Raw genomic sequence first — 50,098 nt, 5'->3', positions numbered from 1 at the left:
AAGGATAAGGGACCATCAAGAACAACAGAGTTGATGACGCACAGCGTTGCCACCTGCACCACGCAGATCAGCTTCCGGCGAAATGATGGCGGCAGGGGCTCGCCCAGCGCCGGCACGAAATACTGCGCGCCGACGAAGAGATAGCGCATCAGCCCGATCAGCAGCACCCACCACCCGGCCTTGCCCAGCATCAAGGCCGCCTCCGACAGGACCAGAATGAGTAGCGCGTCGACCTCCATGTCGAAGCGCGCGCCAAGGGCGGATTCCTGCCCGAACCGCCGGGCGAGATAACCATCGAAGCCATCAAGAACGAAGGCCGTCACCACGAGCGCGATCAGGATCCAGACCGCCGATTGAGCGCCCATGTCGGCGGCGAAAAACACGAAGGCCGTCACCAGGCTGACGATCGCCGTCCGGATGGCGGTGATCGCGTTGGCCGCGCCGAAAGACCTGTGCGGATGATAGGGAAGGGCGCTGAGAACGACCGTGAAAATCGCAAACAGCAGCAGCGCCGCGAACATCACCGCCCACCGTCCGAGCATCAGGTGCGGGCCCAGCATCTGATAGAAAACCAGCGCGGCGACGAACACGACGCCCAGCACCAGAAACGCGCTGGCTTTGAGGTGCGGCGGCGGTGCGGGGCTCGGCTTGTCGGTCATGCGGCTCTCAGCGTTATTTCGTTGTCGCGAGCATTTCGGGGTCGAATATGTGATCGGCCTTCGACGCCTTGGTGCGCAGGTAATTCAGGTTCTCCGCGGTGATCTTGCCATGAGTCGGCATCCGCCCCACCACCTTTATGCCCGAGGCATTGATCGCCGCGATCTTGGTCGGGTTGTTGGTGTGCAGAACGACGCTCGATATGCCGAGCAGGCGCAGGATCGCGATCGCCGCCTCATAGCGGCGATGGTCGGGCTCAAGACCGAGCTCGGCGTCGGCATCGATCGTGTCGAGGCCCTGATGCTGATAGCCATAGGCCCTCATCTTGGAGCCGATGCCGGTGCCGCGGCCTTCCTGATCGAGATAGATCAGCACGCCGCCGCCTGCCGCCCTCAGATTGGCGAGGCCGTTGCGCAACTGGTCGCCGCAATCGCATTTCAGCGAGCCGCACAGGTCGCCGGTGAGGCAGGAGGAGTGAATGCGCACTGATACCGGACGGCTGAAATCCGGATCGCCGACGATGATGGCGATCTGATCCTTCTGCGCAAGCCCGCCGCGAAACACGGCAAACTGCGCATCGCCGAGGTCTTTGAGCGGAACCCGCGTGCGCACGACCTCGGTGAAGTCCTGGCGGGCGTGCCTGGCATCGGAAAGGTGGGCGCAGTCGAGCCCTTGACAGGCGTCGAAACGATCCTCGATGCCCTTGATTTCCGTGCAGACCATGGCCGGCAGCAGCAGCGCCATACGCGCCAGTTCCGCGGCGGCCGATAGGGCCGGATCGGCCTCGCGCCATTCTCCCGGCGCGCTGGCATCCAGCGCATAGGAAAGCCTGGCTGCGGCATCGAACGACATTGTGCTCGCCGGCACCGCGATGCCGAGGCTCGATGAAATGCCCAGGCAATGGGCCCGCTGCGCGGTCACGAACAGCGCGTGACGATCTTCACTTGCGGCCGCAAAGGCATCATAGGTCTCCGGCGCGGCGCAATCGAGCGCCAGCACGGCATGCTTTTTCTTGCCACTCTCCAGAATGACCGGGCGCCCGAAGCGCAGTTCGGCGACGGCCCGTTCGATCTCCATTGCCAGGGTGCAAACTCGAAAACTGAACCTATCCATCTGTTCCTGCGTTGATCTGCTATGTTGCACGCGTATGATTCCGCCGCCTGGCGGCATCATCGTTTTGTCTCAAAATCATCGACTCGTCCCGGTCCACAGACGGGCAGCGCGTCGAAGTCATTGGAACCTAATACGTAATTAGAGCGTAAGTGGATTGGTTCCAGTCGCACGCTGCGACTGGACTTTAACAAAAAAGTGTTCGCCGGAAGGAGCGTCGGGAATTGAAGGGAAGTTTTGGCGATGATGACCGCGCGGGCCACACGGCGCGGGCGCTCTGGTTCCCGGCGGCGCGGACCTGCGCGTTGCAAGCGGAGGAACTCGGCGTGGTCGACGACGGTTCGGTAATGCTCAGGACGCTTTTCAGCGGCATCAGCCGGGGCACGGAATCACTGGTTTTCAACGGTTTGGTTCCCGAAAGCGAGCGCGATCGCATGCGCGGACCGCATATGGCGGGCGATTTTCCGTTTCCGGTGAAATACGGTTATGCCCTGGTGGGTCGCGTGGAGAGTGGCCCCGAACATCTGTCCGGCCGCAACGTCTTTTGCCTGCACCCGCATCAAAGCGCGGCCGTCGTGGCCGAAGCCATGGTCACGCCGCTGCCGGGATCGCTGCCGCCGGAACGCGCCATCCTGGCCGCCAACATGGAGACGGCGCTCAACATTGTCTGGGATGCCGGAATCATGCCCGGCGACCGGGTGGCGGTGTTCGGTGCTGGCGTTGTCGGGGCGCTGACGGCCTTCCTCGCCACCGCGATCATCGGCACGGATGTCGTGCTGGTCGACCGCAATCCGGCGAGGCGGGCACTTGCCGACAGGCTCGGCCTGACCTTTGCCGAGAGCGGCGCGCTCGATGGTGAGTTCGATGTCCTGATCAACGCCTCTGCCTCCGGCGACGCGCTTGCGGAAGCGCTGGATCACGCGGGCTTCGAGGCCCGCCTCGTCGAGGCGAGCTGGTATGGCGACAGGCAACTGTCCGTGCCGCTGGGCGGGGCGTTCCACTCGCAGCGGCTTTCTATCGTCGCTTCACAGGTCGGCGCGCTGCCGCCCGCGCGACGCGCCCGCTGGACCTTCGTGCGGCGTATGGCCAAGGCCATCGCGCTCCTTGAAGACGACCGCCTCGATGCGCTGATCTCCGGCGAGACCGCGTTCGAGGACATCGCCGCCACCTATCCCGACATCATCGATGATCCGGAAACGCTCTGCCATCGTATCCGATACTAAAAAGAGAGAAGCCATGTTTGCAGTCGAAGTCCGCGATCACATCATGATCGCCCACAGCCTCCCCCGACCCGTGTTCGGTCCCGCCCAGGGCATGCACGGCGCGACATTCGTGGTCGATGCCGCCTTCTTCACCGAGGATGTCGATGATGACGGCCTTGCCGTCGATATCGGTGCGGCGACCGAAACGCTTGCCGAAGTGCTGAAGCCGCTTAACTATCAAAATCTCGATGAGGTCGAGGCCTTCAACGGCAAGATTTCGACCACCGAGGTGATCGCGAAACACATCTTCGACCAGCTCGCTGCCGCCGTTGGCGAGAACAAGCTCGGGCCGGGCAGCCACCGGATCGCGAAAATCCGCGTGACCCTCCACGAGTCGCACGCCGCCCGCGGCTGGTATGAGGGTGCGCTTTGACGGCCCAGCTTGTCTTTGCCTATCCCGGCGATCTTTCAACCAGAACCGGCGGCTATGGTTACGACCGGCGGATGATTGCCGGGCTGGAAGCGCTTGGCTGGGACCTGGAATTGCTGGCGCTCGGCGATGGCTTTCCCGCGCCGGAACTGGCGGTGAAGCAGAACGCCGAACGTCTGCTCTCGGCCCTGCCGGACGGGGCGCTGGTGATGATAGACGGGCTCGCCTTCGGCATTCTGGACGACTGGGCGACCCGCGAGGCCGGGCGTCTGCGGATCGTGGCCCTGGTGCACCATCCGCTGGCGCTGGAAACCGGGCTCGATGCCGATCGGCAGGCCGTCTTGCGAGAAAGCGAACGCGGGGCGCTCGCTCATGTCCGTCATATCGTGGTGACCTCGCAAGCGACGGCGCAAACGCTTGTCAGCGGGTTCGCGATACCGTCGGACGACATCACCGTCGCGCTTCCCGGCACGGATCCGGCGCCGGTATCAGCCTGCGATGGCGATCCGCCGCATATCGTCTCCGTCGGCTCTCTGATCCCGCGCAAGGCGCATCATGTGCTGGTCGATGCCCTGAAGCGGATCGAAGGCCTTCCCTGGAGAGCGACCATTGCCGGCAGCCGGGATATGGACGCGCCGACCGCGCGGGCGCTCGAACGGCAGATCGCCGCGCTCGGGCTCGACGACAGAATTCTGCTGGCCGGCGACTGCGACGACACCCGCGCGCTGCTTGCCGCGGCCGATATCTTCGCGCTCGCCAGCCGTTACGAGGGATATGGCATGGTGTTCGCCGAGGCGCTGTCGCAGGGCGTGCCCGTAATCGCCTGCCGCGCCGGCGCCATTCCCGACGTGGTGCCATCGGACGCCGGCATTCTGGTGCCCGTCGATGACAGCGCAGGTTTTGCCGAAGCCCTCGAAAGGATGATCACCGACAAGGCGCTACACGCCGAAATGGCGGCGGCGGCGCGGCGCGCGGGCGAGAGATTGCCGGGATGGGATGATACGGCGCGCACCATTTCCGCGGCACTGGAGGCGATCGCATGAGCGGCTTTGAAACCGAATGGCTGGCGCTGCGCGAACCGGCGGACAAAGCCGCCCGCGCGCCGGCTCTGATCGACACGCTGTCGCGCTATCTGCAGGCCATGCCGGCGCCGGCGATTGCCGATATCGGCTGCGGCACGGGCTCGACATGGCGCAGTCTGAAAAGCCATGTGCCGGAAGGCACAAGCTGGCTGCTGCTTGACCATGACCCGGCACTTCTCGAAGAAGCGGAACGCAGCATCGGAAACAATCAAGGCGTTGCCTTTCGACGCTTTGATCTCAACGATCTACAGGACCTGCCGCTAGAAGGCGTCTCAATGGTAACGGCCTCGGCGCTGTTCGATCTGGTTTCGGAAGACTTCTGCGTCGCTTTCTGTGATCGAATCGTCGCTCAAGGCTGCGGCCTCTACGCGGCGCTGAACTATGACGGCATCATACGCTGGTCGCACCGTCATCCGCTCGATGACGATATGGTCGAGGCCTTCAACCGTCACCAGCAGACCGACAAGGGCTTCGGTAGGGCGCTCGGCCCGGCGGCGGGCGCCTGTCTTGAGCGGCTGCTGGAAGCGAGAGGCTATCAGGTCGAGGAACTGCCAAGCCCATGGCGGCTGGATGGAACGGCGGCGGTCCTGCAGAAGGCCTTCCTGTCGGGACTCCGTCAGCCTCTCAGGGAGATGTCGTACCATTCAGACGCCGAGATCGAGGACTGGCTTGCCTTCCGCCTCGCCGCCATCGCCGCGCCGGAAAGCCGCTGCGAGGTCGGCCACACCGATCTCATTGCCCTTCCGGCTTGATAACTGGCTTGAGCGGGCAATCGAACAGGATGTCGCTGCCCAGACTGTAAACCTGTGCCTCTGGCCGAAGCGCGCTTGAAAGGCGTTCGATCGGGGACAGGGCAATTCCGCTCGGGCCCGAGCCGATGATCAGCGGCGAAACCGCGACATGAAGCCGGTCGACCAGTCCGGCCTCGATGAAGCGGGCAATCGTGCGCGCGCCGCCCTCGACCAGCACGCGCCGCAGCCCAAATTCCGACAGCGCCGCCAGCATCTCCTGCGGTGCGAGGCCGTTTCCCGTGGGGCGAAGACGAATGATCTCGGCATTCGGAAGATCGTTGCGGCTTGTCTCGGCGCTCTGAAAGACGATCACCTGCGCGCCGCCGTCATGGAGCAGGCCTTCCGACCCGGTAAGCCGCCCGTGGCAGTCAATGACCACACGCACGGGATCGGGGCCGTCGACAAGGCGCACGGAAAGGCGCGGATCATCGCAACTGACGGTGTTCTCACCGACTATGACGGCATCGACCAGTGCGCGACATCGATGCAGATGCGCCAGGCCCTCCGGCCCCGAAATGTCCCGCGCATCCCCCGAAGGCGTCGCCACCCGTCCGTCCAGAGACTGGCCGACCTGCGCCAGAACGAATTGCCCCGAGGCGGTAGCGATGGGCCCGTAGAGCGCGCCTGCGGGACCGGATAAGGGCGGTGCGCTTACAGCGCCGCGCCGTAACGCGAGAAGCAGCGCCCACAGATCGTCGGTCATTCTGATTGTTTGTATTGTCACCGCATCCTGTCCGGGCCTGTTCGGGGGTGTCGTCTCACACCGGGGAATCTCCCAAACAGCGATATCGCGTTTGGTAGCATAATGCACCAAGAACGCGGTGAGGCGTAAGACCGAAAGTGAAGTTCCTTCGGTAAAGCTATGATCCGTTTTCGGAGCATCAATCGTGATCCGAGCCGGTGTTTCGCAGCGTTCGGACTAAGGGGAGCCGAAAGCCGGCTCTCGATAGATCCCGGTTATAGCAGAACGTGCAAATGGTATTGGTAGCCGCAAGTCTGCATTGCTAATCGTCAATCCGATCACGGGATATCCATTCAACGACTATCATTGAGGGCATGGTCGCGCATTTTCGAAGACGATAGACAAATCCTCAAGCCTGGTTGCCTCCGTGTCCTTCCTACCTGATCTGAATACCAGCGTAGTGCGCCCTACATTGAAGGTGACCAATAGCTGGATGCACCTCCTTTCCCCTCTTCTCCGGCTTCGGCTCCTGGTGCGCCGCGGTGACATCTGGCTGGTGCTGATCGCGACGGCAGTAAGGGCGCTGGCTGGGCCTGCACAGGCGGCAATAGCAGCTTCGGCACGAAGCCACCGATTTCTGCGGTGAATGCTGCGTGCCTTCGCCTGCCGGTCAGGCAATCACGACGGCGCTCCGTGCAAGGGGAGATGCAGGCGCTCGGCGATGACGTCGCCGAACATATAGGGTCCGATGGTCCAGACCGCGGCCCACAAAAGCCCGCCGGCGATATTGGCGGCGAGAAAGGGCGGCCAGCGCATCCCCATGGAGCCCGCCGCGATTCCATTCAGTTGCCTCAGGATGACGACGAAGCGGGCGCCGGCAACGACCCAGGCACCGCGTTTCTCATAAAGGCCTTCGATCCATTTCTGGCGGTCCTCCGTCATGCCCACGAAGCGTCCATAGCGCAGGATCAGCGCCCGTCCGCCAAACCGGCCGATCAGATAACCGGTGCTGTCCCCCATCACGGCGGCGCAGACAACGACGAAGAAGATGCCCACGATCGATAGCTGTCCGTCTGCCGCCAGCAACGAAGCGCCGATCAATGCGCTTTCGCCCGGCATCGGCGCGCCGAGCGATTCCAGATAGATGATGATGAAGAGCGCGAGCAGTCCGTAGTGGTGGAGGTAAGGTTCGATGAAGGTGATCGAGTCTTTGATGAAATGCGCCATGGGACCTGCTTGCTTGAGACGCCGGCACGTACTTGAAAGCCGGTTTGGTTGGCCTTTGGTTGCTCGTGGCTCACCTTGCCCGATTTTCGTCCACGACGCCACAACCCTGTTTCGCCTGCGAGACCCACGGTCTGGCGCGAGCTTTTGCCGGCTTCCGATCTGGTGGCGATTTCCGACGCCCAATGTGGAAGGTTAACAAAAAGTAACCCGCACAAAAGACACGTTTCCCCAATAGCAGGGTCTCCCAATCCGGGCTCACCGGAATCATCTGTTTTGAATCGGAGTAAGAGCTTGACCAGGATTCTCTGTGTTTTCGGCACCCGCCCGGAGGCCATAAAGATGGCTCCGGTGGTCAATGTGCTGAAGTGTGATAGCGCTATCACAACTGAGGTTTGTGTTACCGGCCAGCATCGCAGCATGCTTGATCAGGTGCTGTCGCTTTTCGCAATCGAGCCGGATTTCGATCTTGCGGTCATGGCGCCCAACCAGGGGCTGAATGCGCTCAGCGCGAAGATGATCGCCGGTCTCGACCAGGTGCTTGAGCAGGCGCGGCCTGATGTCGTCCTTGTCCATGGCGATACGACCACGGCAATGGCGGCGGGCATTGCCGCCTTCCACCGCGGCATTGCCGTCGGGCATGTCGAGGCGGGGCTGAGAACCTATGATCTTTCGAAGCCCTGGCCCGAAGAAATGAACCGCCGCGTCATAGATGTCGTCTCGGCCTATCATTTCGCGCCGACGCTTTCGAGTGCGCGCAATCTCGCGGGCGAGCATCTTCAGGGCAGGGTCGTCGTCACCGGCAATACGGTGATCGATGCGCTGACGGAGGTTGCGGCCCGCATTCGCGGCGACGCGGCCCTCGGGGCCCGGCTGGACGCCGATTTTCCGTTTCTGGATTCTAAGCTGAAGACCCTGCTGGTCACCGGGCATCGTCGCGAGAGTTTCGGCGGCGGTTTCATCAATATCTGCAAGGCGTTGCGGGAACTTGCCCGGCGCGAGGACTTGCAGATCGTCTATCCCGTGCATCTGAACCCCAATGTCGCGGGGCCGGTCCAGGATATGCTGGGCGGCCTGAGCAACGTGCACCTGATCGCGCCGCAGGCCTATCTCGAATTCGTTTATCTGATGGAGCGGTCCCATATCATCCTGACCGATTCGGGCGGCGTGCAGGAGGAGGCGCCTTCGCTTGGAAAACCCGTCCTGGTGATGCGCGACGTCACCGAGCGACCGGAGGCGGTTGCGGCCGGTACGGTGAAACTGGTCGGAACCGATACCGCGAGGATCATGCGCGAGGTCGTGCACCTTCTGGACGATCCCCGAGCCCATGCGCTCCAATCCGCCGCGATCAATCCCTATGGCGACGGCAAGGCCGCGCAGCGCATCGTCGATACGCTTGCCGGACGCGCCGTCATTCCCTTCGCAGCGGAGGCTGCCCCGCATGCCCGCCCGCGCCACCTGCGCGCTGTTTCCTTGAGGACTGCCACGAAATGAAGAACACCAAAACCGCCCTGTCCAGGAACGCCATGATCGCCACCCTTCTTGCGGGCACGGTGGCGCCGGTCCTGCTGGTTCCGCAGGAGAGCCATGCCGGCGCCATCGCCGATACGCTTGCGGCCGGGACCAAGGATCGGGTGATCACGCGCAAGGTCACGCTGGAGGAACTCGGCATCGGCACGCCGGTGGCGCTTGGATCGACCGGGGCCGAACGCGATATCTATATTCCCGTTCCGGCGGGCGTCGAACTGATCGACCCCACGCTTAATTTCGAAGGCCGTTACCTGCGGGCGGATGGCGGACAGACCACCTATACGCTGTCGGCTGACGATCGCGTGCTGCTTGCGCGCTCGCCGACGGATGATGGCGGCGCGGCAGATACCAGCATCGGCATCGACGGCGCGGCCCGCGACAACGGTTTCGTTCATCTGAAGGTGAACTGGTCTTCCGCCACCGGGCAATATTATTGCGACGATGCGCGGCCGATCGGCAACATGCTCGAGATCGAGCCCGACACCTATCTGGAATATGGCTATGCCGCCTCCGCGGTGAAGGATATCAGCACGGCATGGTCGGCGCTTCCCACGGAGGTGACACTGCTGGTTTCGGGAAGCCGCCTCGACAAGAACAGCTATGACGCCGCATGGCGCCTCGGAACCGCGCTGCAGCGCGACGGCAAGACCGTCAGGACCATCGCCCTGCCGAAGGTTGGCGACCGGATCGACACCGCCGCGCTGACGGTGCCGCCATCGCTTGCCGGCGTTCCGGCGTTCAAGAGCCTTGCGGGCGGCGGCGAGGTGCAGATTGCCAGCGAAGCCGAGATCGGCGCGCTGATGCTGCTCGACGCCCCGCAATTCAGCGCCGATATTGCCGTTGCCGACGGCGCGATGGCTGAGCAGTTGAAAGCCGCGCTCGATGCCGTTTCGGCGGAAATCGTCGCCGCCGATGGCGCCGCTTCCGCTGCTGTCGCGACCATCCGGCAGGATTTCAACGCGCTTGGCCAACCCGTCGGCTCGCAAACCGTCGGGCTGCGCACGCTTTCGGGCCGGCCGGTCATCGCGGTTGCGCCGGATGCGGCCAATGCCGCGGTCGGCCTGTTCGATACGTTATGGCGTCAGTCGGCGGTGTCGGGAGACCTTACGCTTGCCGCTGCGGCGATGCCGCCGGGGGCGGGCGACGCCATTGCGCTCGGTGCGCTCGGCAAGGCGCCAAGTCAGCTTGATGTCGTTGCACGGGGCGATTGGTCGACGCAATTCGACCTCGGCACGGCTGCGCCCGGAAAAGTGCCGAGCCACCTCGAGCTCAATGTCTCGGCGGCTCCCGGCGCGACGGCGACACGGCCCGTCGCCTCGGTTTCGATCAACGGCTATCTGCTGGGCGCGAAGCAATTGAAGGCCGACGGTACGCCCGAACAGATTTCAGTCGCCATACCCGCCTATACGCTGCTGCCGCGCAATGTCATCAATGTCGAATTCCAGCGCCAGCCCGCGAGCGACCACTGTCGTGAAGTTCCGCAGGCCTATCCCGTCGCGGTGCTGCCGGATAGCCGCGTCGTGTTCAAGGACGCGCCCGCCGCCGATGGTTTCACCACGCTTGTGGCGAAGCTGGCGGGCGACAGCGAGGTCGCCGTGCCGGCGGCATGGCTCGACGATGCGCTGGAGACGCTGCCGACGGTGATGGGCGTGGCCGATGCCGCGGGCATCGCGCCGGCGCGCGCCGAATTCGCGGTCGTCGATACGGTTACGGCGCCGGTGCCTGACAAGCCCTTCCTGTTCTTCGATATAGCGCCCGAAAAGGGTGCGGATCGCGTCAGCGTCACGGGCGACAAGATCACGATCGACTCCGCGCGCGGCGAGCGGCTTTTCGATGCCGCCGGGCTTTCGGACGTTTCGGTCGCCGAGGCCGTGCTCGACCAGAGCCAGCCGGGCCTTTACTATCGCACGGTCGGCGCCGGGGCCGATCTTGGCAAGCCGTTCAGCTTCGGCCGGGGCGATGTCGCCATCATCGGCGAAAGCGGTGTTCTGACGGCGCTGAATGCCAGTGGCAGCACGGTCTATGCCGCCTCCGGTGCGCCGCTCGACGAAAGCAACGGGTCGACGCTGCGTCTGATCACGAGCCCGAAATTCTGGCTGGAGCAGGCGCCATGGGCGCTCACCACGCTGATCATCGGCGGCTTCATCGTTCTTGTCCTGCTGGCCGGTATCGCGCGCCGCAGGAACCGGGACAAGCGGGACTAGGCCGACAATCATGCAGCTTTACTGGCCATTCCTGTTCGCCGACTATTATCGGCTGCTGGAGGATTTCACCGCGATCGTCGCGGTGATCATCCTGCTGTCGTGTCTCGACGATCTTTTCATCGACGCGATTTTCTATGCGCGGGCGATCAAGCGGCGGTTCGCGGCCAGGAAGCACCACTACCAGCCGCTTCAGCCGGAACAGCTTTATAACCGCCCCGAACAGCATATGGCGATCATGGTGCCTGCCTGGCTGGAGCACGACGTGATCGCGGCCATGATCGAAGGCATGGTGCGCACGCTCGACTATCGGAACTACACGATTTTCGTCGGTACTTATCGCAACGACCGCGCCACGATCGACGAGGTCGAGCGGATGCGCAAGCGCTACCGCCAGCTTGTGCGCGTCGAGGTTCCCCATGACGGGCCGACCTGCAAGGCGGATTGCCTCAACTGGGTGGTACAGGCGATTTTCGCCCATGAGAAGACGCACGGCATCACATTCGCGGGCACCATTCTGCACGACAGCGAGGACGTTCTTCATCCGCTGGAGCTGCGTTTCTTCAACTACCTGCTGCCGCGGATCGACCTGATCCAGATTCCTGTGAACTCGCTGGAGCGCAACTGGTACGAGCTCGTGGCGGGCGTATACATGGATGAGTTCGCCGAATGGCACGGGAAGGATATCGTCGTGCGCGAGGCCTTGTCAGGGATGGTGCCGTCCGCCGGCGTGGGGACATGTTTCTCGCGCAAGGCGCTGCTGATCCTTTCGGCCGAGACCGACAATCAGCCCTTCAACACCCAGACGCTCACCGAGGATTACGATATCGGGGTGCGCCTTGCCGAACACGGCATGCGCTCGATCCTGGCGCGGTTTACCGTCGATTATAAAATGCGGCGCAAGAGCTGGTTCGGCTTCGGGCCGGAGCGCGAGAAGACTGTCCGGATGCCGCTTTGCGTGCAGGAATATTTTCCCAACAGGTTCCGCACCTCCTATCGCCAGAAGGCGCGGTGGTCGCTTGGCATCTGCTTCCAGGGCTGGGCCTATTTCGGCTGGTATGGTTCGCTGGTCGACCGCTATTTCCTGCTCAGGGACAGGAAGGCGATCGTCACCAGCTTCGTCACCGTTTTCGCCTATCTGCTGGCGCTCCAGTATATCGTTTTCCATTTCGCCATCAGCTTCGGCCTGTTTACCACGACATATCCGCCGCTGCTTTCGGTTCACGGCTGGGTCGGTGTCGTGCTGATCCTGAACGCCATTGCGCTGGTGGCGCGGGTCGTGCAGCGCTTCTATTTCACGTCGCGGACTTTCGGCTGGGAGCATGGATTGCTGTCGATCCCGCGCATGGTCGTCGGCAATTTCGTGAACTTCATGGCGATGGCGCGCGCGCTCAAGCAGTATGTCACCCACCTCGTGACCGGCAAGCGGCTGGTCTGGGACAAGACCATGCATGACTTTCCCTCCGGCGACGGGCTGGTGGAGCGCAGCGCCAGGCTCGGCGATCTGCTCGTCACCTGGCAGGCGATCGACGACGCCCAGCTTGATGAGGCGCTCGCCAAGCAACGGCAGCAGCGCCGCCCGCTCGGTCGTATCCTGATCGATGAAGGCTGGCTTCAGGAGGAGGTGATCGCCGAAGCCGTGGCTTTTCAGACGGGTTACGAGATGCGGGCGATCTCGGAGGACGATGTGCTGAACGCCCGCGGTCGGCTTTCCACCGATCTCTGTGTTCGCTTGCGCGTCCTTCCGGTGCAGGACGCCAGGGACGGGTGCTTGATGCTGGCAACGGCGGTGCCGCCGGAGCCGCAGGCGCTCGCCGAGATCGTCGCGGCGTGCGGCGAAAGGCCGAAAGTCTGCGTTGTCCGCGACAGCCAGATCAAGGCGGGTCTGGACCTTCTTTGCAAACGCGATGTCGCGGATGGCAGGCGTGTTTCGCTCCTTCCCAATGACGCGTTGCCGCGCCTTGGCGATATTCTCGTTGAACGAGGCGATATCTCCCCGGAAGCGCTGCGGGCGGCGCTTGCGGACTATTCTCCCCAGCGCGACGGGCTGATCGGCGCCTATCTCGCCGCCCGGGATGTGGTCTTTAGCCCGGCGATCGAGGATGCGCTGGTCGAGCAGCGCCGCAGGATCGAGCGATTGCGCGAGAACCGGAAGCTCTCGCCACTCCAAACTGTTGCCGGAAAGGCGATTTGAACATGGCAGCGACAAACACGAAACGCCCATTCCGCAACGCCGTGTCCCGGCTCGCCCTGTCGGCGGCGGTTGCGGCGATCGCGCTCTCATTGGCTGCGCCCTCCGTTCTGGCCGACGACCAGTCTCCGCCGCCGCTCTCGCAGAGCAGTCCAGCCTATCAGGCAGCCGATGCTGCCTATCGGGCCTATGGCGCGGGCGATTATGACACGGCGGTGGAGGAGGCCAGGAAGGCCGTTGAACTTGCGCCCGATCATGAGGCCTACAAGACCCTGCTGAAGAATGCCGAGGCCGCGCGCGACCTGGAAAATAATAAGAACGCGGCAAGCGGCGGCGTTTCGGAAACGAGCCCCGTCTATGAGGCCGCGGATGCGGCCTACAAGGCCTATGCCGCGGGCCAGTACCGGAAGGCCGTGGATCAGGCCAGGAAGGCTGTGGAGCTGGCGCCGGACAATGCCGACTATCGCACGCTTCTGAAGAATGCCGAGGCGGCGGCGAGCCGGCCGCCAGCCCAGAAGGCAAGCCCTGCCGACCGGCAGGCCGACGCGGCCTACGCCGCCCAGCGCAAGGGCGATCTGGCAAGCGCTGTCGACCATGCCCGCGAGGCCGTCCGGCTTGCGCCCGGCAATCTGTCATTCCGCCTGCTGCTGATCGACCTGCTGAACGGCCAGAGCGACACCGCCGCCGCGCTGGCGGCGACGGATCAGGCGATCGCAGCGCTTGGAGACAACCGCGAGCTTCTGCGCCGGCGCGGCGTGCTGGAACAGAAGAGCGGCGACCAGACCGCGGCGCTCGCCGATTTTTCGCGCGCGCTGGAGCTTCCCGGTCCAGCGGGCGCCGAGCGCCAGTTCAGGCTGGACCTCGCCGCCGCCGCGATGGCGACCTCCGACCCTTTGCTGGCCTACCGGACGCTGCAGCCGCTCGGAGATGATGCCGGTTACGGCGTCTGGCTGCAGCGCGGCACTGCCTTGACCGCGATGGCGGATTACGCCGCCGCCGGCCGCGCGCTCGACCGGGCCGGCGCTCTGGCAGCAAGCGAGGCCGAACGGGCGGACGTTGCCGCGGCGGAAATAAGGCTTGCCGCCGCGCAGGACGGTAAGCGGCAGGCGAGGGCGATGTTTGCCGAGGCCTCGGAGGAGGGCGCGCTCGCGCCGCTTGGTTCCGCCGATATTGCCTATCTTGCCGCAAGCGTCGGCAATAAGGACATCGCCTATCAGTCCTTCAAGGATGCCTATGATCAGGGACAGTTGCGGGGCGCGCAACTGATTGACGCAGGCTACGCCGCCGTCAGGGACTATCGCAATGAAGAAGCGGTCGGCCTTTTCAAGCAGGCGATCGACCAGGCCGATGCCGGCGTCTTTCCGCTTTCCGAAACCGAACGCTTCAACCTCCGCCGCCAGATCGGCGACGTCTCGCGCCAGTGGGGCGCCTATGCCAGCGTGATCTATGGCACCAGCGGCATCTCGGATGGCTATCTGTCTCCGGCGGCCTCCGCCGGTGAGGTGATGCAGGTGGGAACGGAAATATACTGGCGACCGCCGATGTTCGGCTATCGCGACGGGCGCACGGTCGACCTGTTTCTGCGCCAGTTCACCACCCTTTATGATTCGCTCGACGGTCCGATCGGCGCGTCGACCATGCAGGGTGCGGTGGGAATCCGGATCAAGCCTTTCTCCGATTACAATTTCATTGTCGAGGGCGCGCGCTACTTCAAGATCGGGCGCGACAGCCGTGACGATTACCTGCTGCGGGCGGCGATCTCCGGCGGCTTCAATACAGACCTGATGCCGGCAATGTCCTCATGGTGGACCGGTCAGTATTTCGGCGAGGTCGGGCGCTATCTCGAAAGCAACCAGAACTTCGCCGACGGTTACGCCCAGCTGGGGCGCAGCTTCAAGCTTGGCGGCGACGACGGAAAATTCGTGCTTACGCCTTATCTCGGGATCGCCGCAGACTATAACAGCACCGACGCCAATGAATTCGCGCTTGGTGCCGGCCCCGGCCTCAAGCTCAGCTACTGGTTCCGCGAAAACAAGTACGAGGCGCCGATGTCGCATATCGACCTCAATGTGCAGTACCGCGCGCGCCTGGGCGGCGATGACAGGGCGCAAGGTTGGTTCGCGAGCCTCGGCCTGTCATTCTGACGGCAGTAAGGCAGTTCTGCCCGACGCCGTATTCACGCCCGCTTCTTCACCGGCCAGCGCTCTGCCGTGCTTCTGGTGACGGTGACCGGGTCGCCGATGCGCAGCATGCCTTCGCCGCGCGGCACGGCGTTCCAGCCGAACAGCGGGCCCGGGACGCGACGGTCGGCGGACATGCGCAGGCGGCCGAGCGCCGGCAACGGATTTGCGCCTTCGCGCGAGCCGGTGGTCTGGTCCTGCGTGGTCATGATGCAGCGGGTGCAGGGCTTGACGAAATCGAAGGCGACGCCGCCGATGTCGATGCCGGCCCAGCCATCCTCTGCCCAGGCCTCGTCGCAATCGACCACGATATTGGGCCGGAACCGCTCCATGCCGACTTCTTCCGCACCGTGGGCCTTCAGATCGGCGTTGAGCGCGGTGAGCGATCCGGTGGTGGTCACCAGCACCTGAAAACCGTCAGCGAAGGAAACCGGCGTTTCATCGCTTACCCAGTCTCGGCTTGCGATCCGCTCCGCGGCGCTGTCGAAGAAGGCGAGGCGGACCGGACGGTCGAACCAGTCCGAAAGCATGGCATCGGCCGCGCCGGTGCTCGCCGCCGCGTTGACGGTGTCTTTCCACACGGTGACATCGATCCGCTGCTCGCGGGAAGGCCCGGTTTCGATCGCGTCCTTGCCGTCCATAGACAGCACAAGGCCATCCGGCGTCGGCCGCGCCGTCACCCGGGCGAGCGCCGGCAGGTCGCGCTGGGTGATGAAACGGCCATCCGCCTCCGTCAGAACCGCGATGCGATCGCCCTCGAGGCCGGTCGCACGGCAAAGCGCGGCATCAAGGGTGATGCCGCGCGCGCTTTTCATGGGATAGATGTTGAGTTCTGCGATTTTCACCGGCGGGTTCCGATCATTCGGGTTGTTTCTTCGCGCCGGCCCTGGCCGCCGCCTTGCTTGCCGGCTTGTTGCCCGACTTGGCTGCCGGTTTGTCTTCTGCCTGGTCAGCCTGTTCGTTGTCAGCCTGTTCGTTTTTTTCCGGCTTCACCGGAAGACCGTCATCATCGAGCGTGGACAGTGTAACCTGCGGGAACGGTATCGAGATGCCGGCATCGTCAAAGGCGAGCTTGGCGTCGCGGGTCATCACATGGGTGGTTTTCCACCACAGCGGACCGGGCACCCAGTAGCGCATGGCCACCACCACGGCGCTGTCGCCGAGTTCTTTGACGAAGGCGTAAGGCTCGGGGTCGGAGAGCACGTTCTCGTTGTTCTTGGCCAGATCGAGCATGATATCGATCGCCTTGCGCAGATCGTCTTCATAACCGATGCCGATGGCGAGTTCGTGCATGCGCTGGGCGACGCGGGAGTAATTGGTGATCGAGACATTCCAGAGCGTCGAGTTCGGCGCGAGCCGGTAGAGGCCGTCGAAGGTCTTGAGCTCGGTCGCAAACAGGCCGACCTCCTGCACCGTGCCGTCGATGGAGCCGGTCGAGATATACTCGCCGACCTTGAAGGGCCGCAGCACCAGCAGCATGATGCCGGCCGCGATGTTCTGCAGCGTGCCCTGCAATGCCAGACCGATGGCGAGGCCGGCGGCGCCGAGAGCGGCGAGGATCGACGCGGTCTGCACCCCGAACTGGCCGAGCACCATGACGATGACGATGGTGAGAATGCCGTAACGCGCGATCGCGCCGAAGAAGCCGGCCAGTGTCTTGTCGACATTGTCGAACTTCATGAATGCCGTCTTCACGGAGCGCTGGGCAATCGCGGCGAAGATCCAGCCGACGATCAGCAGGATAATCGCGCCAAGCACCGAGAATGCGTAGGTGACGACCAGGGCCATCATCGCTTCGGCAAAATCGCTGGATGCATTTAGAAGGTCGGCGGCTTGCTTCTCGATCGAATCCATCAATCAGTCCTTATTAATTCATCTCAAATATCGTGGGCCAAGGGTACGGAGACTCTACCTATGGCGCAACCGCGCGATGGCAAGATCGTCGAGATCCAGTCTGAAAGGCGCGTTCAGCCGACATTCGCGGCCGCGGCCGATGGCCTTGACGGCGGCAGCGAGCCGGCCGCCGCGCTGAAGCGCTTCATCGCCTAGCGCCACAAGCCGCCTGTTCGGCGTGGCGGAGGGGGAGGCAGCGCGCAACGCCTGTGCAAGCCGGTCGTCATCGATGCCGGGCGCGACCGCGAGGGCGGCGATCATGGCCGCTGCTGGCGAACGCGAGACACCCAGCCAGCAATGCACCAGCAGCGGGCCATTGCCGCCCCACTGCCGGGCGAAATCGATGATCTGATCCACATGGGCGCGTTCCGGTGCCACGAGGTCGCCGGCGCCGGTAAAGGCGATATCGTTCATGCGCAGCACGAGGTGGCAGTCGATCATGCCGGGGCGGGCGAAATCATGGCCGGCCGCCATCAGCGAGACCATCTGCCGGCAGCCGTGACGGGCCGCCATCTCGCCGATCCGTTCGAGCGGCGATACGATGATCGCGCCATTCATTTGGCGGACTTCTTTGCTGTTTTCTGAAGTTCCGCGCGGGCCGTCTCGATTTCACCGAAGCGGTCGAGAAAACGCTGCTGGGCAAGCGCCGTCGGCATCGGATCGATCGGCAACAGCTCGATCGAGACGCCATTCGGCTCCCCGAAGAACCGTTTTGCCTCGGTGGTCGAGAAGCCGGCAAGGCTCACCGATTCGAAATAGGCGGCGATCCTGTCGGCCGCCTTGATCTTGGCCTTCAGCGCCGGGCGGGGATGCGGCGGCAGGCCGAAGCGGAGATGCACCGCCGCCTCCAGCCGCTTTTCCACCGCCTTGTAACCGCCGCCGACGACCGCCTTGAACGGCGAGATCATGTCGCCGATCACATATTCCGGGGCGTCGTGGAGCAGCGCCGCCTGGCAATCGTGGGCATTGGCCTGGGTGATGTGGCAGAACACCGCCTCGACCACGAGCGAGTGCTGCGCCACCGAATAGGCATGTTCGCCAAGCGTCTGGCCGTTCCAGCGCGCCACCCGCGCAAGCCCGTGCGCGATATCGGAAATCTCGACGTCGAGCGGCGAGGGGTCCAGAAGGTCGAGCCTGCGGCCAGAAAGCATGCGCTGCCAGGCGCGGCTGTCGTTCTTCGGCGGCATCGGCCTATTCCGCTTCGGATGCTTCGAGCGTGATGCCGCTCCAGCCATAGGGCGTGACGGTGACCGCCACATCGCCGGCCGTCAGGTTTTCGGCGGATGCCGCCCGGTCGATCCGGAGAATGGCCATCGCCGCATCGCCCGCGACCGAGCCAAGTTCGCCGGCGGGCTTGCCATCCGCAAGAACCGTCGTGCCGGCGGCGGGCAGGGCTTCCGCGCCGCGCACCATCACCAGCCTGCGCCGCGCCGTGCCGCGATGCTGCATCCGTGAGACCACTTCCTGGCCGACAAAGCAGCCCTTCCTGAACGAAACCGCGCCGTTCCTGTCGAACAGAAGATCATGCGGGAAGGCGTCCTGCGGGGCGTAGTCGGCATGCATTTCCGGCACGCCGGCCTCGATCCTGAGCGCCTTATAGGCCTCTGGGTCCGGATTGCCATGGCGACCCGGCAGGCGCTTCACGGTCATGCCGGCGGGCGAAAAGCGCATGTCGGTCACGGCGGCTCCGGGCGCGTCGCCGGTGAAGACCGTCACGCCGTCGGTCTCCTCAGCCGCGATCGTCACCTTGGCGCGCAATTTGTAAAGCATCAGCCGCTGCAGCAGGCTCGCGGCATCCTCGGCATGGGTTTCGATCGCAAACCCCGTATCGGTGCGGCTGATGAGGAAGTCGAACATCACCTTGCCCTGCGGCGTCAGAAGCGCGCCGGGCCAGGCCTCGGTGGGGCCGACGCGATCGAGATCGGTGGTGATCAGGTTCTGCAGGAAATGTTCGGCGTCATCGCCGGCAAGCGTGATGACGGCCCGTTCCGGAAGGTGGATCTTAGCCATGATCATATCCTCTGGCATGCCGGCGGCAGCTCGGCCGGCCGCAATTGAAAAATGTAGCAGCCCAGGCGCGGCCCGCAAGGCGCTCGTGCGGCAAACGTCCCAATCAACGGGGCAATTTGCCCGTGTTGTCACGCGGCGCGACGGATTCGTCAATGGTGGAAGGCTCGGGTTGCTTATGCCCGAAGGACGGTGGCGCTATTGCAGGATGCGTTCGGGCGAAAACTCGCCGGCGAGCATGCGTTCGCGCAGCGATTCGAGCATGGCTTCCGCGCCTTCCTCACCGATCATCCGCACGGTTTCGCGCATGGCAAGCGCGAGCGCCGCATCGGCGATGATCTCAGGCTCGATGCCGTCGGCCACGCCATCGGCCCAGGCTTCGTTCTGATATTCGAGAGCCACCTGCATCTTTTCGCGCACGATCATGTCGTCGATCTCGTTGGCGTTCGGCTTCATCGCATATCCTTGTAGGCTTTGTCTTCCGCAATCATGCTATCAATTTTTTCCGCCTTGTGGCAGCGCGGCCGTCCGAAAAAGTGAATTTCCGGTTAATCGCAGCGCTTTAGCGCTTATTTCACGGCGCTAATGTGCTTCTTTCGCCACAGTGTCGCGGCGCTCGCGGTCGAGCGCCTCGGCGCATTCGCGCACGCTCGAGGGTACGTTGAGCCGGGCGATATCGGCGAGCGTGAACCAGCCGAGATCGTCGGCGTCATCGGCCGCCGCCGCGATCGCGCGGTCATCGACCTCCGCCAGGAAGACGCTCAGTCGGTAAAAGCTGGTGACCGCGCCCGCTTCATTCCTGTCGATCAGGTCATACACGGAAAACAGTGTTATATTTTCGGCGGTTAGGCCGGTTTCTTCCTTCAACTCGCGAATCGCCGCCTGTTCGGCTGTTTCGCCCGCTTCGGCCTTGCCGCCCGGAAAGGCGTACATGGCCCTTGCCGGTGGATTGGCGCGGCGCACCAGCAGGAAAGTGTCTTTCCTGCGGATGATCACCGAGGAGGCGGGTTTTGGCGTCTCTGTCATGCTATATACGGGTGGCGATGCCCAATGGATGTTTCAAGGAAGGCGCGCCTTCCATTTTCAGGATGAGTTTCAAAGCGCAATGTGTGGACGTTTCGGCCTTATAGCAACCCCCGAGGCGGTGGGCGAGGCTTTCGACATTACCGGTATCGAGCCGTTCCCGCCGCGCTATAACATCGCGCCGTCGCAGCCGATCCTGATGATCGTCAGCGCTTCGGAACTGACCGGTGGCGGGGAGGGACGCAACGCGCTGCTGGTGCGCTGGGGGTTGATTCCCGCCTGGGTGAAGGACGCGCGGGAATTCTCCCTGCTGTTCAACGCGCGAAGCGAAACCGCGGCCGAAAAACCGGCCTTTCGTGGCTCGATGCGCCATTTCCGCACGCTGGTTCCGGCCTCCGGCTTTTTCGAATGGCGGAGGACCGGTGAGAAGGGCGGCGCGCAGCCTTACTGGATCCGCCCGCGCCACGGCGGGCTGATAGCCTTTGCCGGCCTGATGTCGCCGTGGATGGGGGCGGATGGCACGGAGATCGATACCGGCACGATCCTGACCACATCCTCGAGCGGCGTGATCGCGCATATTCATGAGCGTTCGCCGGTGGTGATCGCGCCTGCGGATTATGAACGCTGGCTCGATTGCCGCAATTACGAACCGCGCGAGGTCACCGACCTGCTGGCCCCGCCGCCTGCCGATTTCTTCGAGGCGCTCCCGGTCGCAAAAACCGTCAGCAATGCCCGCAATATGGGCGCAGACCTGATCGAGCCGATCGGTCCGCCGTTGGAGGGCGAGCCGGAGGATGAGGGACCGGGGCAGATGGATTTGTTTTGAGAGCGGAGCTGCTGTCGGTTGTGCCCGACCCTGCCAACCGGGTCATGCTCGTGCTTGACACGAGCATCCAGGCCATACGGCAGAAGCTGTTTGGATCCTCGGGTCAAGCCCGAGGATGACGCCGGATAGGGGGAGCGTGCGACCGCCGATGCATCAAATATCGAGATCCAGCCGGTTCTTGCGCGGCTGGTCGTCATCCTCGTCTTCGTCGGTGTCGTCCTCCATCACCAGCGTGCCGTATTTGCGGTGCCAGGCGCGGGCGCCGAGCGGCAGGCTGAGGAGGTAGAGAACCGAGCCGGCGATCATCACGTGCCAGGTATAGGCGAACAGCAGCGCCACCGAGAGCACGGCGACAAGCATCATCGGCAGTGCGAAATCGCGCCGGACGGTGAAGCCGAGACTCTTGCCGGACCAGACCGGCAGGCGGCTGATCAGCAGGAAGCCGATGAGCACGGTGTAGGCGGCTGACGCCAGCGCCACGCCGCGACCAAGTTCCATGCCGAGAAAGCCGAGATAGACCGGCAGCAGCATGATGATCGCGCCAAGCGGCGCGGGGACGCCGACGAAATACTCGCCCTGCCAGCTCGCCTTGCGCTTGCGGTCGGCCATGACGTTGAAGCGGGCGAGGCGGAGAGCCGCGGCAATCGCATAGGTCAGCGCTGCGATCCAGCCGAGCGTGCCGCCATCATTCAGCAGATAGGTATAGGCGACGAGCGCCGGCGCGATGCCGAAATTGACGACATCGGCGAGCGAATCCATCTGCTCGCCGAACTTGGAGGAGGCCTTCAGAAGCCGCGCCAGCCTGCCGTCGACGCCGTCCAGAAAGGCTGCGATCAGCAGCATCGCCACGGCCTTGGGAAACTGGCCGTCGATCGCCATCCGGATGCCGGAAAGCCCGGCGCAGATGGCAAGCACGGTCACCAGGTTGGGGATGATGAGCCGGAGCGGTATTTCGCGGAGCCGAGGTCCACGACCGGATTTGTCGCCAGTGGGCTTCACCCGTGGCTCCAGCGCACGCTCCTTACTGCCTTCATCCATCAGATTTTCCGTCCGACGGTCGGAAGATCAAAACCGCCGAAGCCGGCCAGCACGGTCTCGCCGGCCGTCGCCATCTGGCCGACGGCAACGCGCGGGGTGGCGGTCGTCGGCAGGTAGACGTCGAGACGCGAGCCGAAGCGGATCAGGCCGAAGCGCTCGCCGGCATCAAGCACATCGCCGTTCTGCGAGAAGCAGACGATCCGGCGGGCAACGAGGCCCGCGATCTGCACAACGCCGATCGACCCATGGGCGGTTTCGATCACCAGGCCGTTGCGCTCGTTGTCCTCGCTGGCCTTGTCGAGTTCGGCATTGAGAAACTTGCCGGGGCGATAGTGGATGCCGGTGATCCGGCCCGCCATCGGCGCGCGGTTCACATGGCAGTCGAACACGTTCATGAACACGCAGATGCGCAGCATCGGCTCGGCGCCGAGGCCCATTTCCGCCGGCGGAATTTCCTCGCTGATCGCGGAGACGCGGCCATCGGCCGGGCTGATCACGAGATTGTCGTCCTGGGGCACGACCCGGTCGGGATCACGGAAGAAATAGGCGCACCAGAGTGTGGCGATCAGGCCGATCCAGAACAGCGGCTGGGCAATCCATCCAAGGATCAGGGTCGCCACCAGAAAGATCGCCACAAAGCGGTGGCCTTCCTTGTGGATCGGCGCCATCGAATGCCGGATGGAATCGATAATGGTCATTGGTCCTCGCTTGGTTGCCCGGGTTCTGAAGGGCCACATTACAGGCAGCGCGCGGCCTTGGGAACATGGCCGTGCGTCGGTTTTACGGCAGTCTGTTCAGTTGGCGGGGTCGAGCCGCATGATGACGCCCATATCGTCGCTCTCGCGCACCTTGCGCAATTGCTCCTCGGCAAGGGTCGCCTCGCGCTGGCGTTCCCACATCTGCGCGTAGAGCCCGTTCTGGGCGATCAGGTCGTCATGGGTGCCGCGCTCGGCGATCTCGCCGCGTTTCAGCACGATGATCTCGTCTGCGCCGATCACGGTGGATAGACGGTGGGCGATCACCAGCGTGGTGCGGTTTTTCGAGACAACATCCAGCGCCGCCTGGATTTCGCGCTCAGTATGGGTGTCGAGCGCGGAGGTCGCCTCGTCAAGCACGAGGATCGGCGGGGCCTTGAGGATGGTGCGGGCGATGGCCACGCGCTGCTTCTCGCCGCCGGACAGTTTCAGCCCGCGCTCGCCGACCTGGGTGTCGAAGCCTTCCGGCAATTGCCGGATGAAATCGCCGACCTGGGCGAGTTCGGCTGCGGCGTTGACCTCCTCGTCGGTCGCCGAGGTGCGGCCATAGCGGATATTGTAGGCGATCGTGTCGTTGAACAGCACCGTATCCTGCGGCACCATGCCGATCGCCTCGCGCAGGCTCGACTGGCGCACCTCGCGCAGATCCTGCCCATCAATGGTGATCGCGCCCTCGTTGACATCGTAGAACCGGAACAACAGGCGCGAGATCGTCGACTTGCCGGCGCCCGTCGGTCCGACGATCGCGACTGTCTTGCCGGCCGGCACCTCGAACGACACGCCCTTCAGGATCGGGCGGGACGGGTCGTAGGAAAAGTGCACGTCCTTGAAGGCGATCGCGCCCTGGCGGATTTGCAGGTCCGGGGCGTCGGGCTTGTCGGTGATTTCGAGATCTTCCTCGAGAATGTCGAACATCTGCTCGATATCGGTCAGGCCCTGGCGGATTTCGCGATAGACCGAGCCGATGAAATTGAGCGGGATCGCAAGCTGGATCAGCATCGCATTCACGAACACGAAGTCGCCGATGGTCTGGGTGCCGTTTTTGACCGCGATCGCCGACAGCACCATCATGATCGTCATGCCGATGCCGAAGATCACGCCCTGACCGAAATTGAGCCAGCCGAGCGAGGTCCAGATGCGGGTCGCCGCGTTCTCGTAGACGGCCATGGAAGAATCGAAGCGATGCGCCTCCATCTTCTCATTGCCGAAATACTTGACGGTCTCGTAGTTCAAAAGCGAGTCGACGGCCTTGGTGTTGGCGTCGTTGTCGCTGTCGTTCATTTCGCGGCGGATGGCGATGCGCCAGTCGCTGGCCTTGATGGTGAACCAGACATAGAGCACGACCGTGACGGCGGTGATGGCGAGATAATCGAAGCCGTAGCCCCACCAGAAGATGATCGCGACCAGGAAGAATTCGAGCACGGTCGGCAACGTCGCGAGGATCGTGAACCGCACGATCGTCTCGATGCCCTTGGTGCCGCGCTCGATGATTCGCGACAGACCGCCGGTCTTGCGCGAGAGGTGGAAGCGCAGAGCGAGCTGATGCATGTGCACGAAAACGCGGTGGGCAAGGCGGCGCACGGCATATTGGCCGACGCTGGCGAACAGCGCGTCGCGCAACTGGTTGAAGCCGAGCTGGCCGATGCGCGCGAGATTGTAGAACAGCACCAGCGTCACCGCGCCGAACAAAACTGCGGGCAAGATGGTGTTGATCTGCAACTCGCCGGTCAGCGCATTGGTCGCCCATTTGAAGGAATAGGGGACCAGCAGAAGGATAAGCTTGGCGACCACCAGCGCGATCGTGGCGAGGACCACGCGACGCTTCAGGTCCGGGCGACTTTCCGGCCAGATATACGGCCACAGATTGATAATCGTCTGAAGCGGATTGGATGAATCCGCTGACACGGTTTTACCGCGATCTGCCATGCTTGTCCCCGCGCTCAAGGCCTTAAGGCCGAGCCGAAATAAGAGAAGTATCAAAATGAAAGGCGCCCCGCGAGGCGCCGCTTTCACCGCGACATAAGGTCGCCGCGGAGATATTGCAATGGCCGCGGGCCGAAACCGATTGCGCCGGCGGCGGGACGTTTTTCGCATATCGCCGATTGCGCGGTCTGTCTCGGGCTGGCGCTGGAGCGGCGAAAAAAAGCGCGGTCAGCGATTTGCTGGCCGCATTTCAGCTTCTATTGGTCGCCCGCCGGAAGATGGTATTCCGGGCCGATCGGCATACCGTCCAGCAGCCGGCGGTGGATCGTTTCCGCTTCCCCGATCGGCAGCGGTTCCTTGGGCACGGAGAAGACCTGGCCGGGCAGGATCAGGTCGGGATTGACGATCTGGGGCTCGTTGGCGAGGTAGATCGTCGTGTAGCGCACGCCGCGTCCATACATGCGCCGCGAAATGCGCCACAGATTGTCGCCGCGGCGGATGATCACGGCATTGTCGCTGCTTTCAAGCTGCGGCTGGGTAAAGGTCTGGCTGCCGTCCTGCTGCTGTTTGCCGCTGGTCGCCGGCGCGCTTGAGACTGCCGCCACCTGATCGCCGGGCGGGCGGTCGAAAGGCACGACGGCGCGGGCGACGACCTGACCATCCTCATCGAGCATATCGACGCGGATCGTATGCAGGCCTACCGAAACATCGATTTCCGCATCGAGAACGTAGTTGCCATCGACATTCACCTCCGCATCGCCGATCAGCGCGTCATCGATATAGCCGCGAATGGTGGCCCCCTGCGTGCCGCTGCCCGCCACAAACAGCCGATTGCCTTCGATTTCGACGGCCTTGATGCTGACCAGAGGCGCGGCCTGTTCGCCGCCATTCCGGTTCGTCTTTTCCGCGTCGGTCTCGACCGTAACCGTCTGAAGCTGGGTCTCTTCCTGATCGCTGGCGTTATCCGTTTGCGAAACATCCTGTCCGGTAGCCTGATCGCTAGAGCCGGTCTGTTCGGCGCTCCCGCCCGTCGAGCCTGTGTCGACGGAGGCCGTGTCGCCGCCGGCATTTTGCCGCGCGGACGGCTGGCCGCCATTGTCTTGCTCTTTGGGCCCCGTATCCTCGGCCCGCGCAACCACGGAGCCTTCGGGAGCGTCTTCGTCGCCATCCGGCGTGGAGATGATTTCGGAGGCCTTGCCGGGTTCGGTGATCAGCGCCAGCAGGTCGCCGTCCGGGGTCTCGGGGATCGAGATCGTCGCGGTCTGAAGCGAACGGGCGGTGCGCCCATCGGGCATGGTGACGTCGAGATAGATGAGGTGATCGCCGGGCGTCAGCGGCGTTTCGATGATCGCGACGAAATCGCCGGAATCGCCGACACTGGAGGAGGCGACAACGGTATCGCCCTCCTTGACGTCGAGCACGCCAAGCGGCTCGGCGGCGCCTGCGATCACAGCCGTGCCGTCGGGTTCCACGCGCAGCACATCGAAGGTGGGGATGCGCAGGCCCGTCTGCTGCTGCTCTTCGTTGGCGTCGCTGTCGCTGTCCGGGCTGCTTGCGCTCTCGCCGGATGCGTCCGCGGGCTCGCTCTGCTCGGTCTGCGGCGCGCTGCCTTCCGTGGTGTTGCCGGTCTCGCCACCATCCTCGCGGGTATAATAATAGAGGCCCGCTGCAAGGAGAACGAGCAGGATGACGGCGATGACAATACCGGACCGGTTATTTTTCATTCAGAGCTCCGAAGAGGCGACGACGCCAATTGGCTGAAAACGCTAGCCATAGTGCCGGATATATACAAGAGTTCATTGGCTGTCTCGGCAAAGCGTGAACAGGGTAAATCTGCGATTGTGTTCGAAATGCAATGAACTTGACCTGTCGCGGGCTAATGGGATTGATTGACGTCATGAAAAAACAAGACAAACCGATTCGCAGCATCTGCGTCTATTGCGGCTCCAGGCCGGGCGCGGCGCCGGAATATATGCGCGCCGGCAAGGCGCTCGGCGAGGCGATCGCCGCCGCCGGCTACGGCCTCGTTTATGGCGGCGGAACCAAGGGCATCATGGGTGCCGTCGCCGAGGGCGTGCTGAAAAATGGCGGCCACGTGCTCGGCATCATCCCGGAATTCCTCGTCGACATGGAAGCGACCCGAGACCAGCTCGAGGCGCTCGACGAGCTTATGATCACGCCGAACATGCATGTGCGCAAGCACACCATGTTCGAACGGGCGGACGCCTTCGTGGCGCTTCCCGGCGGGATCGGCACGCTTGAGGAGATCGTCGAGATCATGACCTGGGCACAGCTCGGCCGCCACACCAAGCCGATGATTCTCGGCGATATCGGCGGGTTCTGGCAGCCGATGATCGAGCTGCTCGATCATATGCTGAAGGAAGGATTCCTCCACACCAGCCATCAGGTGCGTCCGCAGCTCATCGCCAATGTCGAGGACATGATCCCCGCCATCGAGGCCGGCTGGGCGGAGACGGCCGACGACGACGGCGACGCCCGGATCATCGGTAAGATGTAGGCATCGCTATTCAGCCGATGCCTTGCGTCTGCGCCTGACCATGGGCGCGGTGTAGATCACCAGCGCCACCCAGATCAGTACGAAGGCGGCGAGTTTCGCCGGCTCCAGCGGCTCGCGGAAGATCAGCACGGCGATCAGGAAGATCACGCTCGGCGCGATATACTGCATGATGCCGATGGTCGACAGACGCAGCAGCTTGGTCGCGTTCGCATAGATCAGCAGCGGAATGGCAGTGACCGCGCCGCAACCGATCAGCAGCAGCGCCGTGACCGGCGAGCGCAGGAAATGACCGGCGCCCGTCGCTTCCAGATAGATGATGTAGCCGAGCGCGGGGCCGCTCAGCACCATCGCTTCCAGCGTGAAGGCGGTGGTGCCTTCCACCGGCATGACCTTGTGCAGAAACGCATAAAGCCCGAAACTGAGCGGCAGCGCCAGGGCGACCAGCGGCAGGCGGCCGAGTTCCACGGTCAGGATGACCACCGCGGCGAAGGCGAGGGCGACCGCGATCATCTGTCCGCGCCCGAGCTTTTCGCGCAGGATCAACGCCGCGAGCGCGATCGAAAACAGCGGGTTGATGAAATAACCAAGGGCCGCGTCCACCGTCTGGGCGGTGCTGACCGCATAGATATAGGTGCCCCAGTTGAGCGTGATGAACAGGCTGCACAGCAGCACAAGCCCCATCATCTTCGGCTTGCGCAGGACGCCGGTGACGGTGCGCGACTGGCCGGAATAGGCGACCATCGCGCCTGCGAACGGCAGCGACCAGACGATCCGGTGCGCCAGAATTTCGTCTGTCGGAAGGTCGATGACGAGCTTCATGTAAAGCGGCAGCACGCCCCACATCATGAAGACGATGAAGGCGAGGACGAAACCCTTGGTGGTATCGCCCTGCGGCGCCGGCGCTTCGTGGGCGGCTGTGATTTCGGCGGACATGGTGTTTCCTTGAAGTCTTTTGACCAAAGGCAATAGACCTTCGGCATCGCCGCCGCCACACGAAACTTGCGATCAAACCATCAATTGAATTGAACCGACCGTCTATTCGGCGGCCGCGCGGCCGGCGAGCTTGCGGTTTTTCATCAGCTTGAAGGTGATCGAATCCATCAGCGCCTGGAACGAGGCGTCGATAATGTTTTCGGAAACGCCGACCGTCCACCACCGCACACCGTCATCGTCGACGCTCTCGATCAGCACGCGGGTGATCGCCTCCGTGCCGCCATTGAGGATGCGCACCTTGTAGTCGGCAAGCTTGAGGTCGGCGATCTCGCCCTGGAACTTGCCGAGGTCCTTGCGGAATGCCTTGTCGAGCGCGTTGACCGGGCCGTCGCCCTCCGACACCGACATCACCTTGCGGCCGTCGATCTCGAGCTTGACCACGGCTTCGGATACCGTCTTCACCCGCCCGTGGCTGTCGAAGCGCCGTTCGACCATCACCCGGAAACTGTCGACGCGGAAGAACTCCGGCACGCTACCGAGTTCGCGCAGCGCCAGAAGCTCGAAACTGGCATCGGCGGCCTCATAGGCATAGCCCATGGCCTCGCGCTCCTTGACGATCGCAATCAGCTTGTCGAGGCGCGGATCGTTTTTGGCAACGGAAATGCCGAGGCGATTGAGTTCGTTGATGAAATTCGATTTTCCGCCCTGGTCGGACACCATCACCCGGCGGCTGTTGCCGACGGCTGCGGGATCGACATGCTCATAGGTCTTCGGATCCTTGAGAAGCGCCGAGGCGTGAATGCCGGCCTTGGTGGCGAAGGCCGAGGCGCCGACATAGGGAAGCTGCGGATCGGGCGCGCGGTTCAGCAGCTCGTCGAAGCCGTGGGAGAGGGCGGAGATTTCCGTCAGCCCTTCGGCGTCGATGCCGAGTTCGAAACGGCTGCTGTAGCGCTCCTTCAGCGCCAGCGTGGCGGCGAGGGTGATGATGTTGGCATTGCCGCAGCGCTCGCCGATGCCGTTCAGCGTGCCCTGCACCTGGCGCACGCCGGCGTTGACGGCGACAAGCGAGTTGGCGACCGCCTGGCCGGTATCGTTATGCGCATGGATGCCGAGGTTTTCGCCCGGAATGCCGCTTGCGATCACGGCGGCGATGATCTCCGCGATCTCGTCCGGTTGCGTGCCGCCATTGGTGTCGCACAGCACCACCCAGCGCGCGCCGGAATCATAGGCGGCCTTGGCGCAGGCGAGCGCATAGGCGGGGTTGGCCTTGTAGCCATCGAAGAAGTGTTCGCAGTCAAGCAGCGCTTCCTTGCCGGAGGCCGCGATGGCGGCAATGCTGTCTGCGATGCAATCCAGATTGTCCTCGTTGGAGATGCCGAGCGCGACCTTGACGTGATAGTCCCAGCTTTTCGCGACCAGACAGACCGCGTCGCCCGCCGCGCCGATCAGCGCTGCGAGGCCTGGATCGTTCGATGCCGAGACGCCGGCGCGCTTGGTCATGCCGAAGGCCGTCATCTTGGCCCGGCCGGTGCGTCTCTTGGAGAAGAAGGCGGTGTCGGTGGGGTTTGCGCCGGGATAGCCGCCCTCGATATAATCAATGCCGAAATGGTCGAGCATGTTGGCAATGGCGATCTTGTCCTCGACCGAGAAATCGACGCCCGGCGTCTGCTGGCCATCGCGCAAGGTTGTGTCGAACAGGTAGATGCGTTCGCGGTCTGACATTGTCGGGTCTCCATCCCTTGGGGCCTTCGCGGCCATTCTTATGGGTCTGTTATGCGTCCGGGCCGTCTTCGGGCGGCCATTGGTCGGTGTCGTGGTCGGGGTGCTGGCGCGAGACGATCTCGCTTTCCTCCAGGGTCTGGGGGCGTCCGGGCTTTTCGAACAGCGTGTCGATCCACGGCAGGCGATGATCGTGGTTGACTTGGATCTGCGGCTCGAAATACTCGGGCTCGTCGAATGCGCCGATGGCGAGCTCGATGCCTTCCTTGTACTGATAGGTCAGCGGCGTGCCGCATTTTTCGCAGAACCCGCGCAGGAAACCTTTCGAGGAGCGGAACAGGCTCGGCTTGCCGCGCGTCCATACCAGATGGGCGAAATCGGCGGTCACCAGCGCGCTGAAGAAATTGCCAAACGCCTTTTGGCACATCCGGCAGTGACAGATTGACGGTCTCCCGAGATGGCTCGCGCGAAACCGCACCGCGCCGCACTGGCATCCGCCGGAAAAACTGCGTTCATCGCTCATGGTCACGCTCCTTCGGCCAATGGTCGGTGTCATGGTCGGGATGCTGACGGCTGCTGCCGGCCACGCCTGCGGTTCCACCGGGAAGGTCGGAGCGGTCGGTGTGCCGCTCGGGAAGGCCGGGCAGGGCATGGAAGAACGACACACGCCCCTCGACGCCATCCTGCGTTGCCGGAATAATTGCGGAGGGATCATCAAGACTGCCAAGCGTCACCGAGATGCGGTCGCCGCCGTCGGTCATGAAAAACAGCGGCGTGCCGCATTGCTCGCAGAAGCCGCGCTTGATGAATTCGGACGAAAAGAACCATCGCGGCGCGCCGCACGTCAGCGAAAACGCCGAGTTATCCGCACTCGCCAGCGGCATGAAGTAATTGCCGGCTGCCTTCTGACACATGCGACAATGGCACAGATGCGGCGTCGCAAGCGCGCCCTCGACGCGATAGCGAACGGCGCCGCACTGGCACCCGCCGGAGAAGGTCGTCATGGTCGACCTCCCAGGATGAGTGTCGGGGCAGGCAGCGCCTTGCTGGGGATAGTGCCCTCCCTCACGGAGTCATGCTCGGGCTTGACCCGAGCATCCAGGCCACTCGGAAAATGCTGCCTGGATGCTCGGGTCAAGCCCGAGGATGACACGCCGAAAGGGTGCACCGTGATTGATGAGAGGAAGAGACCAGTGAGAGTGTTCACCGCTTCACCTCCCATGTGGTCATGCGCTCGCCGGTTTCCTTATCTTTTGAGTCCTTTAGCTGGATTCCCTGAGAGGCGAGTTCATCGCGGATACGGTCGGCTTCGGCCCAGTTTTTGTCGCGAATGAAGGTGAGGCGCTCGGCGATTTTGCGGTCGATATCTCCTTTTTGAGAGTCAAACGCGCTCAATTCATCAAAAGAATGTCTCAACACGTCGAGACCCAAGAAGTTCAGATCATTTAATAATGCTAGGGCAGGCTCTTGCCCCCTGCCAACACCGCGTGTGGCTTCTCGAACGAGATCAGAAAGATGTGTGATAGCGCTCGGAGTATTGAGATCATCCTCGAGGCACTCCAGAAGCCTCGCAGAAGGACGACCGTTACCGAGCCCCGCCACGATTTCTAGGCCTTCCGGAGGAAGTCCCAATCCTTCTCGGATTATTCTCTCGAACGTATGGAGGTTTGCTGACGATGCTGCCAAACGATCGACAGTCCAATCGATCGGTTGAGTATAGTGTGTTGTCAGCATTGCCAGACGCACGGCCTGACCATTCCACGGAACATCACCAAATTTGCGCGTCTCCAGCAAATCATGGATCGTCACGAAATTGCCCTCGGACTTCGCCATCTTCCGCCCCTCGACCTGCACGAATCCGTTATGCATCCAGACATTGGCCATCACGTGGTTGCCGTGGGCGGAGCAGGACTGGGCGATTTCGTTTTCGTGGTGGGGGAAGATCAGGTCGAGGCCGCCGCCGTGGATGTCGAAGGTCTCGCCGAGATGCTTTTCCGACATCACCGAGCATTCGATATGCCAGCCGGGACGACCGTGGATCGCGATGGACTGGCCGTCGAGCGTAAACCGGCCCTCCCAGCCGGGCTCGTCGGCGGCGCTCTCCTTCCACAGCACGAAATCGGCCGGGCTTTTCTTGTGGCTTTCGACGGCGATGCGGGCGCCGGCCTGCTGGTCTTCGAGGTTGCGGCGCGACAGCCTGCCGTAATCGGGCATGGACGGCACGTCGAACAGCACCTCCTTGCCTTCCGGCCCTTCGGCGACATAGGCATTGCCCTTGTCCAATAGCGTCTGGATCATCGCCACCATGCCCTCGATATGGTCGGTCGCGCGCGGCTCGACCGTGGGCGGCAGCACGCCAAGTGCGGCGATATCCTTGTGGAACTGGTCGGCGGTCTTTTCGGTGACGGCGCGGATCGCCTCGTTCAGCGGCAAATCGGGATAGTCGCGTTTGGCACGCGCGTTGATCTTGTCATCGACGTCGGTGATGTTGCGCACATAGGTGACGTGACCCTCGCCATAGAGATGGCGCAGCAGCCGGTAGAGCACGTCGAACACGATCACCGGGCGGGCATTGCCGATATGGGCGAAGTCATAGACTGTCGGTCCGCAGACATACATGCGCACATTGTCCGGATCGATCGGCTCGAAAGCCTGCTTCTCGCGGGTCAGCGTGTTGTAGAGTCTGAGGGCATTGCCCATGTCGTCTCTCCCGAAATCCGTATTGACGATCGCAACACATGCTTACGCCCCTGAGCCGGGTCGTTTGTCTGGGATGGATTTTCAGGACAAGAACGGCCGGCCAGCGAAGCGCTAGCGAATAATGATGCAGATCGTGCAGATGACCGTGTTCATGCGCGGAGTTATGCCGGGAAGGACGCAGGGCGTCAAGCCTGTCGGCATGATTCGTAAGTTCGAAGATATGAAAGAATCCCGTAATTTTAATCTTCATAATATATAATACAATGATAAATATTATTTTACAGAGACGTATATAATATCCAATTTCACAAAGTTCAAAAACTAATATAAATAAATAATTAACCATAAACTACGAACATTGCTTTTGTTGTTTCTTGGATGAGGAAGAAGGGGAATTGCAATGTTCAAGAAAGTGATGATCTGCACGGGGGTCTTGTTTTCGGCCGTGGCAGTTCAGGCTGCGGATGTCGTGATTGCGCCTGCGCCAGTCCTCGACGAAATCACTGTGAGCGAGCAAAACGGTTTCAAATGGACCGGTTTCTATCTCGGCGCGGTGGCCGGCTATCACTGGACCGACACCGATGTCGATACCTGGCGTCTGGTGGATAGGGATCTCCAGCTCGACAACTGGTTGGCCGGCGGTTTCTTCGGGGGCAATTACCAGTTTGAAAACAATATCGTACTCGGCATGGAGGGTGAGTTCGACTATGCGGACGGCGTCAGCGGCGAGAACCTCCAGGTCATCATTGCCGGCGTGCCTGAAAATGCGACTGGCGATTTCGACTTTGGCTGGGGCGGTTCGGTCAGGGGCAGGCTCGGCTACGCCATGGACCGGACCCTGATCTACGCCACGGCCGGCGGCGAGGTGGCCACGGGCAGCGTGACCGGCAGTGCGCTGACCTATTCACTGGACACCGGTGAGAAGGTCATGTTCGGCTGGACGGCCGGGGCGGGCATCGAACAGGCCTTCACAGATCACCTGTTCGCTCGTCTGGAGTATCGGTACTCCTATTATCCGAAGGTCGACCACAGTTTCAGTTGGGATCCGAATTTCAGTATAAGCGCAAGCCAGAGCCTGCTGAAAGCCGGTCTTGGCTACAAGTTCTAGGCCTGACCGCTCCTCGCATTGGCTGGAAGTGCAGGGCGGTCGCGTCCTGCCGGTTGTTGCTGCCGGGCGTCATCTCTGGCCCGACAGATTTGCGCCGCGATCGCGTTCGTATAGACAAAGATCGATTTAAAGTAGTACATCAGAACGGTTTTACTTAAGGTAGAATTTCTAGTTTCTTTTTGTTAATCAATAAGATAGATATTTATGTGTGCTTTTTATGTACCAGTATCTGCTTTTCCGAAAATAATAATCTAATTTAAACTATACTAATGCACTCTGAGCTCTACCTTTAAATCTGGAAGAGCAACAGGGGTGCATAAAATGATCAAGCGAATTTCAATTCTCGCGGCGGCGTTCGTGCCCGCCATCGGTGCTCAGGCGGCCGACGTGGTTTATACGCCGCCGGTCGTCGAGGATGTCGTTATCGTCGAGCAGCCGGGCTTTACGTGGACTGGCTTCTATCTCGGTGCGAACTTCGGCTATCACTGGACGCAAGCCAATGCCGATACCTACCGCCTCGTCGATAACAGTTTCGATTTCGACAACTGGGTTGGCGGCGCCTTCTTCGGCTACAACTACCAGCTCTCGAACGATGTCGTCGTCGGTGTGGAAGGCGAAGTCGATTACTTCGGCAATTCGGACGACCAGACGGTTCAGGTGATTATCAGCGGCGCGCCGGAACCGGCGGTCGGCAAGTTCGAGCGCGGCTGGGCCGGTTCGCTGCGCGGCCGCCTCGGCTACGCCATGGACCGGACCCTGATCTATGCCACGGCGGGCGGCGAAGTTGCCAGCGGCAAGGTGGTCGGCTCGACTGCGCTTTATTCGCTCGACACCGGCGAACAGGCCATTCTCGGCTGGACCATAGGCGCGGGCATCGAACATGCCTTCAACGACAACCTGTTTGGTCGCATCGAGTATCGGTACAGCGATTTTCCGAAATACGACAAGAGCTTCAGCTGGGACCCCAATTTCAGCATGGATGCATCGCAGAGCGTCGTGAAGGTCGGTCTCGGCTACAAGTTCTAAGATAGGGGCGTCGGGCGGAGAACGGAATTCGGTTCTCGAAAATCCCGGTGCGCCGAAGGATCTGGATAATCAGGCGGATCACAATGATTGCCTGATCATCCCGGCCTTCCGATGAAATACGGTTGGCAGCCGCGCCGGAGGGCGGGTTGCGTGGCAGAGTGATCGGGCGATAATGTTTGCTCGTGAATCACTTGTCACAGGTCCTCCCTTGCCAAATCCGCTCACATTCCGGCTGCGGCTTGCCGCGTTGGTTATCGGCGTCTTTCTGATCGGCGCCAATTCGTTCATCCTCAGCCCGATTCTGAGCGATGTCGCCGCATCACTGAACACCAGCGCCGTTCCGATCACATGGTCGATCTCGGCTTTCGGCGGGGCGACCGGCCTTTCGGCATTCTTTCTTTCGGGCGTGATCGACCGATCGGATGCGCGGCTGGTGTTTTCGGCGGCTTTTGTCGTGATGGCGCTCGGCTTTATCGGCTCGGCGGCGACCCCGGTCTGGCAGGGGCTCGCCGCCGGTCAGGCGCTGGTCGGCGTGGCGACGGGCATCCTGCTGCCGGCGATCTATTCGGAGGCGGTGCGGATCGCGCCGGAAGGTCAGGGCGCGCGGTCTCTTGGCATCGTGCTGTCGGGCTGGTCTCTTTCCCTCATGCTCGGTGTGCCGCTCTCCGCGGCGCTCAGCGACATGCTGGACTGGCGCACCGCCTATTTCGCGCTCGGCGGTATTGCCGCGCTGCAGGCCGGGGTCTTCGCGATGTTCCGCCCCTCCCGACCCCTTGAACCAGGCCGCGCAAAGGGGCCGGCCAGACTTCAGGTGTTGCGCATTGCTGGGGTCCGCAGCCTGCTGGTCACCTGCCTGTGCTTCATGAGTGCGTTTTACGGCGCCTATGCGCTGCTCGGCCACCATATGCGCGAGACGTTGGGCATCAGCGCCTCGGCGGCCAGTATGGCGGCCCTTACCTATGGCATCGGTTTCGGGCTTGGCGGCATTGCTGCGCGGCATGTGGATCGCCTTGGTCCGGCGCGAGTGTTTCCATATATCCTGGCATGTTCCAGCGTGCTCTATCTGGTACTGGCCCTTGCCACGCAGTCTTTCTGGGGGGCGCTGCTGGCGACGCTCGCTCTGGGCTTCTTCAACCATTTCGGGTTGAACCTCACCGTGCTGCGCCTGGCCGGGCGCAATCCCGCCGCGCGCGGCATTCTGATCGGTTTCAATATCACCGCGACCTATATCGCCGTCTTCTGCGGCCCTTTGCTGATGAGCGCGCTCTATGCGGCGGATGGTTTCGGCGCGGTTTCGCTGATGGCCGCCATCCTGGTCGTGGTGGCGGTCATTCTGAACTGGCGCATCCGGCGGATCTGATCAGTCGTGAAGCTGCCGCGCGATCGGCGGCCCGACCTCAAAGGCGCTGAAGCGGACCTTCAGCCCGGCGCGTTCCGGTGTGCAGGCGGTCATGCCGACAAGGGCATCGGCGGCCGGGAAGGGGCAGAGCCGCGCCATCTGCCATTTTCCATCGCCGAGATGAAACTGCACGCGAACGGCATCGCCGTGCCGGGTGATGCGGATCGAAACCGGGGTTTCCGGCGTTGCTGAATGAAGCGGGATCACGGACCAGTCGGAGACATCACGGGTCACGACCGTCGAAAAATGCATCAGGCCGTCCGTGAACTCGATCCCGGCCTTGATCCAACAGGTCTCGTCGATCCTGAGCATGATCCCGGCCTGATCGTAGAGCGCCTGATAATCGGCGCTGACGGTAAGGCTCGCGGAGAAATCGCCGGTCACCGGTTCCAGCCAGGCGTGGCCGCTGTCACGGGTGAAGCCGTAAAACGTCTCGCGCCAGAAATCGGTCGCCTTTTCGGTGACGAGCGTCAGCGATGCGTCATCTGCGGACCACTCGGCCGGCTCGTTCAGCCATTTGCGCATCGCCCGGGCCCTTATTGCGGTAGCTGATAGTCCTTGAGGCGATCCTCGCGGACGGAGTAGAGCTTGCCGCTTTCGGTGAAATCCGCACGCGTCAGTCCCACGATCTTTGCCGCAACCTCGCTTGGATGCGGCAGCGTCATCGGATCCTCGCCGGGTGCTGCCTGGGCGCGCATCGCGGTGCGGGTGCGGCCGGGATCGACGCTGTTGACCTTGAGTCCGGTGTGAGCGGTTTCGCCGGCCCAGGTGCGGGCCAGCGCCTCGACGGCGGCCTTCGACGCCGCATAGGGGCCCCAGAACGGGCGGCAGGTATGGGCGACGCCCGAGGAGAGCAGCACCGCGCGCCCGGCATCCGACTGCGTCAGCAATGGTTCCAGCGAGCGGATCAGCCGCCAGGTGGCGGTCACGTTGACGGTCATGACCTGTTCGAACACCTTGGCTTCGACATGGGCGAGCGGCGAGACGACGCCGAGCACGCCGGCATTGGCGACCATGATGTCGAGCTTGCCCCAGCGCTTGAAGATCGAGCCGCCGAGCCGGTCGATCGCGCCCATATCGGCAAGATCCATCGGCACCAGCGTTGCCGAACCATTGCCATCGGCCTTGATCGCGTCATCGAGTTCTTCCAGCCCGCCGACGGTGCGCGCGCAGGCAATCACATGCGCGCCTTCGCTTGCGAGCGTCAACGCGGTAAAATAGCCAATGCCGCGGGAGGCGCCGGTAACGACGGCCAGCCGCCCTTCGAGTGGTTTGGACATGGTATGCTCCGGAAGTGTTTTCAGCCGTTGCCGGCCAGAAGCTCTACTCTCGAGAACTCGCCCTCATGCTCCTTGTCGAGCAGACGGGTCGGGTAATCTCCGGTGAACTGGTGATCTGTGAACTGCGGCAGCGCGTTGTTGCGCTTCTGGCCGCCGACTGCCTCGTAAAGCCCGTCGAGCGACAGGAATTGCAGCGAATCCGCGCCGATGAAACGGCACATATCGGCCAGCGTCTCGTGATTGTTGGCGAGCAGCTTGTCGCGGTCGGGCGTGTCGATGCCGTAATAATCCGAAAAGTAGATCATCGGGCTTGCGACCCGGATATGCACTTCCTTGGCGCCGGCCTCGCGCAGCATCTGCACGATCTTCACCGATGTGGTGCCGCGCACGATCGAATCGTCGATCAGCACCACGCGGGCCCCGGCAATCACGGCCTTGTTGGCCGAATGTTTCAGCTTGACGCCGAAGGCGCGGATCTGCTGGGTCGGCTCGATGAAGGTGCGGCCGACATAGTGGTTGCGAATGATGCCGAGCTCGAAGGGAATGCCGCTTTCCTGGGCGTAGCCGATCGCGGCCGGCGTGCCGCCATCGGGCACCGGCACCACGACATCGGCTTCCACCGGCGCTTCCTTGGCGAGGTTGAAGCCCATATTCTTGCGGGTCTGGTAGACATTGCGGCCGCCGACGATCGAATCCGGGCGGGCGAAATAGACATATTCGAACAGGCAGAGCCGTTCGGGCTGTTTCAGCGCCGGCTTGCGGCTGTCGATCGAGATCGAGCCGTCGGGCTGGACTTCGCAGATCACCACTTCGCCGTTTTCGACATCGCGGATGAATTTCGCGCCGATAATGTCGAGCGCGCAGGTTTCCGAACAGAAGATCGGCTTGCCGTCGAGCTCGCCCATCACCAGCGGGCGGATGCCTGTCGGGTCGCGCGCGGCGATCAGCTTGGTGCGGGTCATCGCGATCATCGAATAGCCGCCTTCCATCTGGCCGATGGCATCGATGAACCGGTCGGACGAGGTCTTGGCGCGCGAACGGGCGATGAGGTGCAGCACCACCTCGGTATCGGAGGTCGACTGACAGATCGCGCCGTCGGAGATCAGCTTGCGCCGCATCGACAGACCATTGGTGAAATTGCCGTTATGGGCGATCGCGATGCCGCCGACGCCGAGTTCGGCAAACAGCGGCTGGACGTTGCGCAGCACGGTTCCGCCGGTGGTCGAATAGCGCACATGGCCCATCGCCATCGAACCGCTCAGGCTCTCCAGCATGGCGGGATCGGTGAAGTGGTCGCCGACGAGGCCGAGATGGCGTTCGGAGCGGAACTGCTGGCCGTCATAGGAGACGATGCCCGCCGCCTCCTGGCCGCGATGCTGAAGCGCATGCAGGCCGAGCGCGGTGAGCGCGGCCGCATCGGGATGGCCCAGAATGCCGAATACGCCGCATTCCTCATGCAGCGTATCGTCATCAATGCTGAAATCGTCGCTCACGTCAAAACTGGTGCTCATCATCTGGTCCGGATAAGGCGGGGCAGGGCGGTCCGCTGTAAATTCATATCGACTTATATAGTCTCGGTCGAAGCCTGTACATCGGGCGGAAGGATCACAATCGTCTTACCATCGATTTCGGCCACCACGCGGCCTTGCGCGGGCACAAGATAGGTTTCGATCTCTTCGCCGCCCGGCAGAAGAGCCTCGAGCTTGTCGGCCAGTATATCGAGTAGCGGCTTGGACTTCGCGTTCCTGATCCAGTCCGGGCTCTGCGCGTCGCCGACCAGCCAGTTCCAGAAGGCGACGGCGACGGCCAGAATGAGAACGCCGCGCAAGAGGCCGAAAACGAAACCCAGCGAACGGTCGAGCACGCCGGCGCGACTGTCGATAATATAGTCGGCAAATCGCGTTGTAACCAGCGAAAGAAGCAGCAGCGCCACCAGAAAAATAATGGCGAAGGCGCCGGCCATCGCCAGACGCGGGTCGCTCAGCAGGTTTTGAAGCATTGGCGCAAGATAGGGGTAGCCGAGATAGGCGATCACGGCGGACAGGCCCCAGGCCAGAAGCGCCAGGATCTCGCGGGAAAAACCCCGGACCATGGCCAGAAGCGCTGAAAACAGAACGACCAAAACGACGATCAGGTCAAACAGGGTCACTGGCATTCATTGCTCCGCTCGTCTTTCGGCCTTGCCTGCGGCCAGATTCTGGTTGGATCGACGCCGGAAACCTCAAAAATCGCCGTCGTCATTCGTGCGCTCCAACCGTTTGCCGCCTGCAATTTCCGCCACAAGCTCCGGTAGAGTCTCGAATCCTTTTAACCCGTTTCCCGTGACTGTTGCAATTTCAACCGTGCCGGCCGGAAGAACGGCACTGGAAAAGCCGAGTTTTGCGGCTTCTTTCAGTCGCTGAACGGCGTGGGCGACGGGTCTGATCGCGCCGGACAGGCTGATTTCGCCGAAATAAACAGAATCAGCGGGCAGGGCAAGGCCGGCCAGCGATGAAATCAGCGCCGCCGCCACAGCGAGATCGGCGGCCGGCTCGGTGACGCGATAGCCGCCGGCGACATTGAGATAGACATCGTGATTGCCGAGCCGGACGCCGCAATGGGCTTCCAGCACGGCGAGAATCATCGAAAGCCGCGCCGAATCCCAGCCGACGACCGCGCGTCGCGGCGTGCCGAGCGAGGTGGGCGCGACCAACGCCTGAATTTCCACCAACACCGGGCGGGTGCCTTCCATGCCGGCGAACACAGCCGCGCCCGGGGCCTTCTCGTTGCGTTCGCCGAGAAACAGTTCGGAGGGATTGGCGACCTCGCGCAGGCCCTTGTCGCCCATTTCGAACACGCCGATCTCATCGGTCGCGCCGAAGCGGTTCTTGACGGTGCGCAGGATGCGGTAGTGATGGCCGCGCTCGCCCTCGAAATACAGCACGGCGTCGACCATGTGCTCGACCACGCGGGGGCCGGCGATCTGGCCTTCCTTGGTGACGTGGCCGACCAGCACCATGGCGGCGCCCGTCTGCTTGGCGAAGCGGATCATCGCCTGCACGCCGGTGCGCACCTGCGTCACCGTGCCGGGGGCGGCTTCCGCCATGTCGGACCAGAGCGTCTGGATCGAATCGATGATCACGAGGTCGGGGCGATCACCGTGGGCAAGCGTTGCCAGAATGTCCTCGACATTGGTTTCGGCGGCCAGCATCACCTTTGTGTCGGCCGCGCCGAGCCGTTTTGCCCGAAGCCTGACCTGCGCGATCGCTTCTTCACCGGAGACATAGATGATACGCTGGTTCTGACGCGAGAGAGCCGCGGCCGCCTGCATCAGCAGCGTCGACTTGCCGATACCGGGATCGCCGCCGACCAGCACCGCAGAGCCGCGCACGAAACCGCCGCCGGTCACCCGGTCGAGTTCGGCAATCCGGCTCTGGACGCGCGGCGCTTCCTCGCTTTCGCCATCCAGCGGCACGAGGGCGACCGGGCGGCCCTTCTTCGGGGAGCGGGCAGGCCCGCCGCCGATGCCGGCCGTCGGATTTTCCTCAACGATGGTGTTCCACGCGCCACAGGCATCGCAGCGCCCGGACCAGCGCGGCGTGACCGATCCGCAATTCTGGCAGATGAACTGGGTTTTCGGTTTGGCCAAGGTCTCGTCTTTTCGGGAGCGGTTTCAGTCCGGCTGGATATAACGGCGGTTATAGCGCAAGCCAAGGGAGGTCAGCAATTCATACCCGATCGTGCCCGCCGCCGCCGCCGCGTCGTCCAGCGCGATATTGGGGCCGAACAGCTCGACATAATCGCCGGCCCTGACCGCGCCTTCGGGCAGATCGGTAATGTCGAAAATTGTCATATCCATGGTGATGCGGCCGAGGATGGGTACGCGATGACCGGCTATAAAGCCCATGCCGCCTGCGGGAACGGCGTCGCGCAGCGGCACGCCGGTGCCCGATTTGGCGCGCAGATAACCATCGGCATAGCCCGCCGAAACGATGGCGAGGCGGCTGTCGCGGTCAAGCTGCTGGGTCGCGCCATAGCTGACATTTTCGCCCTTCTTCGCAAACCGTGTCTGGATGATTCGGGCCTCGGCGGTGGCGGCCGGTTGCAACTTTTTCGATGCGCCCGGCGCCGAATCGCCGCCGTACAGCGCGATGCCCGGCCGGGTCAGGTCGAAATGATAGTCGTCGCCGAGCAGGATGCCGGCGGAGGCGGAAAGGCTGGCCTCAACCCCCTCGAAGGCGTTTGCGACATCGCGGAAGCGCGCCAGTTGCTCGCGGTTCATCGGGGATGCTGCATCATCGCCGCAGGCGAGGTGGGAGAGCACCAGAACCGGCGAAAAACTTGCCGGCCGCGCGTCATCGGCGACCAGCCGCAGCGCCTCGTCATGGGAAAGACCGAGCCGGTTGAAGCCGGTGTCGACCTGCAGCGCGCAAGGGTAGTCGCCATAATCGGCGATCGCGGCGAAGAAGAAGGCAAGCTGCTCGTCGCTCGCCACCACCGGCACGAGACCGTTTTCGAAGAATACGGCCTCCGTTCCCGGCCACATGCCGGAGAGCACGAAGATGCGGGCGTCTGGCGCGAACCGGCGCAGGGTCGCGCCCTCTTCGGGAACCGCGACGAAGAAATCCGCCGCGCCCGCTTCATAAAGCGCCTCGCCGACATCCTCGATGCCGAGCCCGTATCCATCCGCCTTGACCACCGCGCCGGTGCGGGCCGCCCCGGAGAGCGCACGCATGGTCTGCCAATTGCTGACGATCGCCGACAGGTCGACCGTCAGCCGGGCAGGGGCGGCATCGAAACCGATTTCGGTCTCCATGAATTCATTCGAATATTCAGTCATGAAACTGCCGTTCGTTGCGTTGTTACGGCATGTATAGCGCGTTTATCGCGTCTGACACAGAATTATTCGTCAAAACTTGAATAGGATGGATCCGCCAGATCGGCAAAGCGGGTATAGGCCGCCTGGAAGGCGAGGTTGGCCGTGCCGGTCGGTCCGTGACGCTGCTTGGCGATGATCACGTCCGCGGTGCCCTTGACCTTGTCGTATTTCATCTTCCACTCGTCATAGGCGGGATCGTCCGGGTCGCGCGGCTCGAGGTTCTGGACGTAGTACTCCTCGCGGTAGACGAACAGCACCACGTCGGCGTCCTGCTCGATCGAGCCCGATTCGCGAAGGTCGGAAAGCTGCGGGCGCTTGTCCTCGCGGTTTTCCACCTGTCGGGAAAGCTGGGAGAGCGCGATGATCGGCACGTTCAGTTCCTTGGCGAGCGCCTTCAGGCCGGTGGTGATCTCGGTCACCTCCTGCACGCGGTTCTCGCCGGATTTCTTCGAGCCGGTCATCAGCTGCACATAGTCGACCACCAGCACATCGAGCCCGCGCTGGCGCTTCAGCCGCCTTGCGCGCGCGGAAAGCTGGGCGATCGAGATGCCGCCGGTCTGGTCGATATAGAGCGGCACCTTCTGCATGGTCTGCGAGCAGGCCACCAGCTTGTCGAAATCGGCCTCGGTGATATCGCCGCGGCGGATCTTCGAGGATGAGACCTCGGTCTGCTCGGAAATGATACGGGTGGCGAGCTGCTCGCCGGACATTTCCAGCGAGTAGAAGGCGACGACGCCGCCCTGCTTGGCCTCGATCGTGCCGTCGGGCAGCACTTCGGGCTCATAGGACGAGGCGACGTTCCAGGCGATATTGGTGGCGAGCGAGGTCTTGCCCATGCCGGGACGGCCGGCGAGGATGATCAGGTCGGAGCGCTGCAGCCCGCCCATCTTGGCGTCCAGCGTGGCGAGCCCGGTGGAGATGCCGGAGAGATGGCCGTCGCTCTCGAACGCCTTGCCGGCCATGTCGATCGCGATCGATACCGCATTCTCGAAGGTCTGGAATCCGCCCTCGTAACGGCCGGTCTCGGCGAGCGCGAACAGCTTGCGCTCGGTCTCCTCGATCTGTTCGGACGGCGGCATGTCGATCGGCGCGTCATAGGCGGTGTTGACCACGTCCTCGCCGATCTCGATCAACTGGCGGCGGATCGCGAGATCGTAGATCGTGCGGCCGTAATCCTCGGCATTGATGATGGTCACGGCTTCCGCCGCAAGGCGGGCCAGATACTGCGCCACCGTCAAGTCGCCGACCTTGACGTTGGCGGGCAGGTGGGTCTTGAGCGTGATCGTATTGGCGATCTTGTCCATGCGGATCGTATCGCCGGCAAGCTCGTAGATCTTTCGATGGAGCGGCTCGTAGAAATGCTCGGGCTTCAGAAAGTCCGAAACCCGGTAGAAGGCCGAGTTGTTGACCAGGATCGCGCCCAGCAGCGCCTGCTCGACTTCCAGATTGTTCGGCGCTTCGCGTTGCGGTGCGGCGGCTTGGAAGGATGGCGCAAGATCGTTCATGGTGGCTTTCCGGAGGTTCCCGACTGGTTTGGCGAAGCATAGATGATCGTCAGTGAGTCGCGTAGACATTCCCGCGATCGCATCGAACGCTCCCCAGTCTACCCGCTTTCCACAGGTCGAAAAAATAACGTGCCCGGCAGCAGGTACTGAGTCGCGTTAACGCCTTGACATGATGACGCCGATTATACATCGCGCGCGGCTAAAGCCAAATGCAGTGCATGGGTGCAGTCCACAGCGCTCACGTGGTCGCGAGGAAGTGCCGCGCGGTCTATCTCCCCCTCAAGGGGGGAGATTGGAGCCATGGGGCTATTCCAAAAGAAAAATGCCCGGCCTTGCGAGAGGCCAGGCATCTGCATCTGAATCCGCCAAGGCCAAAAGCCTTACTTGTCTTCGTCTTCGCCGGCTTCCTCGGAGGCTTCCGGGGCTTCTTCGGCTTCCTCGTCCAGATCGTAATCGGCATCGGGGTTGAAGAAGTCTTCCGGGCGCAGCGCGTCCTCGTCGACGCCGTAGATCGCATCGGCGGAGGTGAGGTCTTCACCCTTGGCCTGGCGCTCGGCTTCTTCCTTGGTGCGGGCGACGTTCAGCTCGATGGTGATCTCGACTTCGGCGTGCAGGTGCAGCTCGACATTGTGCAGGCCGACGGTCTTGATCGGGGCATGCAGTTCGACCTGGTTGCGGCCGACATTGAAGCCCTCTTCGGCGAGGATTTCAACGACGTCGCGGGCGGCGACCGAGCCGTAGAGCTGGCCGGTTTCGCCGGCGGCGCGCACGGCGATGAAGGACTTGCCTTCCAGCACGTCGGCAACCTTCTGGGCTTCGTTCTTGCGCTCGAGGTTGCGGGCTTCGAGCACCGCGCGCTCGGCCTCGAAACGGGCCTTGTTGGCGGCGTTGGCGCGCAGCGCACGGCCGGTCGGCAGCAGATAGTTACGCGCATAGCCGTCGCGAACCTTTACGGTTTCGCCCATCTGGCCAAGCTTGGCGATGCGTTCAAGCAGGATTACGTCCATGGTTCATTCCTTTCATCATCATCATTGTTGGTGGGCGCGCCCGGTGAAAGAGCGATCGCCCGGCGCGTGTCGAGAAGGCCCATGACGACGAACACCAGGGCCGGGAAGGTAAAGATCAGCGAGAGGTAGGAGAGAATAATCACCGGCACGGCCCAGCTTTTGCCGCGGGCGGCAAAATGCATGCGGGCAAGGCCGGAAAGCAGGAACCCGCCGCCGAAGGCGCCGAGGCAGGCAGCACCAATCAGGCCGATCGGGCCGCCGAAGAAGAACGTCACAACCAGCGCGGCCAGGAACACGAAGATCGCGTTGGTGTTCATCCGCAGCGCCACGGCCACATCCTCGCGCGGGCGGTTGGAGAGGCCCGAGGCGATGGCGATGCGGCTGGCGAAATGGAAGGCGACGAACAGCAGGATCACCGAGGTCGCGCCCTGCACCATCGGCAACAGCACGGCAAACATCGCCTTGTACTGCGCGATCAGCACCGGCTCCAGGGCAAGCTCGGGGTTCTCGGAGTTCAGCGCGTCGATGACGGCGTCGATCACCTGGCCGGTGGTGTCGGGACCGTAGCCCGCGACCGCGCCGACGACGATCAGCGCCAGCGTCACGGCGGCGCAGAGATGCATCATGATGTCGGCGAGCGGATACCACGCCATCTGGCCGTCCGGCCCGCCGATCTCGGAGGCCGGGCGGGCGAGGTTGCCGAGATGGCTGAGCCAGCCGGCCGGGATCAGCGTGACGGCGAGCGTATAGAGCGCGAAGAAGGGCGAGGCGAGCGCAAGGCCAAGCGCGCCGGCAACCACGATGCCGACGATCGCGGGCACGAGCCCATAGCCGAGGCCGGCAATCAGGATGGGAAGGGCGGAGGCGGCGGCAAGCAGCGTCGAAAACAGCACGGTCACGCCGGCGGCATAGGCGAGCGCAAAGGCCGCGACGCCGGAAAGCGCACCGATCAGCAATGTTCTTGCGTTAAGCGTCTTCATCTCGCTGTCCTGCCGTTCAAGCAGTTAGGGAAAGCCACGTTTCCCAACCTGGGTTCAGTTTTTCGGCTGCTGCGCGCCCACCGCGCCGGAGCCTGACGGAGGTTGCCCTCCAGTTTCGCCGCTTTCCGATCAATCTCTCCCCTTGAGGGAGAGATGTTGCGAAAGCGACAGAGAGGGGTGAACCCTTGCCGGATTTCCGGCAAAGCCCGCCTTCCTCTCATGCGTCATGCTCGGGCTTGACCCGAGCATCCATGCCACTCGGGAAAACCCGCCTGGATCCTCGGGTCAAGCCCGAGGATGACACGGAGCGTGTGGCGGGCGGGGAGTATTGAAGCGGACCCCGCCCGCCAAAACCTTAAAGCCGAACCTTACGAAACGACGTAGGGCAGAAGGCCGAGGAAGCGGGCGCGCTTGATGGCGCGGGCCAGTTCACGCTGCTTCTTCTGGCTGACGGCGGTGATGCGCGAAGGCACGATCTTGCCGCGTTCGGAAATGTAACGCTGCAGCAGACGCACGTCCTTGTAATCGATCTTCGGAGCGTTGGCGCCGGAGAACGGGCAGGTCTTGCGACGGCGGTTGAACGGGCGACGCGTCGGGATAGAAGCGATGGCTACCATTGTGATTATCCTTTATCTTACGATCAGAAGCGCGGGCGGCGTTCGCCGCGATCGCCGCCGCGGTTGTCGCGGCCGCCGTCGCGTCCGCCATCACGGCGGGGACGGTCGTCGCGGTCGCGCTTCTGCATCATGGCCGACGGACCTTCCTCATGCGCTTCGACCTTGATGGTCATGTAGCGCAGGATGTCTTCATTGATGCGCATCTGGCGTTCCATCTCGTGGATCGCGGCAGCCGGTGCATCGATGTCCATCAGCGCGTAATGCGCCTTGCGGTTCTTCTTGATGCGGTAGGTGAGGGACTTCAGGCCCCAGTTTTCGATACGGCCGACCTTGCCGCCGTTTTCCTCGATCAGTCCCTTGTACTGCTCGACGATGGCGTCAACCTGCTGGGCCGTGATGTCCTGGCGGGCCAGGAACACGTGTTCGTAAAGTGCCATTGATATTTGCCTTTCTTGCGTTTCCAGGACCCGGAATTCGGCGGCTAAGCCTCAACGACTGCTCCTGAGGGGAAACCCCGGCAAGAAAAGCGTTAGACGAGACGGTCGAGAGCGGCGACACGGGAGGCAGGCGCTTTTACCGCGCCAGGCATTTCCGCCACAGCGAAAACAGCCCTCCGTTCAGCCACCAGCCTGAAGACCGGACCTTTGGATGAGCGGCTTATACGGATTTTCGGGCGGAATGCAAGGGGTGGGGGCTGATGGTGGAGGGGAGGCAGCTTTGCGCGCCCCATTTTGGTTGTTAAAGGGGCCCCGAACAGGTCTTGAAAGCAGACGAATACAAAAACTGATCGCCAAATTTTTATGTTGTCGCGCGTCGTGTTCGAACGGCGCAAAACTCGGGCACCGGCGGTCTCCAGAAAATCTGGGCGGTTCACTACATGCGTTCTGCTTTTTATTTCGATACCCCGTCATCCAGACCAACAAGTCGAGCGATTTCATCTCGAACACAGTGTCTTGAGCGTTTGCGAATGTGATGTAGGCCAAACAAATTCTGCCAATCTTCGTTGGCCATATTAGCCGAAGCCCAGAAAACTGAAAAAAAGGGAAACGATAGAAAAAATCCAATTACGATACCAAAATATATATAATTTTCGTTGTCAAAAAAACTATCAAAAAACCATAACGGTATTATATAGCAAAATGAAAAAACAAAAATGCTAATAACAGCCAAAGGTATACTTGACCATATTCCAAATTTAGCATTATACTGAATATTTTTCATAATTAAAATTCTGCTTATTCTCATAAATGCCATCTTTTTTAAAATATATCCGCCCATATATATTAAACCGGCGCTTCATTGTTGAGAGTAAAGTTCATAATAAGAACACGATTCTAAGAAGAATATACCACCTTCAAGCGAATTTCACGATCCTGATTGTCAGTTCCTCAACAGGTTTTGACGAGACCAGCGAGCCGTGCTGAGTCGCAAGGGATATCTTTGTATAATACCTGCAAGCAACAGACGATGCTTTGATAGGTCACGGCCATTTGGGAAGCCCCCAAAACTGGCTTTCAATACCGATAGCACACCTGAAGGGACGAAGCCTGTGCCGCTAGTGAGAGCCTGAACGCCGTATCCGTGAGTTTAGAGTGCGACATTGAGAGGCAGACCTGGGCCGGATGTTTCAACAGAAGAATTTGTCGATGATGGCGGCTAATTCATTGTCCCACTCTACGAGCAGCCATTCCGCTGACGGCCCCGGTTGTGCCATCTCTGGCAACGGAACAGACATTGATTTTATGCGAGCATCACGACCAAGCCTCTCCCAAAGAGGACATATCATTGCCTTGCGATACTGACGATCCCTGCAAAGCTCGCGTCAGAGCGGCTTCTCTCAACCCGCCACCGTCTCCGCATCCGCCCGCTTCACCACCCGGTGCTGATCCTCCCCGAGCCCCTGTTTCCAGTAGCTGGAAATATAGAGCTGATCCGGCCCAAGCCCACGTTCCTGCCTCAGATACGCCCGCACACGGCGCATGGTTTCGAATTCGGCGGCGCACCAGGCGTAGACGCGGCCGGTTCGCCAAGGGAGCGCGCGGACGAAGGTTTCGAATTTTTGCGGGTGATGGCCGGGGTCGGGGTTGATGCGCCAGTGCAGGGTGACGCCATCGGGGTGGGGGAGGTCCTGGCGGTCCGCTTCGCTCTGGATCTCGATCACCGCGTCGCCGACGGCATCCTCGGGCAGCGCCTCCAGATTGACGGCGACGGCGGGGAGCGCGGTCATGTCGCCGAGGACGAGATACCAGTCGGCGCCGGGCGCAAGCGGCTTGGCCGGTCCCGGTCCGCCGACGGTGATCGTCTCGCCGGGCTTTACGGTCTGCGCCCAAGACACGGCCGGTCCGCCGCTGCCGTGGTCGCCGTGGAGCGCGAAATCGATGTCGAGGGCGTCCGCCGTCTGGCGGCGGATCGTGTAGGTGCGCACAAGCGGCTTTTCATCCGGGCCGGGCAGCATCAGCTTCACATAGCCGCCGTCCTGCTGAAGGGGAAACTGCGCCATGGCCGGCCCGCCAAGGGAAACGCGGCGCATGTTCGGGGTGATTTGCGCCGTTGAGATGACCTCAAAGCGCTTCGGTTCCGGTCGTTTGTTCATGGATTTAATATGACTATTTTAGTCCAGTTTGGCAATGTCCCGCGCGAGGCCTATACCAGCGCCCAGATATACGCCGCATAGGCCGCCAGCATCGCCGCCCCCGTCGCCCGGTGGAATTTCGGGGCGAAGAACAGCATCAGGGCGAAGAACACGGTCGCGGCCAGCATCACCGGCACGTCGAAGGTCGCGAAGCCCTCCGGCACGGGCAGCGGCGCGATCACGGCGGTGGCGCCGATGATGCACAGCACGTTGAAGATGCAAGAGCCGGTGACATTGCCGATCGCGACGTCCGAGTGGCGCTTGAGGGCGGCGACGACGGCGGTGGCGAGTTCCGGCAGGCTGGTGCCGAGCGCGACGACCGTCAGCCCCACCACCGCGTCCGATATGCCGAAATGGGCGGCAAGCTCGGTCGCGCCGCGGATCAGCAGTTCCGCGCCGATGATCAGCAGGATGAGCCCCGCGACGATCAGCACCGTCATCTTCCACACCGGCATCGCGCCATCGGCCGGCAGTTCCGGCGCGGTGTCCGCGGCGGCGGCGAAGCGATAGGTTCTGAAAAGGTAGAGCGCGAGCAGCGCCAGTAGCACGACGCCTGCGAGCCTGCCGATCACGTCAAACTGCACCAGCAGCAGCAGCAGCACGGCGGAGGCCGTCATGGCGATGGCATCGCGGCGCACATTCCTGTCCCAGGCGGAAATCGGGAAGATCACTGCCGCGGCGCCGACGATCAGCAGGATATTGGCGATGTTGGAGCCGACCACATTGCCAAGCGCGATGCCCGGCGAGCCGGTGAGCGCGGCGCGGACGGAAACCAGAAGCTCCGGCAGCGAGGTGCCGAAACCGACGATCACCAGCGAGGCCACCAGCGGCGATATCCCCATCCGCCGCGCGGTCGCAACCGCGCCTGAAACCAGCCATTCCGCCCCGAAGTAAAGCCCGATTAGACCGAGCGCGATATAAAGAAAATCCAATGCAAGTCCCCATTCTGGCCGGGCGTCGCCGGCATTCGGATGGGATATGGGGGCTTACGCGCAAGAGACAATGCTGTTGGCGCGGAAATTGGGCGGGAGAAGTGCCGCGATCTGGGCGAAATTGCTGCGCACCGCGTCG

46 protein-coding genes are annotated in these 50,098 nt (G+C 62.6%); 13 read left to right on the top strand and 33 right to left on the bottom strand.

Features of this window, described 5'->3' with window-relative positions; translation table 11 throughout:
- Both K7H91_RS16270 and ribA read right to left on the bottom strand, forming a co-directional pair.
- Positions 1 to 659, bottom strand: a 659-nt coding sequence (locus K7H91_RS16270) for a CDP-alcohol phosphatidyltransferase family protein (protein WP_230721313.1), incomplete at its 3' end; no start/stop codon positions are given.
- Positions 660 to 672: 13 nt separating this feature from the next.
- Positions 673 to 1,770, bottom strand: a complete 1,098-nt coding sequence (ribA, locus tag K7H91_RS16265) for a GTP cyclohydrolase II RibA (RefSeq protein ID WP_230721312.1) — start codon at positions 1,768 to 1,770, stop codon at positions 673 to 675.
- Positions 1,771 to 1,991: 221 nt separating this feature from the next.
- Between ribA and K7H91_RS16260 the strand changes: the two genes are divergently transcribed.
- From K7H91_RS16260 to K7H91_RS16245, 4 genes are read left to right on the top strand one after another with little or no spacing between them, the layout of a single operon-like run.
- Positions 1,992 to 2,990 (top strand): zinc-dependent alcohol dehydrogenase, encoded by a 999-nt coding sequence (locus K7H91_RS16260; protein WP_230721311.1) that lies wholly within the window; start codon positions 1,992 to 1,994, stop codon positions 2,988 to 2,990.
- A gap of 13 nt (positions 2,991 to 3,003) precedes the next feature.
- Positions 3,004 to 3,402, top strand: coding sequence for a 6-pyruvoyl trahydropterin synthase family protein (locus K7H91_RS16255; RefSeq protein ID WP_230721310.1), 399 nt, complete (start codon positions 3,004 to 3,006; stop codon positions 3,400 to 3,402).
- The gene (locus K7H91_RS16250) at positions 3,399 to 4,442 is read left to right on the top strand and encodes a glycosyltransferase family 4 protein (protein WP_230721309.1); all 1,044 of its coding nucleotides are present in this window, start codon (positions 3,399 to 3,401) and stop codon (positions 4,440 to 4,442) included. The genes K7H91_RS16255 and K7H91_RS16250 overlap by 4 nt, the downstream gene beginning before the upstream one ends.
- On the top strand, positions 4,439 to 5,233 hold the full coding sequence (locus K7H91_RS16245; RefSeq protein ID WP_230721308.1) for a methyltransferase domain-containing protein: 795 nt from the start codon (positions 4,439 to 4,441) through the stop codon (positions 5,231 to 5,233). Before K7H91_RS16250 ends, K7H91_RS16245 begins: the two co-directional genes overlap by 4 nt.
- Here the strand turns inward: K7H91_RS16245 and K7H91_RS16240 are convergent.
- Positions 5,214 to 5,996 carry a RibD family protein gene (locus K7H91_RS16240; protein ID WP_230721307.1) on the bottom strand — a complete coding sequence of 261 codons (783 nt, stop codon included), beginning with the start codon at positions 5,994 to 5,996 and terminating at the stop codon, positions 5,214 to 5,216. The two genes, K7H91_RS16245 and K7H91_RS16240, sit on opposite strands and share 20 nt — an antisense overlap.
- Before the next feature lie 636 nt (positions 5,997 to 6,632).
- The gene (locus K7H91_RS16235) at positions 6,633 to 7,157 is read right to left on the bottom strand and encodes a DedA family protein (protein ID WP_230721314.1); all 525 of its coding nucleotides are present in this window, start codon (positions 7,155 to 7,157) and stop codon (positions 6,633 to 6,635) included.
- Positions 7,158 to 7,472: 315 nt separating this feature from the next.
- Here K7H91_RS16235 and wecB point away from each other — a divergent pair, with 315 nt between their 5' ends.
- Genes wecB through K7H91_RS16215 form a run of 4 tightly spaced genes read left to right on the top strand, consistent with a single transcriptional unit; the run spans position 7,473 to position 15,244 of the window.
- Complete coding sequence (wecB, locus tag K7H91_RS16230) at positions 7,473 to 8,672, top strand: non-hydrolyzing UDP-N-acetylglucosamine 2-epimerase (RefSeq protein ID WP_230721306.1); 1,200 nt, start codon at positions 7,473 to 7,475, stop codon at positions 8,670 to 8,672.
- Positions 8,669 to 10,912, top strand: a complete 2,244-nt coding sequence (locus K7H91_RS16225) for a cellulose biosynthesis cyclic di-GMP-binding regulatory protein BcsB (protein WP_230721305.1) — start codon at positions 8,669 to 8,671, stop codon at positions 10,910 to 10,912. Before wecB ends, K7H91_RS16225 begins: the two co-directional genes overlap by 4 nt.
- A gap of 10 nt (positions 10,913 to 10,922) precedes the next feature.
- Positions 10,923 to 13,103, top strand: a complete 2,181-nt coding sequence (locus tag K7H91_RS16220) for a glycosyl transferase family protein (protein ID WP_230721304.1) — start codon at positions 10,923 to 10,925, stop codon at positions 13,101 to 13,103.
- Between the two features lie 2 nt (positions 13,104 to 13,105).
- Positions 13,106 to 15,244: an NfrA family protein gene (locus K7H91_RS16215; protein WP_230721303.1), complete on the top strand. Its 2,139-nt coding sequence runs from the start codon at positions 13,106 to 13,108 to the stop codon at positions 15,242 to 15,244.
- A 32-nt stretch (positions 15,245 to 15,276) separates the two neighbouring features.
- Here K7H91_RS16215 and K7H91_RS16210 read toward each other — a convergent pair whose 3' ends face one another.
- The 7 genes from K7H91_RS16210 to K7H91_RS16180 all read right to left on the bottom strand — a co-directional run bounded on the left by K7H91_RS16210 (position 15,277) and on the right by K7H91_RS16180 (position 20,206).
- Positions 15,277 to 16,125 carry an MOSC domain-containing protein gene (locus K7H91_RS16210; protein WP_230721302.1) on the bottom strand — a complete coding sequence of 283 codons (849 nt, stop codon included), beginning with the start codon at positions 16,123 to 16,125 and terminating at the stop codon, positions 15,277 to 15,279.
- Between the two features lie 13 nt (positions 16,126 to 16,138).
- Entirely contained in the window at positions 16,139 to 17,134 is a 996-nt protein-coding gene (locus K7H91_RS16205; RefSeq protein ID WP_230721301.1) for a mechanosensitive ion channel family protein, read from the bottom strand.
- Positions 17,135 to 17,188: 54 nt separating this feature from the next.
- Positions 17,189 to 17,731 (bottom strand): tyrosine phosphatase family protein, encoded by a 543-nt coding sequence (locus K7H91_RS16200; RefSeq protein ID WP_230721300.1) that lies wholly within the window; start codon positions 17,729 to 17,731, stop codon positions 17,189 to 17,191.
- Complete coding sequence (locus tag K7H91_RS16195) at positions 17,728 to 18,360, bottom strand: HD family hydrolase (RefSeq protein ID WP_230721299.1); 633 nt, start codon at positions 18,358 to 18,360, stop codon at positions 17,728 to 17,730. The genes K7H91_RS16200 and K7H91_RS16195 overlap by 4 nt, the downstream gene beginning before the upstream one ends.
- Positions 18,361 to 18,364: 4 nt before the next feature.
- A complete protein-coding gene (locus tag K7H91_RS16190; protein WP_230721298.1) occupies positions 18,365 to 19,183 on the bottom strand; it encodes a YgfZ/GcvT domain-containing protein in 819 nt (272 codons plus the stop codon).
- 195 nt (positions 19,184 to 19,378) lie between these two features.
- A complete protein-coding gene (locus K7H91_RS16185; protein WP_018066457.1) occupies positions 19,379 to 19,636 on the bottom strand; it encodes a hypothetical protein in 258 nt (85 codons plus the stop codon).
- 126 nt (positions 19,637 to 19,762) lie between these two features.
- On the bottom strand, positions 19,763 to 20,206 hold the full coding sequence (locus K7H91_RS16180) for an NUDIX hydrolase (protein WP_230721297.1): 444 nt from the start codon (positions 20,204 to 20,206) through the stop codon (positions 19,763 to 19,765).
- Between the two features lie 79 nt (positions 20,207 to 20,285).
- Between K7H91_RS16180 and K7H91_RS16175 the strand changes: the two genes are divergently transcribed.
- Positions 20,286 to 21,029, top strand: a complete 744-nt coding sequence (locus K7H91_RS16175) for an SOS response-associated peptidase (RefSeq protein WP_230721296.1) — start codon at positions 20,286 to 20,288, stop codon at positions 21,027 to 21,029.
- A 153-nt stretch (positions 21,030 to 21,182) separates the two neighbouring features.
- Here the strand turns inward: K7H91_RS16175 and pssA are convergent, their stop codons facing one another.
- The 4 genes from pssA to K7H91_RS16155 form a co-directional block, all read right to left on the bottom strand.
- Positions 21,183 to 22,067, bottom strand: a complete 885-nt coding sequence (gene pssA, locus K7H91_RS16170) for a CDP-diacylglycerol--serine O-phosphatidyltransferase (RefSeq protein WP_230721295.1) — start codon at positions 22,065 to 22,067, stop codon at positions 21,183 to 21,185.
- Entirely contained in the window at positions 22,067 to 22,804 is a 738-nt protein-coding gene (locus tag K7H91_RS16165) for a phosphatidylserine decarboxylase (RefSeq protein WP_269066302.1), read from the bottom strand. The genes pssA and K7H91_RS16165 overlap by 1 nt, the downstream gene beginning before the upstream one ends.
- Before the next feature lie 57 nt (positions 22,805 to 22,861).
- On the bottom strand, positions 22,862 to 24,748 hold the full coding sequence (locus K7H91_RS16160; RefSeq protein WP_230721293.1) for an ABCB family ABC transporter ATP-binding protein/permease: 1,887 nt from the start codon (positions 24,746 to 24,748) through the stop codon (positions 22,862 to 22,864).
- A gap of 254 nt (positions 24,749 to 25,002) precedes the next feature.
- Positions 25,003 to 26,469, bottom strand: coding sequence for a LysM peptidoglycan-binding domain-containing protein (locus K7H91_RS16155; protein WP_230721292.1), 1,467 nt, complete (start codon positions 26,467 to 26,469; stop codon positions 25,003 to 25,005).
- 173 nt (positions 26,470 to 26,642) lie between these two features.
- Between K7H91_RS16155 and K7H91_RS16150 the strand changes: the two genes are divergently transcribed.
- Positions 26,643 to 27,263: a TIGR00730 family Rossman fold protein gene (locus K7H91_RS16150; RefSeq protein WP_230721291.1), complete on the top strand. Its 621-nt coding sequence runs from the start codon at positions 26,643 to 26,645 to the stop codon at positions 27,261 to 27,263.
- 6 nt (positions 27,264 to 27,269) lie between these two features.
- Here the strand turns inward: K7H91_RS16150 and rarD are convergent, their stop codons facing one another.
- The 5 genes from rarD to cysS all read right to left on the bottom strand — a co-directional run bounded on the left by rarD (position 27,270) and on the right by cysS (position 32,615).
- The gene (gene rarD, locus K7H91_RS16145; protein WP_230721290.1) at positions 27,270 to 28,196 is read right to left on the bottom strand and encodes an EamA family transporter RarD; all 927 of its coding nucleotides are present in this window, start codon (positions 28,194 to 28,196) and stop codon (positions 27,270 to 27,272) included.
- Positions 28,197 to 28,298: 102 nt separating this feature from the next.
- On the bottom strand, positions 28,299 to 29,918 hold the full coding sequence (gene cimA, locus K7H91_RS16140; RefSeq protein ID WP_230721289.1) for a citramalate synthase: 1,620 nt from the start codon (positions 29,916 to 29,918) through the stop codon (positions 28,299 to 28,301).
- Between the two features lie 49 nt (positions 29,919 to 29,967).
- Positions 29,968 to 30,438 (bottom strand): GFA family protein, encoded by a 471-nt coding sequence (locus K7H91_RS16135; protein ID WP_230721288.1) that lies wholly within the window; start codon positions 30,436 to 30,438, stop codon positions 29,968 to 29,970.
- The gene (locus K7H91_RS16130) at positions 30,428 to 30,919 is read right to left on the bottom strand and encodes a GFA family protein (RefSeq protein ID WP_230721287.1); all 492 of its coding nucleotides are present in this window, start codon (positions 30,917 to 30,919) and stop codon (positions 30,428 to 30,430) included. The genes K7H91_RS16135 and K7H91_RS16130 overlap by 11 nt, the downstream gene beginning before the upstream one ends.
- A gap of 199 nt (positions 30,920 to 31,118) precedes the next feature.
- Positions 31,119 to 32,615, bottom strand: coding sequence for a cysteine--tRNA ligase (gene cysS / locus K7H91_RS16125; protein WP_230721286.1), 1,497 nt, complete (start codon positions 32,613 to 32,615; stop codon positions 31,119 to 31,121).
- Between the two features lie 400 nt (positions 32,616 to 33,015).
- Here cysS and K7H91_RS16120 point away from each other — a divergent pair, with 400 nt between their 5' ends.
- The 3 genes from K7H91_RS16120 to K7H91_RS16110 all read left to right on the top strand — a co-directional run bounded on the left by K7H91_RS16120 (position 33,016) and on the right by K7H91_RS16110 (position 36,109).
- Positions 33,016 to 33,723: an outer membrane protein gene (locus K7H91_RS16120; RefSeq protein ID WP_230721285.1), complete on the top strand. Its 708-nt coding sequence runs from the start codon at positions 33,016 to 33,018 to the stop codon at positions 33,721 to 33,723.
- 321 nt (positions 33,724 to 34,044) lie between these two features.
- Positions 34,045 to 34,749 (top strand): outer membrane protein, encoded by a 705-nt coding sequence (locus K7H91_RS16115; protein ID WP_230721284.1) that lies wholly within the window; start codon positions 34,045 to 34,047, stop codon positions 34,747 to 34,749.
- Positions 34,750 to 34,957: 208 nt separating this feature from the next.
- The gene (locus K7H91_RS16110) at positions 34,958 to 36,109 is read left to right on the top strand and encodes an MFS transporter (RefSeq protein ID WP_230721283.1); all 1,152 of its coding nucleotides are present in this window, start codon (positions 34,958 to 34,960) and stop codon (positions 36,107 to 36,109) included.
- On the opposite strand, the gene K7H91_RS16105 is transcribed toward K7H91_RS16110, so the two are convergent.
- The 13 genes from K7H91_RS16105 to K7H91_RS16045 form a co-directional block, all read right to left on the bottom strand.
- Entirely contained in the window at positions 36,110 to 36,673 is a 564-nt protein-coding gene (locus K7H91_RS16105; RefSeq protein ID WP_230721282.1) for a DUF1349 domain-containing protein, read from the bottom strand.
- An 11-nt stretch (positions 36,674 to 36,684) separates the two neighbouring features.
- A complete protein-coding gene (locus K7H91_RS16100; protein ID WP_230721281.1) occupies positions 36,685 to 37,428 on the bottom strand; it encodes an SDR family NAD(P)-dependent oxidoreductase in 744 nt (247 codons plus the stop codon).
- Positions 37,429 to 37,448: 20 nt separating this feature from the next.
- On the bottom strand, positions 37,449 to 38,939 hold the full coding sequence (gene purF / locus K7H91_RS16095) for an amidophosphoribosyltransferase (RefSeq protein WP_230721280.1): 1,491 nt from the start codon (positions 38,937 to 38,939) through the stop codon (positions 37,449 to 37,451).
- Positions 38,940 to 38,992: 53 nt separating this feature from the next.
- On the bottom strand, positions 38,993 to 39,583 hold the full coding sequence (locus K7H91_RS16090) for a CvpA family protein (protein ID WP_230721279.1): 591 nt from the start codon (positions 39,581 to 39,583) through the stop codon (positions 38,993 to 38,995).
- A 66-nt stretch (positions 39,584 to 39,649) separates the two neighbouring features.
- Positions 39,650 to 41,056, bottom strand: a complete 1,407-nt coding sequence (gene radA / locus K7H91_RS16085; RefSeq protein ID WP_230721278.1) for a DNA repair protein RadA — start codon at positions 41,054 to 41,056, stop codon at positions 39,650 to 39,652.
- 24 nt (positions 41,057 to 41,080) lie between these two features.
- Positions 41,081 to 42,247 carry an alanine racemase gene (gene alr / locus K7H91_RS16080; protein WP_230721277.1) on the bottom strand — a complete coding sequence of 389 codons (1,167 nt, stop codon included), beginning with the start codon at positions 42,245 to 42,247 and terminating at the stop codon, positions 41,081 to 41,083.
- 62 nt (positions 42,248 to 42,309) lie between these two features.
- Positions 42,310 to 43,791, bottom strand: a complete 1,482-nt coding sequence (locus tag K7H91_RS16075; protein WP_230721276.1) for a replicative DNA helicase — start codon at positions 43,789 to 43,791, stop codon at positions 42,310 to 42,312.
- 380 nt (positions 43,792 to 44,171) lie between these two features.
- Positions 44,172 to 44,798 carry a 50S ribosomal protein L9 gene (gene rplI / locus K7H91_RS16070; protein ID WP_230721275.1) on the bottom strand — a complete coding sequence of 209 codons (627 nt, stop codon included), beginning with the start codon at positions 44,796 to 44,798 and terminating at the stop codon, positions 44,172 to 44,174.
- A complete protein-coding gene (locus K7H91_RS16065; RefSeq protein ID WP_230721274.1) occupies positions 44,789 to 45,778 on the bottom strand; it encodes a DUF2232 domain-containing protein in 990 nt (329 codons plus the stop codon). Before K7H91_RS16065 ends, rplI begins: the two co-directional genes overlap by 10 nt.
- A 368-nt stretch (positions 45,779 to 46,146) precedes the next feature.
- Positions 46,147 to 46,395, bottom strand: coding sequence for a 30S ribosomal protein S18 (gene rpsR, locus K7H91_RS16060; protein ID WP_018062978.1), 249 nt, complete (start codon positions 46,393 to 46,395; stop codon positions 46,147 to 46,149).
- 23 nt (positions 46,396 to 46,418) lie between these two features.
- Positions 46,419 to 46,832 (bottom strand): 30S ribosomal protein S6, encoded by a 414-nt coding sequence (rpsF, locus tag K7H91_RS16055; protein ID WP_230721273.1) that lies wholly within the window; start codon positions 46,830 to 46,832, stop codon positions 46,419 to 46,421.
- A 1,400-nt stretch (positions 46,833 to 48,232) separates the two neighbouring features.
- Positions 48,233 to 48,988 carry a siderophore-interacting protein gene (locus K7H91_RS16050; RefSeq protein WP_269066300.1) on the bottom strand — a complete coding sequence of 252 codons (756 nt, stop codon included), beginning with the start codon at positions 48,986 to 48,988 and terminating at the stop codon, positions 48,233 to 48,235.
- A 50-nt stretch (positions 48,989 to 49,038) separates the two neighbouring features.
- A complete protein-coding gene (locus tag K7H91_RS16045; RefSeq protein ID WP_018062982.1) occupies positions 49,039 to 49,959 on the bottom strand; it encodes a calcium/sodium antiporter in 921 nt (306 codons plus the stop codon).
- Positions 49,960 to 50,098: the final 139 nt, after the last annotated feature.

This window comes from Martelella mediterranea (genome assembly GCF_021021415.1).
GTDB classification, from domain to species: domain Bacteria; phylum Pseudomonadota; class Alphaproteobacteria; order Rhizobiales; family Rhizobiaceae; genus Martelella; species Martelella mediterranea_C.
The sequence above is the reverse complement of the archived record's forward strand: the minus strand, read 5'-3'. Positions and strand labels throughout refer to the sequence as shown.

Coding starts and splice junctions, on each gene's coding strand:
- ribA (WP_230721312.1), bottom strand. CDS start 1,770: ATGGATAGGTTCAGTTTTCGAGTTTGCACCCTGGCAATGGAGATCGAA.
- K7H91_RS16255 (WP_230721310.1), top strand. CDS start 3,004: ATGTTTGCAGTCGAAGTCCGCGATCACATCATGATCGCCCACAGCCTC.
- K7H91_RS16245 (WP_230721308.1), top strand. CDS start 4,439: ATGAGCGGCTTTGAAACCGAATGGCTGGCGCTGCGCGAACCGGCGGAC.
- K7H91_RS16225 (WP_230721305.1), top strand. CDS start 8,669: ATGAAGAACACCAAAACCGCCCTGTCCAGGAACGCCATGATCGCCACC.
- K7H91_RS16220 (WP_230721304.1), top strand. CDS start 10,923: ATGCAGCTTTACTGGCCATTCCTGTTCGCCGACTATTATCGGCTGCTG.
- K7H91_RS16215 (WP_230721303.1), top strand. CDS start 13,106: ATGGCAGCGACAAACACGAAACGCCCATTCCGCAACGCCGTGTCCCGG.
- K7H91_RS16205 (WP_230721301.1), bottom strand. CDS start 17,134: ATGGATTCGATCGAGAAGCAAGCCGCCGACCTTCTAAATGCATCCAGC.
- K7H91_RS16200 (WP_230721300.1), bottom strand. CDS start 17,731: ATGAATGGCGCGATCATCGTATCGCCGCTCGAACGGATCGGCGAGATG.
- K7H91_RS16195 (WP_230721299.1), bottom strand. CDS start 18,360: ATGCCGCCGAAGAACGACAGCCGCGCCTGGCAGCGCATGCTTTCTGGC.
- K7H91_RS16190 (WP_230721298.1), bottom strand. CDS start 19,183: ATGGCTAAGATCCACCTTCCGGAACGGGCCGTCATCACGCTTGCCGGC.
- K7H91_RS16185 (WP_018066457.1), bottom strand. CDS start 19,636: ATGAAGCCGAACGCCAACGAGATCGACGACATGATCGTGCGCGAAAAG.
- K7H91_RS16180 (WP_230721297.1), bottom strand. CDS start 20,206: ATGACAGAGACGCCAAAACCCGCCTCCTCGGTGATCATCCGCAGGAAA.
- K7H91_RS16175 (WP_230721296.1), top strand. CDS start 20,286: ATGTGTGGACGTTTCGGCCTTATAGCAACCCCCGAGGCGGTGGGCGAG.
- pssA (WP_230721295.1), bottom strand. CDS start 22,067: ATGGATGAAGGCAGTAAGGAGCGTGCGCTGGAGCCACGGGTGAAGCCC.
- K7H91_RS16165 (WP_269066302.1), bottom strand. CDS start 22,804: ATGTGGCCCTTCAGAACCCGGGCAACCAAGCGAGGACCAATGACCATT.
- K7H91_RS16160 (WP_230721293.1), bottom strand. CDS start 24,748: ATGGCAGATCGCGGTAAAACCGTGTCAGCGGATTCATCCAATCCGCTT.
- K7H91_RS16155 (WP_230721292.1), bottom strand. CDS start 26,469: ATGAAAAATAACCGGTCCGGTATTGTCATCGCCGTCATCCTGCTCGTT.
- K7H91_RS16150 (WP_230721291.1), top strand. CDS start 26,643: ATGAAAAAACAAGACAAACCGATTCGCAGCATCTGCGTCTATTGCGGC.
- rarD (WP_230721290.1), bottom strand. CDS start 28,196: ATGTCCGCCGAAATCACAGCCGCCCACGAAGCGCCGGCGCCGCAGGGC.
- cimA (WP_230721289.1), bottom strand. CDS start 29,918: ATGTCAGACCGCGAACGCATCTACCTGTTCGACACAACCTTGCGCGAT.
- K7H91_RS16135 (WP_230721288.1), bottom strand. CDS start 30,438: ATGAGCGATGAACGCAGTTTTTCCGGCGGATGCCAGTGCGGCGCGGTG.
- K7H91_RS16130 (WP_230721287.1), bottom strand. CDS start 30,919: ATGACGACCTTCTCCGGCGGGTGCCAGTGCGGCGCCGTTCGCTATCGC.
- cysS (WP_230721286.1), bottom strand. CDS start 32,615: ATGGGCAATGCCCTCAGACTCTACAACACGCTGACCCGCGAGAAGCAG.
- K7H91_RS16120 (WP_230721285.1), top strand. CDS start 33,016: ATGTTCAAGAAAGTGATGATCTGCACGGGGGTCTTGTTTTCGGCCGTG.
- K7H91_RS16115 (WP_230721284.1), top strand. CDS start 34,045: ATGATCAAGCGAATTTCAATTCTCGCGGCGGCGTTCGTGCCCGCCATC.
- K7H91_RS16105 (WP_230721282.1), bottom strand. CDS start 36,673: ATGCGCAAATGGCTGAACGAGCCGGCCGAGTGGTCCGCAGATGACGCA.
- K7H91_RS16100 (WP_230721281.1), bottom strand. CDS start 37,428: ATGTCCAAACCACTCGAAGGGCGGCTGGCCGTCGTTACCGGCGCCTCC.
- purF (WP_230721280.1), bottom strand. CDS start 38,939: ATGAGCACCAGTTTTGACGTGAGCGACGATTTCAGCATTGATGACGAT.
- K7H91_RS16090 (WP_230721279.1), bottom strand. CDS start 39,583: ATGCCAGTGACCCTGTTTGACCTGATCGTCGTTTTGGTCGTTCTGTTT.
- alr (WP_230721277.1), bottom strand. CDS start 42,247: ATGACTGAATATTCGAATGAATTCATGGAGACCGAAATCGGTTTCGAT.
- K7H91_RS16075 (WP_230721276.1), bottom strand. CDS start 43,791: ATGAACGATCTTGCGCCATCCTTCCAAGCCGCCGCACCGCAACGCGAA.
- rplI (WP_230721275.1), bottom strand. CDS start 44,798: ATGGACGTAATCCTGCTTGAACGCATCGCCAAGCTTGGCCAGATGGGC.
- K7H91_RS16065 (WP_230721274.1), bottom strand. CDS start 45,778: ATGAAGACGCTTAACGCAAGAACATTGCTGATCGGTGCGCTTTCCGGC.
- rpsR (WP_018062978.1), bottom strand. CDS start 46,395: ATGGTAGCCATCGCTTCTATCCCGACGCGTCGCCCGTTCAACCGCCGT.
- rpsF (WP_230721273.1), bottom strand. CDS start 46,832: ATGGCACTTTACGAACACGTGTTCCTGGCCCGCCAGGACATCACGGCC.
- K7H91_RS16050 (WP_269066300.1), bottom strand. CDS start 48,988: ATGAACAAACGACCGGAACCGAAGCGCTTTGAGGTCATCTCAACGGCG.